At 74.0% G+C, this 57671-nt stretch carries 54 protein-coding genes (1 of these 54 running past the window's edge); 5 read left to right on the top strand and 49 right to left on the bottom strand.

The annotated features are described in order from the left end of the window. The 16 genes from gltB to ACI78T_RS11765 all read right to left on the bottom strand — a co-directional run. Positions 1-3617 carry the 5' portion of a glutamate synthase large subunit gene (gltB, locus tag ACI78T_RS11840; protein WP_456558295.1) on the bottom strand. It extends 1039 nt beyond the left edge of the window, so the window shows 3617 of its 4656 coding nt (coding positions 1-3617); the start codon lies at positions 3615-3617; its stop codon lies off the left edge, out of view. Positions 3618-3962: 345 nt separating this feature from the next. Then, on the bottom strand, positions 3963-4853 hold the full coding sequence (gene lgt / locus ACI78T_RS11835) for a prolipoprotein diacylglyceryl transferase (protein WP_456558294.1): 891 nt from the start codon (positions 4851-4853) through the stop codon (positions 3963-3965). Further along, entirely contained in the window at positions 4850-5716 is an 867-nt protein-coding gene (trpA, locus tag ACI78T_RS11830; RefSeq protein ID WP_456558293.1) for a tryptophan synthase subunit alpha, read from the bottom strand. Before trpA ends, lgt begins: the two co-directional genes overlap by 4 nt. After that, complete coding sequence (gene trpB, locus ACI78T_RS11825; RefSeq protein WP_456558292.1) at positions 5713-7128, bottom strand: tryptophan synthase subunit beta; 1416 nt, start codon at positions 7126-7128, stop codon at positions 5713-5715. Before trpB ends, trpA begins: the two co-directional genes overlap by 4 nt. 16 nt (positions 7129-7144) lie before the next feature. Then, positions 7145-7954 (bottom strand): indole-3-glycerol phosphate synthase TrpC, encoded by an 810-nt coding sequence (trpC, locus tag ACI78T_RS11820; protein ID WP_456558291.1) that lies wholly within the window; start codon positions 7952-7954, stop codon positions 7145-7147. A gap of 160 nt (positions 7955-8114) precedes the next feature. Further along, the gene (locus ACI78T_RS11815) at positions 8115-8669 is read right to left on the bottom strand and encodes a Trp biosynthesis-associated membrane protein (RefSeq protein WP_456558290.1); all 555 of its coding nucleotides are present in this window, start codon (positions 8667-8669) and stop codon (positions 8115-8117) included. Next, positions 8666-10162: an anthranilate synthase component I gene (locus ACI78T_RS11810; RefSeq protein ID WP_456558289.1), complete on the bottom strand. Its 1497-nt coding sequence runs from the start codon at positions 10160-10162 to the stop codon at positions 8666-8668. The genes ACI78T_RS11815 and ACI78T_RS11810 overlap by 4 nt, the downstream gene beginning before the upstream one ends. Next, a complete protein-coding gene (gene hisI, locus ACI78T_RS11805) occupies positions 10159-10521 on the bottom strand; it encodes a phosphoribosyl-AMP cyclohydrolase (protein WP_456558288.1) in 363 nt (120 codons plus the stop codon). Before hisI ends, ACI78T_RS11810 begins: the two co-directional genes overlap by 4 nt. A gap of 25 nt (positions 10522-10546) precedes the next feature. Then, positions 10547-11215 (bottom strand): DUF6264 family protein, encoded by a 669-nt coding sequence (locus tag ACI78T_RS11800; RefSeq protein ID WP_456558287.1) that lies wholly within the window; start codon positions 11213-11215, stop codon positions 10547-10549. Positions 11216-11237: 22 nt separating this feature from the next. Further along, complete coding sequence (locus ACI78T_RS11795; protein WP_456558286.1) at positions 11238-12911, bottom strand: FAD-binding dehydrogenase; 1674 nt, start codon at positions 12909-12911, stop codon at positions 11238-11240. Positions 12912-12921: 10 nt separating this feature from the next. Continuing rightward, positions 12922-13413, bottom strand: coding sequence for a hypothetical protein (locus ACI78T_RS11790; RefSeq protein WP_456558285.1), 492 nt, complete (start codon positions 13411-13413; stop codon positions 12922-12924). A 9-nt stretch (positions 13414-13422) separates the two neighbouring features. Next, positions 13423-13581, bottom strand: a complete 159-nt coding sequence (locus ACI78T_RS11785) for a hypothetical protein (protein ID WP_456558284.1) — start codon at positions 13579-13581, stop codon at positions 13423-13425. Then, positions 13578-13889, bottom strand: coding sequence for a hypothetical protein (locus tag ACI78T_RS11780; RefSeq protein WP_456558283.1), 312 nt, complete (start codon positions 13887-13889; stop codon positions 13578-13580). Before ACI78T_RS11780 ends, ACI78T_RS11785 begins: the two co-directional genes overlap by 4 nt. Beyond that, positions 13886-14302 carry a hypothetical protein gene (locus ACI78T_RS11775; protein ID WP_456558282.1) on the bottom strand — a complete coding sequence of 139 codons (417 nt, stop codon included), beginning with the start codon at positions 14300-14302 and terminating at the stop codon, positions 13886-13888. Before ACI78T_RS11775 ends, ACI78T_RS11780 begins: the two co-directional genes overlap by 4 nt. A gap of 18 nt (positions 14303-14320) precedes the next feature. Next, on the bottom strand, positions 14321-16156 hold the full coding sequence (locus ACI78T_RS11770; RefSeq protein WP_456558281.1) for an ABC transporter ATP-binding protein: 1836 nt from the start codon (positions 16154-16156) through the stop codon (positions 14321-14323). Beyond that, positions 16153-17853 carry an ABC transporter ATP-binding protein gene (locus ACI78T_RS11765; protein WP_456558280.1) on the bottom strand — a complete coding sequence of 567 codons (1701 nt, stop codon included), beginning with the start codon at positions 17851-17853 and terminating at the stop codon, positions 16153-16155. Before ACI78T_RS11765 ends, ACI78T_RS11770 begins: the two co-directional genes overlap by 4 nt. A 179-nt stretch (positions 17854-18032) precedes the next feature. On the opposite strand from ACI78T_RS11765, the gene ACI78T_RS11760 reads away from it, so the two are divergent. Then, positions 18033-18644: a TIGR03085 family metal-binding protein gene (locus tag ACI78T_RS11760; RefSeq protein ID WP_456558279.1), complete on the top strand. Its 612-nt coding sequence runs from the start codon at positions 18033-18035 to the stop codon at positions 18642-18644. Here the strand turns inward: ACI78T_RS11760 and hisF are convergent. From hisF to priA, 3 genes are read right to left on the bottom strand one after another with little or no spacing between them, the layout of a single operon-like run. Beyond that, positions 18637-19431, bottom strand: a complete 795-nt coding sequence (gene hisF, locus ACI78T_RS11755) for an imidazole glycerol phosphate synthase subunit HisF (protein ID WP_456558278.1) — start codon at positions 19429-19431, stop codon at positions 18637-18639. The two genes, ACI78T_RS11760 and hisF, sit on opposite strands and share 8 nt — an antisense overlap. After that, positions 19428-19820: a RidA family protein gene (locus ACI78T_RS11750; protein WP_456558277.1), complete on the bottom strand. Its 393-nt coding sequence runs from the start codon at positions 19818-19820 to the stop codon at positions 19428-19430. Before ACI78T_RS11750 ends, hisF begins: the two co-directional genes overlap by 4 nt. After that, positions 19817-20548, bottom strand: a complete 732-nt coding sequence (gene priA / locus ACI78T_RS11745; RefSeq protein WP_456558276.1) for a bifunctional 1-(5-phosphoribosyl)-5-((5-phosphoribosylamino)methylideneamino)imidazole-4-carboxamide isomerase/phosphoribosylanthranilate isomerase PriA — start codon at positions 20546-20548, stop codon at positions 19817-19819. The genes ACI78T_RS11750 and priA overlap by 4 nt, the downstream gene beginning before the upstream one ends. Before the next feature lie 61 nt (positions 20549-20609). Between priA and ACI78T_RS11740 the strand changes: the two genes are divergently transcribed. Both ACI78T_RS11740 and ACI78T_RS11735 read left to right on the top strand, forming a co-directional pair. Next, positions 20610-21209 (top strand): nitroreductase family protein, encoded by a 600-nt coding sequence (locus ACI78T_RS11740; protein WP_456558275.1) that lies wholly within the window; start codon positions 20610-20612, stop codon positions 21207-21209. Then, positions 21196-21957 (top strand): SDR family NAD(P)-dependent oxidoreductase, encoded by a 762-nt coding sequence (locus tag ACI78T_RS11735; RefSeq protein WP_456558274.1) that lies wholly within the window; start codon positions 21196-21198, stop codon positions 21955-21957. Before ACI78T_RS11740 ends, ACI78T_RS11735 begins: the two co-directional genes overlap by 14 nt. A 13-nt stretch (positions 21958-21970) precedes the next feature. Here the strand turns inward: ACI78T_RS11735 and ACI78T_RS11730 are convergent, their stop codons facing one another. Genes ACI78T_RS11730 through hisD form a run of 7 tightly spaced genes read right to left on the bottom strand, consistent with a single transcriptional unit; the run spans position 21971 to position 28444 of the window. Continuing rightward, on the bottom strand, positions 21971-22183 hold the full coding sequence (locus tag ACI78T_RS11730) for a hypothetical protein (protein WP_456558273.1): 213 nt from the start codon (positions 22181-22183) through the stop codon (positions 21971-21973). 9 nt (positions 22184-22192) lie between these two features. Further along, positions 22193-24523, bottom strand: a complete 2331-nt coding sequence (locus ACI78T_RS11725) for a M20/M25/M40 family metallo-hydrolase (RefSeq protein ID WP_456558272.1) — start codon at positions 24521-24523, stop codon at positions 22193-22195. Between the two features lie 41 nt (positions 24524-24564). Further along, positions 24565-25203 (bottom strand): imidazole glycerol phosphate synthase subunit HisH, encoded by a 639-nt coding sequence (hisH, locus tag ACI78T_RS11720; protein ID WP_456558271.1) that lies wholly within the window; start codon positions 25201-25203, stop codon positions 24565-24567. A gap of 46 nt (positions 25204-25249) precedes the next feature. Beyond that, positions 25250-25426, bottom strand: a complete 177-nt coding sequence (locus ACI78T_RS11715; RefSeq protein ID WP_456558270.1) for a hypothetical protein — start codon at positions 25424-25426, stop codon at positions 25250-25252. Positions 25427-25429: 3 nt separating this feature from the next. Next, positions 25430-26026 (bottom strand): imidazoleglycerol-phosphate dehydratase HisB, encoded by a 597-nt coding sequence (hisB, locus tag ACI78T_RS11710; protein WP_456558269.1) that lies wholly within the window; start codon positions 26024-26026, stop codon positions 25430-25432. 4 nt (positions 26027-26030) lie between these two features. Continuing rightward, positions 26031-27143: a histidinol-phosphate transaminase gene (locus ACI78T_RS11705; RefSeq protein WP_456558268.1), complete on the bottom strand. Its 1113-nt coding sequence runs from the start codon at positions 27141-27143 to the stop codon at positions 26031-26033. Next, complete coding sequence (gene hisD, locus ACI78T_RS11700) at positions 27140-28444, bottom strand: histidinol dehydrogenase (RefSeq protein WP_456558267.1); 1305 nt, start codon at positions 28442-28444, stop codon at positions 27140-27142. Before hisD ends, ACI78T_RS11705 begins: the two co-directional genes overlap by 4 nt. A gap of 83 nt (positions 28445-28527) precedes the next feature. On the opposite strand from hisD, the gene ACI78T_RS11695 reads away from it, so the two are divergent. Then, a complete protein-coding gene (locus ACI78T_RS11695; protein WP_456558266.1) occupies positions 28528-29361 on the top strand; it encodes an LON peptidase substrate-binding domain-containing protein in 834 nt (277 codons plus the stop codon). On the opposite strand, the gene ACI78T_RS11690 is transcribed toward ACI78T_RS11695, so the two are convergent. The 13 genes from ACI78T_RS11690 to ACI78T_RS11630 all read right to left on the bottom strand — a co-directional run bounded on the left by ACI78T_RS11690 (position 29354) and on the right by ACI78T_RS11630 (position 45690). Continuing rightward, positions 29354-30004, bottom strand: a complete 651-nt coding sequence (locus ACI78T_RS11690; protein ID WP_456558265.1) for an LPXTG cell wall anchor domain-containing protein — start codon at positions 30002-30004, stop codon at positions 29354-29356. The genes ACI78T_RS11695 and ACI78T_RS11690 overlap by 8 nt on opposite strands. Positions 30005-30051: 47 nt before the next feature. Beyond that, on the bottom strand, positions 30052-33603 hold the full coding sequence (gene dnaE / locus ACI78T_RS11685; protein ID WP_456558264.1) for a DNA polymerase III subunit alpha: 3552 nt from the start codon (positions 33601-33603) through the stop codon (positions 30052-30054). A 200-nt stretch (positions 33604-33803) separates the two neighbouring features. After that, the gene (locus ACI78T_RS11680; RefSeq protein ID WP_456558263.1) at positions 33804-34241 is read right to left on the bottom strand and encodes a GNAT family N-acetyltransferase; all 438 of its coding nucleotides are present in this window, start codon (positions 34239-34241) and stop codon (positions 33804-33806) included. Then, positions 34238-35017: a CPBP family intramembrane glutamic endopeptidase gene (locus tag ACI78T_RS11675; RefSeq protein ID WP_456558262.1), complete on the bottom strand. Its 780-nt coding sequence runs from the start codon at positions 35015-35017 to the stop codon at positions 34238-34240. Before ACI78T_RS11675 ends, ACI78T_RS11680 begins: the two co-directional genes overlap by 4 nt. An 11-nt stretch (positions 35018-35028) precedes the next feature. Beyond that, positions 35029-35976 carry an RluA family pseudouridine synthase gene (locus ACI78T_RS11670; RefSeq protein WP_456558261.1) on the bottom strand — a complete coding sequence of 316 codons (948 nt, stop codon included), beginning with the start codon at positions 35974-35976 and terminating at the stop codon, positions 35029-35031. Between the two features lie 27 nt (positions 35977-36003). Continuing rightward, positions 36004-36567 (bottom strand): signal peptidase II, encoded by a 564-nt coding sequence (gene lspA / locus ACI78T_RS11665; RefSeq protein WP_456558260.1) that lies wholly within the window; start codon positions 36565-36567, stop codon positions 36004-36006. 35 nt (positions 36568-36602) lie between these two features. Next, positions 36603-38339, bottom strand: coding sequence for a glycoside hydrolase family 13 protein (locus ACI78T_RS11660; RefSeq protein WP_456558259.1), 1737 nt, complete (start codon positions 38337-38339; stop codon positions 36603-36605). Beyond that, entirely contained in the window at positions 38251-39507 is a 1257-nt protein-coding gene (locus tag ACI78T_RS11655; RefSeq protein WP_456558258.1) for an ABC transporter ATP-binding protein, read from the bottom strand. Before ACI78T_RS11655 ends, ACI78T_RS11660 begins: the two co-directional genes overlap by 89 nt. Positions 39508-39554: 47 nt before the next feature. Then, positions 39555-40388: a carbohydrate ABC transporter permease gene (locus tag ACI78T_RS11650; protein ID WP_456558257.1), complete on the bottom strand. Its 834-nt coding sequence runs from the start codon at positions 40386-40388 to the stop codon at positions 39555-39557. A 3-nt stretch (positions 40389-40391) separates the two neighbouring features. Then, on the bottom strand, positions 40392-41351 hold the full coding sequence (locus tag ACI78T_RS11645; RefSeq protein ID WP_456558256.1) for a carbohydrate ABC transporter permease: 960 nt from the start codon (positions 41349-41351) through the stop codon (positions 40392-40394). Further along, positions 41348-42703, bottom strand: coding sequence for an extracellular solute-binding protein (locus ACI78T_RS11640; RefSeq protein WP_456558255.1), 1356 nt, complete (start codon positions 42701-42703; stop codon positions 41348-41350). Before ACI78T_RS11640 ends, ACI78T_RS11645 begins: the two co-directional genes overlap by 4 nt. Positions 42704-42865: 162 nt before the next feature. Beyond that, complete coding sequence (locus tag ACI78T_RS11635) at positions 42866-44104, bottom strand: DUF4032 domain-containing protein (protein WP_456558254.1); 1239 nt, start codon at positions 44102-44104, stop codon at positions 42866-42868. Positions 44105-44178: 74 nt separating this feature from the next. After that, complete coding sequence (locus ACI78T_RS11630) at positions 44179-45690, bottom strand: potassium/proton antiporter (RefSeq protein ID WP_456558253.1); 1512 nt, start codon at positions 45688-45690, stop codon at positions 44179-44181. A 113-nt stretch (positions 45691-45803) separates the two neighbouring features. On the opposite strand from ACI78T_RS11630, the gene ileS reads away from it, so the two are divergent. Beyond that, a complete protein-coding gene (gene ileS, locus ACI78T_RS11625) occupies positions 45804-48950 on the top strand; it encodes an isoleucine--tRNA ligase (protein ID WP_456558252.1) in 3147 nt (1048 codons plus the stop codon). Here ileS and ACI78T_RS11620 read toward each other — a convergent pair. From ACI78T_RS11620 to ACI78T_RS11575, 10 genes are all read right to left on the bottom strand, one after another. After that, positions 48947-49507 carry a hypothetical protein gene (locus ACI78T_RS11620; RefSeq protein ID WP_456558251.1) on the bottom strand — a complete coding sequence of 187 codons (561 nt, stop codon included), beginning with the start codon at positions 49505-49507 and terminating at the stop codon, positions 48947-48949. The two genes, ileS and ACI78T_RS11620, sit on opposite strands and share 4 nt — an antisense overlap. Positions 49508-49613: 106 nt before the next feature. Further along, entirely contained in the window at positions 49614-50336 is a 723-nt protein-coding gene (wag31, locus tag ACI78T_RS11615; protein WP_456558250.1) for a DivIVA-like cell division protein Wag31, read from the bottom strand. 100 nt (positions 50337-50436) lie between these two features. Beyond that, positions 50437-50736 carry a YggT family protein gene (locus tag ACI78T_RS11610; protein WP_456558249.1) on the bottom strand — a complete coding sequence of 100 codons (300 nt, stop codon included), beginning with the start codon at positions 50734-50736 and terminating at the stop codon, positions 50437-50439. 68 nt (positions 50737-50804) lie between these two features. Then, positions 50805-51497 carry a cell division protein SepF gene (locus ACI78T_RS11605; RefSeq protein ID WP_456558248.1) on the bottom strand — a complete coding sequence of 231 codons (693 nt, stop codon included), beginning with the start codon at positions 51495-51497 and terminating at the stop codon, positions 50805-50807. Between the two features lie 92 nt (positions 51498-51589). Then, a complete protein-coding gene (locus tag ACI78T_RS11600; protein WP_456558247.1) occupies positions 51590-52324 on the bottom strand; it encodes a YggS family pyridoxal phosphate-dependent enzyme in 735 nt (244 codons plus the stop codon). 12 nt (positions 52325-52336) lie between these two features. Beyond that, entirely contained in the window at positions 52337-53074 is a 738-nt protein-coding gene (gene pgeF, locus ACI78T_RS11595) for a peptidoglycan editing factor PgeF (RefSeq protein WP_456558246.1), read from the bottom strand. Positions 53075-53097: 23 nt separating this feature from the next. Further along, positions 53098-54426: a cell division protein FtsZ gene (gene ftsZ / locus ACI78T_RS11590; RefSeq protein ID WP_456558245.1), complete on the bottom strand. Its 1329-nt coding sequence runs from the start codon at positions 54424-54426 to the stop codon at positions 53098-53100. Positions 54427-54811: 385 nt separating this feature from the next. Continuing rightward, positions 54812-55660 carry a cell division protein FtsQ/DivIB gene (locus tag ACI78T_RS11585; protein ID WP_456558244.1) on the bottom strand — a complete coding sequence of 283 codons (849 nt, stop codon included), beginning with the start codon at positions 55658-55660 and terminating at the stop codon, positions 54812-54814. Then, positions 55657-57123 carry a UDP-N-acetylmuramate--L-alanine ligase gene (gene murC, locus ACI78T_RS11580; RefSeq protein ID WP_456558243.1) on the bottom strand — a complete coding sequence of 489 codons (1467 nt, stop codon included), beginning with the start codon at positions 57121-57123 and terminating at the stop codon, positions 55657-55659. The genes ACI78T_RS11585 and murC overlap by 4 nt, the downstream gene beginning before the upstream one ends. Beyond that, on the bottom strand, positions 57120-57533 hold the full coding sequence (locus ACI78T_RS11575; protein WP_456558242.1) for a glycosyltransferase: 414 nt from the start codon (positions 57531-57533) through the stop codon (positions 57120-57122). Before ACI78T_RS11575 ends, murC begins: the two co-directional genes overlap by 4 nt. Positions 57534-57671: the final 138 nt, after the last annotated feature.

Here is a 57671-nt window from a genome sequence, read left to right as displayed (position 1 = left end):
AGGAACTCGAAGAAGGTGACGACGAACTCCGGCCGCCCGGTGAACCGCTTGCGCAGCTCCGGGTTCTGGGTGGCGACGCCGACCGGGCAGGTGTCGAGGTGGCAGACCCGCATCATCACGCAGCCGGAGACCACCAGCGGCGCCGTCGCGAAGCCGAACTCCTCGGCGCCGAGCAGGGCGGCGACGATGACGTCGCGGCCGGTCTTCATCTGCCCGTCGACCTGCACGACGATCCGGTCGCGCAGCCCGTTGGCCAGCAGCGTCTGCTGCGTCTCGGCCAGGCCGAGCTCCCACGGCGAGCCGGCGTGCTTGAGCGAGGTGAGCGGCGCGGCACCGGTGCCGCCGTCGTGCCCGGAGATCAGGACGACGTCGGCGTGCGCCTTGCTCACGCCCGCGGCGACCGTGCCGACCCCGACCTCGGACACCAGCTTGACGTGCACGCGCGCGTCGTTGTTGGCGTTCTTGAGGTCGTGGATGAGCTGCTTGAGGTCCTCGATCGAGTAGATGTCGTGGTGCGGCGGCGGGCTGATCAGCCCGACGCCCGGCGTCGAGTGCCGCGTGCGCGCCACCCACGGGTAGACCTTGCTGCCGGGCAGCTGGCCGCCCTCACCGGGCTTCGCACCCTGCGCCATCTTGATCTGGATGTCGTCGGCGTTGACCAGGTACTCGCTGGTGACGCCGAAGCGCCCCGACGCGACCTGCTTGATCGCCGACCGGCGCAGGTCGCCGTTCGCGTCCGGCGTGAAGCGGTCGGGGTCCTCGCCGCCCTCACCGGTGTTGGACCGGCCGCCGAGCCGGTTCATCGCGATGGCGAGGGTCTGGTGCGCCTCCGCCGAGATCGACCCGTAGCTCATCGCGCCGGTGTTGAACCGCTTGACGATCTCGCTGGCCGGCTCGACCTCCTCGAGCGGGACGGGCTCGCGCACGCCGGTCTTCAGCGTGAAGAGCCCGCGCAGCGTCGCGGCCTCCTCGGAGAGCTGGTCGACCGTCTGCGTGTACTTCTCGAAGACGTCGTACTGCCGCGAGCGGGTGGCGTGCTGGAGCAGGAACACCGTCTCCGGGTTGAACAGGTGCACCTCGCCCTCGCGGCGCCACTGGTACTCGCCACCGGTCTCGAGCCGGCGGTGCGCCCGCTCGGTCGGGTTCTCGGGGTAGGCCCGGCGGTGGCGCATGGCCACCTCCTCGGCGAGGACGTCGATGCCGACGCCGCCGAGCGGGCACGAGGTGCCGGTGAAGTACTCGTCGACGAGGTCCTGCGAGAGCCCGACGGCCTCGAAGATCTGCGCCATCGTGTACGAGCCGGCGGTCGAGATGCCCATCTTGCTCATGACCTTGAGGACGCCCTTGCCGAGCGCCTTGACCATGTTGCGGACGGCCTGCGCCGGCTCCACGCCGGTGAGCGCGCCGTCGCGGATGAGGTCCTCGATCGACTCGAACGCCAGGTACGGGTTGACCGCGGCGGCGCCGTAGCCGAGCAGCAGCGCGACGTGGTGCACCTCGCGGCAGTCGCCGGACTCGACGACGAGGCCGACCTCCATGCGGGTCTTCTCGCGCACCAGGTGGTGGTGCACGGCGGCCGTCATCAGCAGCGACGGGATCGGGGCGCGCTTCTCGTCGCAGTCGCGGTCGGAGAGCACGATGATCCGGGCGCCGGCGGCGATCGCCTTGGACACCTTGGTCCGCAGCTGCTCGACGGCCTCGGCGAGCGCGGGACCGCCGCCGTTGACGTCGAAGTGGCCGGTGATCCGGACGGCGGCGTAACCGGGCAGGTCGCCGTCGTCGTCGATGTGCAGGATCTTGGCCAGCTCGTCGTTGTCGATGACGGGGAACGGCAGGAAGACCTGGCGGCAGGACGCGGGCGTGGCCTGCAGGAGGTTCTGCTCCGGGCCGAAGGTGCGCCCGAGGCTGGTGACCAGCTCCTCGCGGATGGCGTCCAGCGGCGGGTTCGTCACCTGGGCGAACAGCTGCCCGAAGTAGTCGTAGAGCAGCCGGGAGCGGTCCGACAGGGCCGCGACCGGGGTGTCGGTGCCCATCGAGCCGATCGGCTCGGCCCCCGAGGACGCCATCGGCGTCACGAGGACGCGCAGCTCCTCCTCCGTGTAGCCGAAGAGCATCTGCCGGCGGACGACGGACTCGTGGCTGGGCCGAGACCGCCGGCGCTCCGGCAGCTGCGGGAGGTGCACCAGGCCGGCGTGCAGCCAGTCCTCGTACGGGTGCTCCGCGGCCAGGGCGCCCTTGACCTCCTCGTCGGAGACGATCTTCCCCGAGGCGGTGTCGACCAGGAACATGCGGCCGGGCTGCAGGCGCCCCTTGGCCACGATGTCGGCCGGCGGGATGTCGAGGACGCCGACCTCGCTGGCGAGGACCACCAGGTCGTCCTTGGTGTGCCACCAGCGGCCCGGACGCAGGCCGTTGCGGTCGAGGACGGCACCGATGAGCGTGCCGTCGGTGAAGCAGACCGCGGCGGGCCCGTCCCACGGCTCCATGATCGAGGAGTGGAACCGGTAGAAGGCCCGGCGGGCCGGGTCCATCTCGTCGTGGTTCTCCCACGCCTCCGGGATCATCATCAGGACGGCGTGCGGCAGCGACCGGCCCGACAGGTGCAGCAGCTCGAGCACCTCGTCGAAGGTCGCCGAGTCGCTGAAGTCGCTGGCGGTGACCGGGAAGATCCGCTCCAGGCCCAGCTCGGAGGCCGGACCGGCCGGGCCGTCGAACAGCTGGGTGTCCAGCTTCGCCTCGCGGGCCCGCATGCGGTTGCGGTTGCCCTTGATCGTGTTGATCTCGCCGTTGTGCGCGATGAAGCGGAACGGGTGGGCCAGCGGCCAGCTCGGGAAGGTGTTGGTGGAGAACCGGCTGTGCACCAGGGCGATCGCCGACTCGTAGCGCTCGTCGCGCAGGTCGGGGAAGAACAGCGGCAGCTGGTCGGTGGTCAGCATGCCCTTGTAGGTGATCGTCCGGGACGACAGCGACGCGATGTAGAGCGAGCTGCCCGCCTCGACGGCGGCGCGCTCGGCCCGCTTGCGCAGCACGAAGGAGCGCCGCTCCAGCCGGGTGACGCCGTTGCACTCGACGTTGCCGCCGAAGGCCGTCTCGTCGGCGCGCGCGCCCATCGTCTCGGCGACGAACAGCTGGGCGAAGTGCGGCATGACCGCGCGGGCGGTCGGGCCGAGGTCGGCGCCGTCGGGGTCGATCGGCACGTCGCGCCAGCCCAGGACGGTCAGCCCCTCCTCCTCGGCGAGCCGGGCGACGTCCTCGTAGCGGGCGGCCCGCTCGGCGTCGTCGGTCGGGAGGAAGGCGATGCCGACGGAGTACTCGCCCTGCGGCGGCAGGTCGAAGTCCACGCTGGCGCGCAGCAGCCCGTCGGGCACCTGGGTGAGGATGCCAGCGCCGTCACCGGAGTTCGGCTCGGAGCCGGCGGCACCGCGGTGGTCGAGGTTGTGCAGCGCCGTGAGGCCCTGGGCGACGATGGCCCGCGAACGGCGGCCGCGGGCGTCCGCCACGAAGGCGACGCCGCAGGCATCCTTGTCGTTCGCCGGGTCGTAGAGGCCGGTCTTCGCCGGGACGGCGGAGAACGGGACTGCTGACGTCGCAGCGGCGGGGGCGGTGAGGTCGGGCATGTCACTCCCGTCGTCGGCGGCCGTCCACGCCTCGGGAGGTCGCGGACGGGGGCACGGAGGCCTGGCCGGTGGTCAAGGGGGCCGGTGGTCGAAAGGGGCGGCACTGCGGAGGCCGGCTGCCGGGGGGACGTCGGCCCCGGGTGCGGCTGGCTGGAGCCCGTCGGGTGTGGTGCCGACGAGCTGTCGTCCGCGGGGCGACGCTGGCCCGGTCCGACTGTGCGGCCCGGCCAGGATCACTGGCGGGCCTGACGCGAAGGGTACACAGCCGTAACACAGGCCTCGGCCGGATAAACCTCACATCCGGCGCGTCGGCAGGATCGGCGCGGTCCCTGGCGGGAACGGCGGTCAGCCGGGCTCCGCGGGACGGTGATCGTCCTCACGGAGAGCTCCGTCCCGGCCTCGGGTGATGACCTCCCGCGGGCGGCCGCGCTGCCAGAAGAAGTAGGCCAGCGCGAGCAGGCCGACCACGACGGACGTGAAGACGTTGAGCCGGACGCCGAAGAACGTCTCCGCCGGGTCGGTGCGGAGCAGCTCGATCCACAGCCGGCCGGCGCAGTAGGACGCCACGTACAGGGCGAACGCCCGGCCGTGGCCGAGCCGGAACCGCCGGTCGGCCCAGACCACGAAGGCCGCCGCCGCCAGGTTCCAGAGCAGCTCGTAGAGGAAGGTCGGGTGGAAGGTGCCCAGCAGCACCGGCTGGCCGCCGGCGTCGAGCACGGCCCGGCCGCCGTCCCACTCGTAGATCTCCAGCGCCCAAGGGAGATCGGTCGCCCCGCCGTAGAGCTCGTTGTTGAACCAGTTGCCGAGCCGGCCGATGGCCTGGGCGACCAGCAGGCCCGGGGCCAGCGCGTCGGCGAAGGCCGGGAGCGGGATGCCCCGGCGGCGGCAGGCGATCCAGGCACCCACGCCGCCGAGCGCGATGGCGCCCCAGATGCCGAGGCCGCCCTCCCAGATGGCGAACGCCCGCAGGGGGTCGCCGCCCTCGCCGAAGTACGCCCGGGGACTGGTGATGACGTGGTAGATCCGGCCGCCGACGATGCCGAAGGGCACCGCCCAGACGGCGATGTCGAGGACGTCGCCCGGCGCTCCGCCCCGGGCCACCCAGCGCTTCTCGGTGATCAGCACAGCCGCGACGATGCCGGCGACGATGCACAGCGCGTACGCCCGCAGCGGCAGCGGCCCCAGCTCCCAGACGCCCTGCGTGGGGCTCGGGATCGCGGCGAGGGCGTCGGTCACGACCGGATGCCCTTCGCGAGGTCCTCCGACAGCGCACGGACGCCGTCGGCGCCACGGCCCTCGAGCAGCTCGCGCACGTAGGCCGACCCGACGATGACGCCGTCGGCGAAGCTCGCCACCTCGGCGGCCTGCTGCCCGTTCGAGACGCCGAGGCCGACGCAGACGGCGAGGTCGGGTGCCGCCTCCCGGGTGCGGGCGACCAGCGTCTCGGCCGCGTCGCCCACGGTCTCCCGCGTGCCGGTGACGCCCATCGTCGAGGCGGCGTAGACGAATCCCCGGCACGCGGCGGTGGTGGAGCGCAGGCGGGCGTCGGTCGAGGACGGCGCGACGAGGAACACCCGGTCCAGCCCGTGCTCGTCGGAGGCGGCCAGCCACTCGGCGGCCTCGTCGGGGATGAGGTCGGGGGTGATCGCGCCCGCTCCCCCGGCCGCGGCCAGGTCGGCGGCGAAGCGCGCGACGCCGTAGCGCTCGATCGGGTTCCAGTAGCTCATCACCACGGGGACGGCGCCCGCGTCGGCGACCGCCGACACCGCGCGCAGCACGTCGCGCATGCCCACGCCGGCCCGGACGGCGGCGTCGACCGCCTCCTGGATGACCGGCCCGTCCATGCCCGGGTCGCTGTAGGGCACCCCGATCTCGACGACGTCGGCCCCACCCTCGACCGCCGCGACCATCGCGGCGATCGAGCCGTCGACGTCCGGGTAGCCCACCGGCAGGTAGGCGACCAGCGCGGCCCGGTCGTGCGCCCTCGCCGCGGCGATGCGGTCCGCCAGTTGACTCCCTCGACTCCGGACTCGCTCCGCTCCTCGCTCGCTGGCGCTCGCTGCGATGCTCACTCCCCCGTCGTTCTCGGAAGCGCTCACGCCGTCTCCCCCGCTCGTGGTCCGGCCTGCGTCTCGCGGGAGGTCGGGACGACTCCGCTCTCGTCGACGCCGACCTGGTCCGGTGGGATCGCCTCGTCGTTGCTGACCGCGCCCTCGGTCGGCTGCTGGTCCTCGTCCAGCCCGGCACCCGGTTCGGAGTGGTCGCGGTCGCCCAGGCCGAACCAGCGCGACGCCGTCTCGACGTCCTTGTCGCCGCGGCCGGACAGGTTGACCAGCAGCAGCGCGTCCTCGCCCAGCTCCGGGCCCAGGCGCATGGCACCGGCCAGCGCGTGCGCGGACTCGATCGCCGGGATGATGCCCTCGGTCCGGCAGAGCAGGGCGAACGCCTCCATCGCCTCCGCATCCGTGACCGGCCGGTACTCCGCCCGCCCGATGTCGTGCAGGTAGGAGTGCTCGGGCCCGACGCCCGGGTAGTCGAGCCCGGCGCTGATCGAGTGCGACTCGATCGTCTGGCCGTTCTCGTCCTGCAGCAGGTAGGAGCGGGCCCCGTGCAGCACCCCGGGCGAACCGCCGGTGATGGTCGCCGCGTGCCGGCCGGTCTCCACGCCGTCGCCGGCCGCCTCCAGCCCGACGAGGCGGACGCCGTCGTCGGGGACGAAGGCGGTGAAGATGCCGATCGCGTTGGAGCCGCCGCCGACGCAGGCGAGGACGGCGTCGGGCAGCCTGCCCTCACGCTCGAGCAGCTGCGCGCGGGCCTCGTCGCCGATCACCCGCTGGAAGTCGCGGACCATCGCGGGGAACGGGTGGGGGCCGGCGACGGTCCCGAACACGTAGTTCGTCGTCTCCACGTTGGTGACCCAGTCGCGGAACGCCTCGTTGATCGCGTCCTTGAGCGTGCGGGAGCCGGTGGTCACCGGGATGACCTCCGCCCCCAGCAGCCGCATGCGCGCGACGTTCAGCGCCTGCCGGCGGGTGTCCTCCTCGCCCATGTAGACGGTGCAGGACAGGCCCATGAGCGCGGCCGCCGTCGCCGTCGCGACGCCGTGCTGGCCGGCGCCGGTCTCGGCGATCACCCGGGTCTTGCCGATCCGCTTGGTCAGCAGCGCCTGGCCCAGCACGTTGTTGATCTTGTGCGAGCCGGTGTGGTTGAGGTCCTCGCGCTTGAGGAGGACGCGGGCGCCGCCGCAGTGCTCGGCGAACTTCGGCACCTCGGTGACCGGGCTCGGCCGCCCGGTGTAGTCGCGCTGCAGCCGGGCGAACTCGTCGAGGAACGCGGGATCGACCCGCATGGCCTCGTAGGCCTCGGTGAGCTCGTCGAGCGCGGCGATCAGCGCCTCGGGCACGAAGCGGCCGCCGAAGACGCCGAAGTGCCCGGTCGCGTCGGGCCAGCCCGGGCGCGCCGGGAGCGAGAGTTCTTCTCCGGTCTGCGTCGGTGGGCTGGTCGTCGTCATGCGACCAGACTAGGGATCAGCGGCTGGTTCTCGGCGTAGCGGGGTGCGCGCCCGCCGTCACCAGGTCGGCGACGGCCTGGCGCGCGTCGCCCGCGGTGACCAGCCCCTCGCCGACGAGGACGGCGTCGGCACCGGCCGCGGCGTACGAGATCAGGTCGTGCGGCCCGCGGACGCCGGACTCGGCCACCTTCACGACGCCCGAGGGCAGGCCCGGGGCGATCTTCTCGAAGGTGGAGCGGTCGACCTGCAGCGTCGTGAGGTCGCGGGCGTTGACGCCGATCACCGAGGCGCCGGCGTCCAGCGCGCGGTCGGCCTCGGCCTCGGTGTGCACCTCGACCAGCGCCGTCATGCCGAGCGACTCGACCCGCTCCAGCAGGCCCACCAGCGCGTTCTGCTCCAGCGCGGCGACGATCAGGAGGACGACGTCGGCCCCGTGGGCGCGGGCCTCGTGCACCTGGTAGCTGCTGACCACGAAGTCCTTGCACAGGATCGGCACGTCGACCACGGCCCGGACGGCGTCGAGGTCGGCCTGCGAGCCGCCGAAGCGCCGCCGCTCGGTCAGGACGCTGATCACCCGGGCGCCGCCGGCCGCGTACTGGCCGGCGAGCTGGGCGGGATCGGGGATGTCGGCGAGCTCGCCCTTGGAGGGGCTGCGGCGCTTGACCTCGGCGATCACGCCCACGCCCGGGGCGCGCAGCGCGGCGAGGGCGTCGAGGGCGGGGCGGGCGTCGCGCGCGGCGGCCTTGACCTCCTCGAGCGGGGTCACCGCCTCGCGCTGGGCGAGGTCCTCGCGGACGCCGGCGACGATCTCATCGAGGACGTTCACGGTCGCGCGCCTGTCGATACCGCTGCGCGGCTGCTCACGCGGTCCTCCGGATGTCGCACGAAACACGTCCCCTCGCCGGGCGGATGGGCGAGATCCACTGTAGAGGCGGCGACCGGGCGCCCCGGCCGGGGGGCGGGTGGATCGGGCCGTCCCGGTTCCGCTATGCGGTGGGGTCCTCGCCCCGGTCGAGCGCCTTCCAGGCGGTCTGGGAGCGGTCCTCGTCGGTCTGCTCGCGGGGCGGCGGCGCGCCCTCCGGCGTCCGCTCGTACCGCCGGCCCATGCCCGGCCACGACCGGCCGCGCAGCACGACCACGACCCCCGCGGCCGCGCCCAGGAGCCCGGCCAGCACGGCCAGGACGGGCCAGGACGCGATGATCTCGACGGCGGCGCCGTCGACGTCGAGCCCCCCGGCGAGGGCGCGGATCCCCGACCAGGCCAGCACACCCCCGGCGACCGCCATGAGCAGGCCGACGACGACACGGCCGGCGGACCGCACGGCGAGCAGCGCGACCGCCGCCGCGAGCAGCACCAGCCCCGTCGCCGGCACCAGCGGGGCGGCGTCGGCCCCGGACAACGTCTCGACGACCGGCGGCAGGGGTGGCTGCCGCTCGACGGTCGTCCCGGCCCACACCTGACCGCCGGCGACCAGGGCCAGCGCCCCGGCCAGCACGGAGCCGGCGACGGCGGCGCCGAGCTCCCGCCGGGCGCTGCTCACCGGAGCTCCCGCAGCCCTTCGGCCGTCGCGATCGCCGAGAGCACCGCCCGGGCCTTGTGGCGGGTCTCCGCCTCCTCGGTCGCGGGGTCGCTGTCGGCGACGATCCCGGCGCCGGCCTGGACGTACGCCCGGCCCTGGTGGAGGACGGCGGTGCGGATGGCGATCGCCATGTCCATGTCCCCGCTGGAGTCGACGTAGCCGACGGTGCCCGCGTAGAGCGCCCGCCGGGTCGGCTCCAGCGACTCGATGATCTCCATCGCCCGCGGCTTCGGGGCGCCGGAGACGGTCCCCGCCGGGAAGGTGGCGTCGAAGACGTCGAGCGCGTCGTGCTCGGGCGCCACCGTCCCGGTCACTGTGGAGACCAGGTGCATGACGTGGCTGTAGTGCTCGACCCGCATGAAGTCGGGCACCTCGACGCTCCCGGGGACGCAGACGCGGCCCAGGTCGTTGCGCGCGAGGTCGACGAGCATGACGTGCTCGGCGCGCTCCTTGGGGTCGGCGAGCAGGCCCTGAGCCAGCCGGACGTCCTCCTCCGGGGTCGCGCCGCGGGGGCGGGTGCCCGCCGGCGGGTGCACCACCGCGGAGGTCCCCGTGACGGTCACCAGCGCCTCGGGCGAGGAGCCGACGACGTCGAACGGCGACTCGCGCCCGGCGAACCGGAGCAGGTACATGTACGGCGACGGGTTCGTCGCGCGCAGCACCCGGTACAGGTCGAGCGCCTCGACGTCCGTGGCCAGCTCGAAGCGCTGCGCCAGGACGACCTGGAAGGCGTCGCCGGCCCGGATGTGCTCGCGGATCCGCTCGACGCCGTCCTCGTACAGACCGGGCGCGAGGTTGCTGGTGACCGGCGGCGGGGCCGCCCGCTCGAACACCGCGACACCGGGCGGCACCGCCTTCGTCAGGTCGGCGGCCATCGCGTCCAGCCGAGCGACGGCGTCCTCGTACCCCGCTCCGCCCTCGAGGGCGTTGGCGATCAGCAGCACCGAGCCGTCGGTGTGGTCGAGCACGGCCAGATCGGTGACCAGCATCATCGCCAGCTCGGGCATGCCGAGGTCGTCGGCGCTCGTCGAGGGCAGCCGCTCCAGCCGGCGGACGACGTCGTAGCCCAGGTAGCCGACCAGGCCGCCGGTGAGCGGCGGCAGCTCCTCGTCGCGGGGCGAGCGGAACCGGCGGGCCAGCGTGCGGACGGCGGCGAGCGGGTCGGCGGGAAGGTCGTCGGTGAGGCCGGGCACGTGCTCCCCCAGCCACTGCGTGACGCCGTCCCGCTCGGTCAGGACGCCGGCGCTCCGGACCCCGACGAAGCTGTAGCGCGCCCAGCGCTTGCCCTGCTCGGCGGACTCCAGCAGCACCGTGCCCGGCCGGTTGCCGGCGAGCTTGCGGTAGATGCCGACGGCGGTCTCGCTGTCGGCGAGCAGCCGCCGGGTGACCGGCACGACCGGCTGGTCGAGCGCGGCGAACTCCTCGGCGGACGGGGTGGTGACGCCGAACCTCACGCCGCGCTCCCCTCGACCGCCGGGAGCGGGCGGTGGAAGCAGCTGCGCTCGCCGGTGTGGCAGGCGGCGCCCTCCTGGTCGACCAGCACGAGCAGCGCGTCGCCGTCGCAGTCGAGGCGGACCTCGCGAACCCACTGCCGGTTGCCCGACGTCTCGCCCTTGACCCAGTACTCGCCGCGGCTGCGCGACCAGTAGGTGGCCCGGCCGGTGGTGAGGGTGCGGCGGAGTGCCTCGTCGTCCATCCAGGCGACCATGAGCACCTCGCCGGTGTCGTGCTGCTGGACGACGGCGGCCACGAGGCCGGCCGGGTCGTGCTTCAGCAGCGCGGCGACCTCCGGAGCGAGCGCGGGTTCGGGCATGCCTCCAGTCTGCCGTGCCCGGGGGTCAGGGCTGCGGGGTGCCGTCGAACCAGCGGCGTCCCGGGCCGATCAGGAGCATGCCGAGCCCCACCAGCGGCGCGGCGGCGAAGAAGAGGGAGAACGCGACGATCGTGCCGTCGGTGTCGTAGCCGCCGATCTCCGACTGCAGCCGCACCATCCAGTACGCGGCCAGCACCACCTGGACGGCGAGGGCGACCACCAGCAGCGTGGCGGCGGCGCGGCGGCGGCTGTTGAGCACCCAGACCCCGGCGCCGATGAGCAGCACGACCGACACCAGCTGCACGATGGCCAGCACGGTGCCCTCGGTGGCCAGCGCGTCGACGGTCGCCGGGTCGTAGACGCCGTCGGCCGCGGTGGTGGCGACGTCGGCCACGGAGGCGAAGAACCAGACGTAGACCGAGGCGATGAGGACCACGACCGACTGCGCGAAGGCCAGCACGGCCGCGGTGATGACCTGGCCGGGCCGCTGCGGCCGCCGGGGCGGCACCGGGTAGCCGTACGGAACACCCCAGGGCGCGGCGGCGTACGGCGGCGGGTAGCCGTAGGCCGGTGGCGGCGCGCCGTAGGGCGGGGCCGTCGGCGGCGGGCCCGCGTAGGGCGCACCAGGCTCCGTGGGGGTGCTGGGGTCGGCCCAGGGGCTGCCCCCGGGCTGACCCCAGCCGCCGGTCGTCACAGCACCCCCCGTTCGCTCACGCTCACAGCGCCGCCGCGGCCGCGCGGCCGGCGACCCGGCCCGAGAAGATGCAGCCGCCGAGGAAGGTGCCCTCGAGCGACCGGTAGCCGTGCATGCCGCCACCGCCGAAGCCGGCGACCTCGCCGGCCGCGTACAGGCCGGGGAACACGTCGCCGCCCGGCCGCAGGACGCGGGCGGACAGGTCGGTCTCGAGCCCCCCGAGGGTCTTGCGGGTGATGATGTTCAGCCGCACGGCGACCAGCGGGCCCGCCTCCGGGTCGAGGATCCGGTGCGGCTGGGCCACCCGGATGAGCTTGTCGCCCAGGTAGTTGCGGGCCGCGCGCATGGCGTTGACCTGCATGTCCTTGCCGAACTCGTGGGCCATCTCCCGGTCGCGGGCGACGATCTCCCGCTCGATCTGCGCCAGGTCGATCTCCGGCGTCCCGCCGGTGATCCGGTTCATCCCGGCCACCAGCTCGGGCAGCGTGTCGGCGACGACGAAGTCCTCGCCCTGGTCGAGGAACGCCTGCACCGGTGCGGCCATCCCCGCCTTGACGCGGGTCGCGAGGAGCCGGATGTCCTTGCCGGTCAGGTCGGGGTTCTGCTCCGAGCCGGAGAGCCCGAACTCCTTCTCGACGATCTTGTGCGTCGCGATGAACCACGTGTGCTCGTAGCCCGTCGTCCCGATGTGGGCGAGGGTGCCGAGCGTGTCGAAGCCCGGGAACAGCGGGACGGGCAGCCGCGAACCGGCCGCGTCGAACCACAGGGACGACGGGCCCGGCAGGATGCGGATGCCGTGGTTCTCCCAGACCGGCGAGTGGTTGGCGATGCCCTCGGTGTAGTGCCACATGCGGTCGCCGTTCACCACGCTGGCGCCGGCGTCCTGGGTGGCCTGCAGCATGCGGCCGTCGACGTGCGCCGGGACGCCCGCGAGCATGCGCTTCGGCGCCGGGCCCAGGCGGGCCGGCCAGTTCTTGCGCACCAGCTCGTGGTTGCCCCCGATGCCACCCGAGGTGACGACGACGGCCTGCGCGGTGATCTCGAAGTCGCCGACCTGGGTGCGGGAGCTGGCCTCGCCGCGGGCCACCGCGCTGGGCTCCAGGACCCCGCCGCGGACGCCGGTGACCGCGCCACCGGTGACGACCACCTCATCCACCCGGTGGCGGAACCGCAGCTCCACCCGGCCGGCCTCGGCGGCGGCGCGCACGCGCCGGGCGAACGCCTCGACGATCGCGGGACCGGTGCCCCACACGATGTGGAACCGCGGCACGGAGTTCCCGTGCCCGGTGGCGGTGTAGCCGCCGCGCTCGGCCCAGCCCACGACCGGGAAGAAGCCGATGCCCTGCTCCTTGAGCCAGGAGCGCTTCTCCCCCGCGGCGAACTGCAGGTAGGCCTCGGCCCACTGCCGTGGCCAGTGGTCGGAGTCGCGGTCGAAGGCGGCCGTGCCGAACCAGTCCTGGCGCGCGAGTTCCAGCGAGTCGTGCACCCGGAGCCGGCGCTGCTCGGGCGAGTCGACCAGGAAGAGGCCGCCGAAGCTCCAGAACGCCTGCCCGCCGAGGGAGGCCTCCGGTTCCTGGTCGAGGAGGATCACGCGCTTGCCGGCGTCGGCCAGTTCGGCGGTGGCGACGAGGCCGGCGAGCCCCGCACCCACGACGACCACGTCTGCTTCCGCCCGGCCCGTCTCGTTGCTGGTCACGGCGAGGACGCTAGCGGGCCGGGGCGCCGCTGCGCTCTCCCTCCTGCGGGCGACGCCCCCGTGTCCACTCGCGGACCGGACGGCGCGAGGCCAGGACGAGGGAGGTGACGGGCCCGACGAGCAGCAGCAGCGTCGACCACACGGCGAGGTCGCCGCCCAGGACGGCGAAGAACAGGGCGACCAGCAGCAGGCCGACGGCGGACAGCACCGCCGCGAGGGCCAGGACGATCCACCCCCGGGCCCGGCCGGCGAACACGAGGAGCGCACCCGCCAGGGCGAGGCCCGCGAGGGCCAGCGGGACGGCGACGAACCAGTCCCAGCCGATGCCCGGCGTCCGGAGCAGCCAGGCGAACCACGCCGCTTCGCCCGCCAGCAGCAGGCCGAAGAACGCTGCGAACGGGACGGCGAGCGGGCGCTCGGGCGGCGCGGCCGCCGTCGAGCGCGGTGCCGGCCGGGGTGAGCGCCGCACCGGGGCGCGGCTGCGCGAGGCGGAGGACGGCATGGCGGGAGACTAGGACGCCCACCTGGGGGCCGGCTGGTAGCCGGCGGTCCACCGGGTCGCCGACGGCGACAGCACGGCCAGCGACGCCGCCAGTGGTCCGAGCAGCGGGAGCAGCACCGGGCTCCACCCCTCGGTCCCGATCACGACGACGTCGACGAGCACGGTCATCGGAGGCAGGAGACGACGAAGAGGAGACGGTCCCGGTTGGTCAGCAACCGGACGACCGCCGTGACCAGGAGGACGAAGAAGCCGACGCCGATGAGGCAGCCCTCCAGCAGGACCACGCGCTCGAGCAGCTCACCCGGGTCGCCGGCGAGCCGCCGGGGCCGCAGGACCACCTCCAGCAGGATGCCCACGAGGAGGGGGACACCGAGCAGCGAGAAGAAGGCGGCAGGGACGGCGCCGACCACGGCGCAGGCGGCCGCCAGCACGACCGCGGCCGGGGGCCTCCCCGCCCGCCCGCCGGCTCGGCTCATCCCCCGGCGCGGGCCGCGCGGCGTCCGGCGACCCATTGGCGGACCCGCGGCAGCGCCGCGAGCACGGCGGCGACGAACGGGACGACGACGGTCAGGACGCCGAACGCGCCGGCACCCCACCCGCCGGACGCGAAGCCGTAGAAGAGCAGCGCGGTCAGGACGCCGGCGGTCACCGTCAGGACCCACCACGACCGCCCGAGGAGCAGCAGCACGCCACCGACCAGCAGCCCGAGGAACAGCAGGATCGGCACGGCGACCAGCAGCCAGCCGCTGCCCTCGAACTCCCCGCCCGAGAAGGCGACGGCCGCCAGCAGGAAGACCGCCGGGACGAAGGCGCTCAGCAGACCGAGCACCGCGGCGGCGATCGCCGGGACGGGCGGCATGCGGCTCACGGGACCGGGAACTGTCTGCACGGCGCGGAGCCTAGGCGGTCAGCCCGTCGGAGCGGGGCTACCGGCGGCGGAGCGCCGCCACGACGCGTGCAGCCGCGCGTACGGGCCGTCGGCGTCGACCAGTTCCGCGTGCGTGCCCCGCTGGACCACGTGGCCGGCGTCGACGACGAGCACCTCGTCGGCGCGCTCGGCGGTGGACAGCCGGTGCGCGATGGTCAGCGTCGTCCGTCCGGTGGTCAGCCGGTCCAGCGCCCGGGTGAGCCGCTGCTCCGTCGCGGGGTCGACGGCGCTGGTGGCCTCGTCGAGCACGAGCAGGTCGGGGTCGGCGACGTAGGCGCGGGCGATCGCGACCAGCTGCCGCTCCCCCGACGACAGCGACTCGCCGCGCTGCCCCACCGGCGTCCGCACGCCGTCGGGCAGGCCGTCGAGCCAGGTGCCGAGCTCCAGCTCCTCGAAGGCGGCGGCGACCTGGGCGTCGGTCATCCCGGGGCGGCCGTAGCGCACGTTCTCGGCCACGGTGGCGTCGAAGAGGAAGCCGTCCTGCGGGACCATGACCACCCGCGCGCGCAGCGAGGCGAAGGCCACCTCGTCGAGCGCCACCCACCCCTCGGCGTCCGAGCCCAGGAGCACGCGGCCGTCGACCGGGTCCATCAGCCGGGTGACCAGCTTGGCGAAGGTGGTCTTCCCCGAGCCGGTCTCCCCCACGATCGCCACCCGCCGGCGCGGCGCGATGGTGAGGTCGACGCCGTCGAGCGCCAGGCGGGCACCGGGGGCGTAGCGGAAGGACACCCGGTCGAACCGGACGCCCAGCGGTCCCGGCGGGAGCTCGCGGACGCCCGCGGGGTCGGCGATGGCGGGGTCGCGGACGTCGGGGGCGGTGTCGATGACGTCGAGGACGCGGCGGAACCCGGCCACGGCGTTCTGCGCCTCGTTGAGCACCTCGCTCGCCGTCTGGACGGGGGCGACGAACAGGGTGACGAGGAAGAGGAAGGCGACCAGGGTGCCGGCCGTGATGTCGCCGGCGAGGCCGAGCAGCACGCCGACGACGACCACCGCGGCGTTGGCCAGGGCGGCGACGAACTCGCCGCTGACGAAGACCGCCGCGGTGACCTTCTGCGCCTCCACCTGGGCGCGGTACTGCCGGTCGATCGCGGTGTCGATGCGGGCCGCCGTCCGGGCGCGGATGCCGTAGGCCCGCACCGTCGGGGCGCCGACGACGGATTCGGCGACGGCGCCGAGCACGTCGCCCACCCGCTCCCGGACGACGCCGTAGGCGACGGCCAGGCGCTGGGCGAACCACCGGACCGCGATCGCCAGCGGCACGAAGCAGACGAGCACGAGCAGGGTCAGCTGCCATGAGTAGACGGCCATGACCACCGTCGCGACGACGAGCTGGCCGACGCTGACCAGGCCCAGGACGCCGCCCCACTGCATGAACGTGGACAGCTGGTCGACGTCGCTGGTGACCCGCGAGACCAGGGACCCCCGCCGCTCGCCCTGCTGGTGGAGGACCGACAGGTCGTGCACGTGCCGGAAGGCGCGGACCCGCAGCCCGGCCAGGGCGGTCTCCGTCGTCCGGAACAGCCGGACGTTCATCCGGTAGACGGCGACGGCGGTGATCAGGACGACGACCGCGCAGAGCAGGACGAGGCGGGTGACCAGGTCCAGGTCGGGGTCCCCGCCGGCGAGCCCGCGGTCGATCACCTGCTGGACGGCGATCGGCACGACCACCCGGCCCGCGGTGGCGACCAGGGCCAGCGCGAACGTGACGGGCAGGCCGCGCCGGAACTCGGGCATCATCCGCAGGCCGCGGCGCAGGGTGGCGAGCGCGCCCTCCCGGCGGTCGTCGGCGGGCAGGACGGGTGCGTCGCTCACGCGGCCACCTCCGCCTGGGAGTACGCGCGGACCAGCGCGGCGTAGCCGGGCACCTCGTCGAGCAGCTGCTCGTGGGTGCCGCGGGCCAGGACCTGCCCGTGCTCGAGCCAGACGACCTCGTCGGCCAGGGAGATCGTCGCCTGCCGGTAGGCGATCACGACGACGGTCGAGGGCTCGTCGGTGCCGCGGAGGGCGTCGAGGATGCGCGCCTCCACCGCCGGGTCGACGGCGCTGGTCGCGTCGTCCAGGACCAGGAGGCGCGGGCGGCGGACGACGGCGCGGGCGAGCGCGAGCCGCTGCCGCTGCCCGCCGGAGAGGGTGGCGCCGCGCTCGCCGACGCGGGTGTCGAGGCCCTCGGGCAGCGCGGCGACGAACTCGTCGGCGGCCGCGACGCGCAGCGCCGCCCACACCTCGTCGTCGGTGAACGGCTCGTCGAGGGTGACGTTGCCGCGCACGGTGTCGTCGAAGAGGAACGTGCCCTGGGCGACGAAGGCCGCCTGGCCGCTGACCTCGCCCTCGCGGAGCCGGCGGACGTCGACGCCGTCGAGCAGCACGGAGCCGTCGGCCGGGTCGACCAGCCGGACGAGCAGCCCGGCCAGGGTGGACTTGCCCGAGCCGGTGGGGCCGACGACGGCGACGGTCGAGCCGGCGCGGACGTCGAAGGTCACCCCGCGCAGCGTGGGCGCGGCGGCGTCGGCGAAGGCGAAGTCGACGCCGTCGACCGCCACCCCGGCGCCACCGGGGGCGGCGGTCGCCGACTCGGGCCCGTACGGGGTCTCCCCCGTCGCCTCGAGCACCGGCGTGACGCGATCGAACCCCGCGAGCGCCCTCGGCAGGTCGGCGAGCACCCAGCCGATGGCGCGGATCGGCAGTGCCAGCAGGGTGAACAGGTAGGCGATGGAGACCAGCTCGCCGGCGTCGGTGCTGCCGTCGGCCACCCGGCCGGCCCCGATCAGCAGGACGGCGAGCGTGCCGAGGTTCGGCAGCGCCTCCATGAGCGGGTCGAACAGCCCGCGCACCCGGCCCACCGCGACCAGCCCGTCGCGCAGCTCGCGGGCCCGCTCCTCGAAGCGCTCGGTCTCCGACGCCTCGCGGCCGAGCGTCTTGACGACCAGCCCGGCGTCGAAGCTCTCGTGCGCGATCTCGCTGACCTCGGCCCGCAGCTGCTGCGCCCGCTGCATGCGCGGGCTCATCACCTGCGAGTAGACGACGTTGACGACGAAGACCAGCGGGAAGACGACCAGCCCGACGAGCGCGATGAGCGGGTCGGTGAGGAACAGCGCCACCACGGTGATCGCGATCATCACGACCGCGCCGACGGCGAAGGGCAGCGGCGCGACGAAGAACCACGCGGCCTCGACGTCGGAGTTGGCGTTGGACAGCAGCTGCCCGGTCGGGTGCCGCTGGTGCCACGACAGCGGCAGCCGCAGGTACTGGCGGGTGACCCGGCGCCGGTAGTCGGCCTGGAGCCGGTAGCTCATGATCCCGGCGAACAGGCGGCGGCCGAGGATGCCGACGATCTTGAGCAGCGCGACCCCGATGATCGCGGCCGCGGCCAGCGAGAGGGCCGCCGCGGTGGTGACGCCGTCGTCGAACGAGGGCAGGAGGACCCGGTCGGTGACCTCGCCGATCACCCACGCGCTGGCCACGGTCATGGCGCCGTAGAGGCTGCTGGCCAGGACAGCGAGGGTGAACATGCCCGGCTGCTCGACGATCGACCGCCCCACGTGTCGGAGACCGCGCCGGACCACGGCGTCTCGGCGGCGGGTCACTTTTCTCCTTCGGGTCGTCGGCCTGGCGATGGTACGCGCGTTGGTTAGGGCGGCTAACCGATCATTGCCGCGCCGCACCAGGCGCTTCTCGGTAACCTCCGCCGGTGGCCCCCTCTTCCCACGCCGTCGCGGACAGCGAACGCGCCGCCCTCGCCGACCTGCTCGGGGAGCTCGGGCCGGACGCGCCCACGTGCTGCGAGGGCTGGACGACCGCCCATCTCGCCGCGCACCTGGTGGTCCGCGACAACCGCCCCGACGCCCTGCCCGGCTACGGCGTCGAGCAGCTGGGCGTCGCCCGGCCGCTCAGCGCGTGGTCGCACCGGCTGGAGGACCGGCTGCGGGAGTCCACGCCGTACGGGGAGGTCGTCGGCCGCGTGCGGTCGGGACCGGCGCCATGGTCGCCGATGGCCTGGCCGCCTGTCGCTCGGATTCTCAACACGACCGAGTACGCGATCCACCACGAGGACGTCCGCCGGGCCCAGCCGGACTGGACCGTGCGCGAGCTGCCGCGCGCCGAGCAGGACCAGATCTGGACGGCGCTGGAGCTCTTCGCGCGGCGAGCGGCCGGTCGCCGCGGGCTGGTCCTGCGGCGCAGCGACGTCCCCGGGGTGGAGAAGCGCTACGGCGCGGGCGGCCGCACGGTCGAGGGCGAACCGCTGGAGCTGCTGCTCTGGGTCTCCGGCCGCCGCGACGTCGCGCGGGTCGAGGTCAGCTGAGGGGCGTGTCCGCTTCGTGGCGGACCGGGACGCCGGCCTCCGACAGGGCGTCCTTCACGTCGCCGACCCGGAGCACGCCGAAGTGGAAGACGCTGGCGGCGAGGACGGCGTCGGCACCGGCCTCGACCGCGGGCGGGAAGTGCTCGACGGCGCCCGCTCCCCCGCTGGCGATCAGCGGCACCCGGACCTCGCGGCGGACCTGCCGGATCAGCTCCGTGTCGAAGCCCGCCCGGGTGCCGTCGGCGTCCATCGAGTTGAGCAGGATCTCCCCCGCGCCCAGCTCCGCCGCCCGGATGCACCACTCGACGGCGTCCTGACCGGTGCCGCGGCGGCCGCCGTGCGTGGTGATCTCGAAGCCGGACTCGGTCTCCGCGCCGTCGCGCACGCGGCGGGCGTCGAGGGACAGCACCAGCACCTGGTTGCCGAACCGGTCGGCGATCTCCGCGATCAGCTCCGGTCGCGCGACGGCGGCGGTGTTCACCGCGACCTTGTCCGCTCCCGCGCGCAGCAGCCGGTCGACGTCCTCCGGGCTGCGCACGCCACCGCCGACGGTCAGCGGGATGAACACGCTCTCCGCCGTCCGGCTCACCACGTCGTAGGTGGTCGCCCGGTCGCCGGAGCTGGCGGTGATGTCGAGGAAGGTCAGCTCGTCGGCGCCCTCGGCGTCGTAGACGCGGGCCATCTCCACCGGGTCGCCGGCGTCGCGCAGGTCGACGAAGTTCACGCCCTTGACCACCCGGCCGGCGTCGACGTCCAGGCACGGGATGACGCGCACGGCCAGACTCACGCCGGCACCCCGCGGACGGCGTCGGCCTCGATCTCGACCAGCATCGCCGGGTCGATCAGCGCGGCGACCTGCACCATCGTCGTGGCCGGCCGGATGTCGCCGAACACCTCGCCGTGCGCCCGCCCGACCTCCTCCCACCGCGAGATGTCGGTGACGAACATGCGCGTCCGGACCACGTCGTTCAGCGTGAAGCCCGCGCGCTCCAGGGACTGCTCGATGGTCGCGAGGCACTGCCGGGTCTGGGCCGCCGCGTCGCCGGGATGCGCGACCGCGCCGTCGACGATCGCCGTCGTCCCGCTGACCCAGGCGGCCTCACCGCGGACGACGACGCGGCTGTAGCCGACGATCCCCTCCCACGGCGCCCCGGAGCCGAGGCGGATGACGCTCATGCGAGCTCCTCGGTGACCCGCAGCGCCTCCGGCAGGGTGAACTGACCGGCGTAGAGGGCCTTGCCGACGATCGCGCCCTCGACGCCGACGGCGGTCAGCCCGGCGAGCGCGCGGATGTCGTCGAGCGAGCTGACGCCGCCGGACGCGATGACCGGGCGCGGCGTGGCGGCGCAGACCTCGCGCAGCAGGTCCAGGTTGGGGCCGCGCAGCGTGCCGTCCTTGGTGATGTCGGTGACCACGTAGCGCGCGCAGCCCTCGGCGTCGAGGCGCGCCAGGGTCTCGTAGAGCTCGCCGCCCTCCTTGGTCCAGCCGCGCGCGGCCAGCCGGGTCCCGCGCACGTCCAGGCCGACCGCGATCCGGTCGCCGTGCTCGGCGATCGCCCGGGCGCACCACTCGGGCGACTCCAGCGCGGCGGTGCCGAGGTTGACCCGGCGGCAACCGGTCGCCAGCGCGGCGGCCAGCGACTCGTCGTCGCGGATGCCGCCCGAGAGCTCCACGTCGACGTCCAGCTCCCCGACCACGCGGGCCAGCAGCTCCCGGTTCGACCCGCGGCCGAAGGCGGCGTCCAGGTCGACGAGGTGGACCCACTCGGCGCCGTCGGTCTGCCACTGCATCGCGGCCTCGAGCGGGTCGCCGTAGGACGTCTCGCTGCCGGCCTCCCCCTGCACGAGACGGACGGCCTGGCCGTCGGCGACGTCGACGGCGGGGAGCAGCTGCAGCTTCGGCACGTCGGACAGCGTAGGGACGCCCGCGCGCGGCCCGTCCCGGACCCTGCGGCAGGGTGTCGGCATGGAGTTCGCCGAGGTCGTCCGCCGCCGGCGCATGGTCCGCGACTACGACCCGGACCGGCCGGTGCCCGCGGAGATCCGCGAGCGGCTGCTCGAGCACGCGATCCGGGCGCCGTCGGCCGGGTTCAGCCAGGGCTGGGCGTTCCTGGTGCTGGAGACGCCGGAGGAGCGCGAGCGCTTCTGGACCGCGACCAGCGGCGACGGTCCACCCGACGGCTGGCTCACCCGCATGCGCCGGGCGCCGCTGCTGGTCGTGCCGATGTCGGACAAGGCGGCCTACCTGGACCGCTACGCCGAGCCGGACAAGGGCTGGACCGACCGCGACGAGGCGCGCTGGCCGGTGCCCTACTGGGACGTCGACGCGGGCATGGCGTCGCTGCTGATGCTGCTCACCGCCGTCGACGAGAGCCTGGGCGCCTGCTTCTTCGGCATCCCTCCGGAGCGGCTGGCCGCATTCCGCGCCGCCTTCGGCGTCCCGGAGGGCTTCCGGCCGGTCGGCTGCGTGTCCGTCGGCTACCCCGGGGACGGCGACCGCCGCTCCCCCTCGCTGCGCCGCGGACGGCGCCCGCTCGAGGAGGTCGTGCACCGTGGCAGCTGGTGAGGGACGGGCGGTGCTGGTCACCGGCGCCTCGCGCGGCATCGGCCGGGCGATCGCCCGCGCGTTCGCCGAGCGGGGCGACCGGGTGGCGGTGCACTGGGGCAGCTCGCGGGAGCGGGCCGAGGCCGTGCTGGCCGAGCTGCCGGGCGCGGGGCACGTCCTCGCCCGGGCGGACATGACCGACGCCGACCAGGTCGGGTCGATGGTCGACGAGGCGGCTGGGGCGCTCGGCGGCCTCGACGTGCTGGTCAACAACGCCGGCGTCTTCACCGCCCACCCGCCGCTGGAGACCTCCTACGACCAGTGGCGGGCCGCCTGGGCGCAGACGCTGGCGACCAACCTGGTGGGCGCGGCGAACGCGACGTTCCGCGCGGTCCCGCACCTGATCGCGGCGGGCGGCGGCGCGGTGGTCAACGTCTCGAGCCGCGGCGCCTTCCGGGGCGAGCCGAACAACCCCGCCTACGGCGCTTCCAAGGCCGGGCTCAACGCCTTCGCCCAGTCGATGGCGCTGGCGCTGGCACCGCACGGCATCTCCGTCACCTGCGTGGCGCCCGGGTTCGTGCAGACCGAGATGGCGCGCGAGGTGCTGGACGGGCCCGGCGGCGACGCCGTCCGCGCGCAGTCGCCGTTCGGTCGCGTGGCGGCACCTGCGGAGGTGGCCTCCGCCGTGCTGTGGCTCGCCTCGCCGGAGGCCCGGTTCTCCACCGGCACGATCGTCGACGTCAACGGCGCCTCGTACCTGAGGAGCTGAATCGGGGCCGCGGTCAGTCGCCCCCGCCGCCTCCACCGCCGCCGTCGCCCCCGCCTCCGCTGTCGCCCCCGCCGTGCCAGCCGTCCCCGCCGTGCGCCGCGGCGCCGCCGTCGCCGCTCGCGTCGTGCCGGCCCGGCGGGCTCCCCTTCCTCGCCTCGCGCACGACGAGCAGCAGGACGGCCGCCACCGCGACCCAGACGACCAGCGCCAGCACCTCGCCACCCACCACGTCCTCCTACCCCAGGTCCGTCGTCCCGGAGATCAGGACGATGTCAGAGCTGTGCGAGCCCGCCGCGTCCACGCCCTCGGGCCGCGGCCGGTACCCCGGCAGGCCGCTCAGCCCGTCGCTGACGTCGATCACCCGGAGCTCCACCGCCCCGCTGCCCTCGATGCTGAACGATGCCGGGAGCCCGCCTTCGGGCGGCGCGTGGAAGACGATCCAGGCCCGGTCCTCCCCCAGCTCCTCCTCGGGCACCGCCCGCCCGGCGACGCGCGCGGCAGCGACGGTGCCGCCCTCGACCCGCAGGTCGAGCACGAGCACCCGCACGCCGGGACGCTCCGGGGTCACGCGGACCGAGAGCTCCCGGCGGCTCCCGAGCACGGAGTCCGACACCGTCGTCACCTGCGCGGGCGCCAGGTCGGCCGGCTGGGCGGAGCCGGACCAGACCTCGCCGGATAGGTAGGGCAGGCGCACCGGCAGCTCCGCCCGCGTTCCGACGACCTCGGCCGTGTAGGCGCCCGGCGACGACTCGGTGCTCACCCAGGAGGCCTGCCCGGTGTCGGCGTCGAGCACGTAGGCCAGCCTGCTGGGCACGGGGTGCGCGGCGTCGAACCTGTCGACGGACAGGCCTGCGGCCGTGCAGGCGACGGCCAGGCCGAGCGCGACGGCGGGGACCAGCGCCGCCGACCAGGGACGGCGGTCCTCCGCGGACGGGAACAGCAGCTCCAGGGCCGGGAGCAGCGCGACGAGCAGCATCGTGGCCACGGCCGCGGGCGCCGCCGCGGTGCTCAGGCCCAGCGCGGGGAAGAAGAGGACGACCGTGGGCGCCAGCACGACGACCGCGACCGCTCCTCCGGCCAGGGCGGTGAGCAGCCGGATGACCGGCGAGGAGGTCACCGCTGCGAGCAGGCAGGTCAGCGCGCCGGCCAGGGCCGGCCACGCGGCCAGGTAGGAGCCACCGGGGGCGACGGCGGCCAGCACCGCACCGAGGACGGCGAGCCACACGAGCGCGCCGGCGGCCAGGGACGCGGCGCCCACCCGACGGCGCAGCACGGCGTACCAGCCCAGCACCACCGCGGCCAGCAGCGCGACGACCGCCAGCCGGAACCAGCCGGGGCGCCACGGGTCGACCAGCTGCCCGTAGCCGGGGCGCACCAGCACCAGCACCGCCCACAGCCCCTGCGCCGCGAGCGGGGCGAGCACCAGCGGGACCGCGGCGAGCAGGGTCGCGCCGGCCGTCCGGCGCAGTGAGCTGGTGCCGCGCCGCCGCAGCACGAGGACCAGCAGGCCGACGGCGGCCAGCGCCGCACCGGCCAGCGGCCACACCAGGGTCCCGGGGTAGCGGACCAGCTCGCCTGCCACCGGGAAGTACGTCGCGTCGCCGTCGGCCGGCTCAGACAGGGTCCCGAGATCGGCGTCCCCCAGTGCCCGCGCCGTCGCCAGGGCGTTGTCGCCGAGCGCCTGGAGGGTGCCCCGGTCCAGCCGCTCGGGCACGTCCTGCGGCGAGTGGTAGGCGGCCGCGCCGTCGATGAACGCCGTGTTCAGCCCGGTGAAGTCGCCGTCGTCCAGGAGGACGCTGAAGTCGGTGAAGTTCGGCATCACCCGGTAGACCTCGACCGCGAAGCTGCTCGCCACCGGGTGCGGGACGGCGGTGGCGTAGACCTCGGCGAGGGCGGCGTTGCCGGGCGACGTCTCGAACATGATCGGCGGACCGCCGGTCCCGCGGGCCTCGAGGTTGAGGACCACCCCGCCGGCGGAGGCGAGCGGGTGCGCCTCGGCGAACGCCTGCGCGCCGCAGGAACAGGCCTCCTCGGCGTCGGTCAGGACGACCACCACGTCGTTGCGCAGCCGGGGGCCCGCGGCCAGGGCGCGCACCGACTCGAGGACGGCGGCCACGCCCGCCGCGTCGTCGGCCGCGCCGGGGCCGGTCTCCACCGAGTCGTGGTGGGCGGTGAGGAACAGCCGGCCGGTGGGCGCGGTGCCCGGCAGGACGGCGACGACGTTGCGCACGCGCGCCATGCGGGTCTCCCCCGCCGCCGTCCGCACGGCACCGACGGCGCTCTGCACGCGGGTGTCGAGGCCCATCCCGGTGAGGGTGTCGACGAGGCCGTCGACGACGTCCGCGCCCGCGGCGCCGCCCGTGACGTGCATGTCCGCGGCAACCTGCTCGACGTGGGCGAAGGCCCGCGTGGCGCTGAACTCCGCCGGCGGGGCGTCGGCCGGCGCGGGGCCGGGCGGCGAGAGCGCCAGGGCCGACCAGCCGGCCAGCCCGATCAGCAGGACGACGACGACCAGCCCGGCGACGCGGCCCGGGCGCGCGGCGGGTCGTGACCGTTCGACGCGCACGGCGTCACCCTAGGTGCGCCGACGCGCCGCCCGGCGGAGGATCAGTCGAGTGTCTGCAGCCAGTTCGTCAGCAGCTGCGCGCCGGCGTCGCCGCTCTTCTCGGGGTGGAACTGCGTGGCCGAGAGCGTGCCGTTCTCCACTCCGGCGACGAACCTGTCGCCGTGCTCGGCCCAGGTGACCTTCGGCTTCGCCAGCGGGCTCGGCGGGCCGTCGGCGTCGAGCGGGAACTCGCGGACGCCGTAGGAGTGCACGAAGTAGAAGCGCTCGTCGGCCAGGCCGGCGAACAGCACGCTGTCCTGCGGCGCCTCGACGGTGTTCCAGCCCATGTGCGGCAGCACCGGCGCCTCGAGCGGCTCGACGACACCCGGCCACTCGCCGCAGCCCTCGGCGTCGTGCCCGTGCTCGACGCCGCGGTCGAACAGGATCTGCATGCCCACGCAGATGCCGAGCACCGGACGGCCCCCGGCCAGCCGACGGCCGATGATCCGCGGTCCGTCGACGGCCCGGAGCCCCCGCATGCACGCGGCGAACGCGCCGACGCCCGGGACCACCAGGCCGTCGGCGTCCAGCGCCGCCTGCGGGTCCGCGGTCACCGTCACGTCCGCGCCGACGCGGGCCAGCGCCCGCTCCGCCGAACGCAGGTTGCCCGATCCGTAGTCGAGGATCGTCACCTTCTTCACGCCTGCCACGCTACCCAGCAGCGAGATCGCGGCCCGGTCTGTTCCCTCACACCAGCCGGAGGACGCCGGCGGCACTGGCCAGCAGGGCGGCCAGCAGCAGGACGACGGCCATGGCGACCTGCGGCCCGCCGCGGTCGGGGTGCTCCTCGTCCGTCCGCCACACGCTCCAGGCGCCGCCGAGGAGGAACCCGCCGAGGAGCAGCAGGAGCAGACCGGTGTTCACCGGCTACAGCGCGCCCTTGGTGGAGGGAACGTCGGTGACGCGGGGGTCGATCGCCACCGCCTGGCGCAGCGCCCGCGCGAGCGCCTTGAACTGGCCCTCGACGATGTGGTGGGCGTCGCGGCCGGCGTAGAGCACCCGCACGTGCAGGCTGATCCGCGCGTTGAACGCGAAGGACTCGAGCACGTGCTTGGTCAGGCTGGTCGGGTAGTCCGGCCCGATCATCGGCGTCATGCCCTCGGGCTCGGAGTGCACGAAGTAGGGCCGGCCGGAGAGGTCGACGGCGGCCTGCGCCAGCACCTCGTCCATGGGGATGGTCGCGTCGCCGTAGCGGGTGATGCCGCGCTTGTCGCCCAGCGCCTGCGCGAAGGCCTGCCCCAGCGCGATAGCGACGTCCTCGACGGTGTGGTGGGCGTCGATGTGCAGGTCGCCGTCGGCGCGCACGGTGAGGTCGATGCCGCTGTGCTTGGACAGCGCGGTGAGCATGTGGTCGTAGAAGCCCACGCCCGTGCTGATGGAACTGGTCCCGGTGCCGTCGAGGTCCAGCTCGACGACGAGCTTGGTCTCGCTGGTCTCGCGCTCGACCCGTGCGGTGCGACTCATGCCGTCAGTCTCCCAGAGCGGTGCGGTGGTCCGGCGCGATCTCACCCAGCGCGGTGAGGAACGCGTCGGTCTCGTCCTTCGTCCCCGCCGTCACCCGCAGCCAGCCGGGCAGTCCGACGTCGCGGACCAGCACCCCCCGGGAGAGCAGCGCCTGCCAGGCGGCGTGCGCGTCGGCGAAGTGCCCGAACAGCACGAAGTTGGCGTCGCTGGGCACGCTGGTCAGCCCCATGGCCGGCAGCTCGGCGACGATCCGGTCGCGCTGCGCCTTCACCGCGTCGACGGTGGCCAACAGTGCGTCGGTGTGCGCCAGGGCGGTGCGCGCGGCGGCCTGGGTCAGCGAGCTCAGGTGGTACGGCAGCCGGACCAGCTGGAGGGCGTCGACGACGGCGGGGTCCGCGGCCAGGTAGCCCAGCCGGAGGCCGGCCATGCCGAACGCCTTGCTCATGGTGCGGCTCACGATCAGCCGCGGCCGCCCGGGGAGCAGGGTCAGCGCCGAGGGCGTCCCGGGCCGGGCGAACTCGGTGTACGCCTCGTCGACGACCACGACGCCGCTGGTGGCGTCGTGGATCTGCACGATCGTCTCGAGCGCGACCGCCGTGCCCGTCGGGTTGTTCGGGCTGGTCACGAAGACGACGTCGGGCCGCACCTCGCGGACCTGGGCGGCCGCCGCGGCGGCGTCGATGGTGAAGTCGGCCCGCCGGGCGCCGTCGACCCACGCCGTGCCGGTGCCCGCGGACAGGATCGGGTGCATCGAGTACGACGGGGTGAAGCCCAGCGCCGTCCGGCCCGCCCCGCCGAAGGCCTGCAGCACCTGCTGGAGGACCTCGTTGGACCCGTTGGCCGCCCACACCTGCTCGCGGGCGATCTGCTCGCCGCTGGTGCGGGTGAGGTAGGCGGCGAGGTCGGCGCGCAGCGCGAGGGCGTCGCGGTCCGGGTACCGGTTGAGCTCCAGCGCCGCCGCGCCCAGGGCGGCGCCGAGGTCGGCGAGCAGCTCCGCCGGGAGCGGGTGCGGGTTCTCGTTGGTGTTGAGCCGGTGGGCGGCCGGCGGCTGCGGGGCGCCGTAGGGCGAGCGTCCCCGCAGCTCCGGCCTCAGCGGGAGCTCGGTCGGGTCGGTCACCGGCTCTGCCGGATCCTGACCGCCGCGGCGTGGGCCGGCAGGTCCTCGGCACCGGCGAGGGCGTCGATGTGCCCGGCGACCCCGGCGAGCGCCTGCTGGTCGTACTCGACGACGTGGATGCCCCGCAGGAAGGACTGCACCGACAGGCCGCTGGAGAACCGCGCGCACCCGCCGGTGGGCAGCACGTGGTTGGAGCCGGCGCAGTAGTCGCCGAGGGACACCGGCGACCACGCGCCGACGAAGATCGCGCCGGCGTTGCGCACGCGGGCCGCCACCTCCCGCGCGTCCCGGGTCTGGATCTCCAGGTGCTCGGCCGCATAGGCGTCGACGACGCGCACACCGGCGTCGAGGTCGTCGACCAGCACGATGCCCGACTGGGTGCCGTCGAGGGCCACGGTGATGCGGTCGGAGTGCTTGGTCGCCGCCACCTGGCCGGGCACCAGGTCGAGCACGGCGTCGGCCAGCTCCTCGCTGGTGGTCACCAGGACCGCGCCGGCCAGCGGGTCGTGCTCGGCCTGGCTGATGAGGTCCGCGGCCACGTGCGCGGGGTCGGCGGTGTCGTCGGCGAGGATCGCGACCTCGGTCGGGCCCGCCTCCGAGTCGATGCCGATCAGCCCGCGCAGCAACCGCTTGGCCGCCGTCACGTACACGTTGCCGGGCCCGGTGACCATGTCGACCGGCTCGCAGGACCCGGCGCCGTAGCCGAACACGGCCACGGCCTGGGCACCGCCCACCGCGTAGACCTCGGTGATCCCGAGCAGGGCGCAGGCGGCGAGGACGCCCGGGTCGGGCAGGCCGCCGTGGTCGCGCTGCGGCGGCGAGGCGACGGCGATCGACTCCACGCCGGCGATCTGCGCGGGGACGACGTTCATCACGACGCTGGACAGCAGCGGAGCGAGACCGCCCGGCACGTAGAGGCCGACGCGGCGCACCGGGACCCAGCGCTCGGTGACCGTGCCGCCCGGGACGACCTCGGTGGTCACGTCGGTGCGGCGCTGGTCGGCGTGCACCTTGCGGACGCGGCTGATCGCCTCCTCGAGGGCGGCGCGCAGCGTCGGGTCGCACTCGGCGAGCGCCCGGTCCAGCGCCTCCTGCGGGACGGCGAAGTCCTCGGCGTCCACGCCGTCGAGGCGGGCGGTGATCTCGCGGACCGCCTGGGCGCCCCGGATGCGCACGTCCTCGCAGAGCGGGCGGACGGTCGCCATGACGGAGTCGATGTCGGTGGCGGCGCGCGGGAGGAGCCCGGCGAGGTCGCGCTGCCCGGGCAGCGCGGATCCGCGCAGGTCGATGCGGGCGAGCACGGGCGCCTCCGGGGGAACGGGGTCGGGGCTCCAGGGTAGCCAGCGGCGGTGCGCCGCTCCCCCGCGCCCGTACGGTGGGGGCCATGGGTGAGCTCATCCCGCTGTTCCCGCTCGGGACGCCCCTGTTCCCCGGCATCGTGCTGCCGCTGCAGATCTTCGAGCCGCGCTACCGCCGGCTGATGCGGGACCTGCTCGGCCACCCGGAGTCCGGCGACCGGCGGTTCTTCGGCGTCGTGGCCATCCGGCAGGGCTGGGAGGTCGAGCACGTCGCCCCCGCCGAGGCGCTCTACGACGTCGGCTGCACCGCCCGGGTGCAGGCCGTCCGCCCCCAGGCCGACGGCGGCTTCCGCATCGTCACCGTGGGCGGTGAGCGCTTCCGGCTGCTCGAGGTCGTGGTGGCCGACGACCCGCCGTACCTGCAGGGCCGGGTGGAGTGGCTGTCCGAGGAGGAGGCCGCGGAGGAGGCCGCGGGCGGCACCGACGGCCTCGTCGTCCCGGGAACGGCCCCGAGCAGCCCGCCGTGCGACGACGGCCTGGACGACGTCGTGGCCGCGGTCGCCCGCGGCTCGCTCGACGTCCTCTGCTCGGGTGTGCGCGACCTGTTCACCCGGTACGTGGCCGAGGTGGCCGACCTGGGCAGCGGCGGCAGCGACGACGACGGTGAGCCGACCGTCGACGCGGAGACGGCGGTGCTGCTGGAGGCGGTCAGCGACGACCCGGCGGCGCTGTCCTACCTGGTCGCGTCAGCGGCGCTGCTCACCACCGAGGACCGGCAGGCGCTGCTCGCCGAGTCGGCGACCCGGCGACGACTGGCGTACGAGGCCCGGCTGCTGCGGCGCGAGCTGACCCTGCTGCAGACCCTGGGCGCCGTGCCGGTGCCGCTGCACCAGTTCGCGACCCCGATGACGGTCAACTGACGGGCGGCTGGTCCGTCCCGGCCGGCGACGGGTCCGCCGTCCGGCCGAGGCCGTCGTCGCGCGCGTAGAGGACGGCGGCCACGTAGGCCAGCAGCGCCCCGAACGGCGCGAGCGCCATCGCCGCCGGCGAACCGAGGGTCAGTGAGGTGGTCACGCGGGCGCCGACGTCGGCCAGCTCCGCCTCCGACGGCCCGGCGCCCAGCAGCTCGCCCACCTGCCACGCCACGACGGCGGTCGCGCAACTGCCCAGGGCGAGGGCGAGCACCGTGGCCACGCCCCGGCGCCGGCGCAGGAACCAGGCCGCCGCACCGGCGAGCAGACCCACCCCGAGCAGCACCAGCGCGTAGACCGCGTCGTCGGCGACGAGGAGCTCCTCGGTCACCTGGCCGATCGCCTCGGGTCCGCTTGCGGTGACCCGGAAGTCCGCCCGCGGGGCGAGTGCCCACCAGAGCAGGCCGGCGGGGATCCCGGCCGCGGCGAGGGCGAGGACGACGAGGACGGAGCTGCGCAGGTCGGCGCGGACCTCCGGCCAGCCGCGCCACATCGCCGGGGCGGTGGGACGCGGGCCCGGGGCACCCGCCTGCGCAGGGTCGGCCGGATCCCTGTCCGTCGGCGGGGCGGCGAACGGCGGCGAGGAGCTCACCGCCCCAGTGAACATGGGGTTCCTGGCAGCCGCCGCCGCGTCCTCGCTCACAGCAGCGCGACGCTGGTCGGCCCGAGCAGGGCCTTGATGTCGCCCATGAGCGCCGTGCTCGGGCGCACCCGCAGCCCCTGGTCGAGCCGGAGCACCGTCTCCCGGCTGCCGTTGACCAGCTTCAGCTGCACCTCGGTGGTGCCGGGGTGGCTGCCCAGCACCTCGCGCAGGCGCTCCACCACCGGCGGGGTGCAGCGCGCCGCCGCCATCGAGACCAGCACCGGCCCGCGGGGGCCCTCGGTGAGCTCCGGGATGGTCACCTCGGAGCCGAACAGCGAGGGCTGGTCGTCACGCCGGCTGATCCGGCCCTTCACCACGACGATCTGGTCGCGGACGATCTTCTCCGAGACCTCCGCCCACGTCTTGGGGAAGAACAGCACCTCGATGCCGGACTCGAGGTCCTCGAGGGTGGCGATCGCCCAGGGCGCGCCCTGCTTGTTGGTGCGCGGGGAGACCGCCGTGAGGATGCCGGCGATGGTGACGTTCGCGCCGTCCTCCACCCCGCCGGCGTTGATCTCGGCGATCGGGGTGTCGGCGTTGGCGGCGAGCACGTGCTCGACGCCGTGCAGCGGGTGGTCGGAGACGTAGAGGCCGAGCATGTCGCGCTCGAACATCAGCCGCTCGCTCTTCGACCAGTCCGCGGTCGGGATGACGATGTCGAGGGCGCTGCCGAACGGGTCGTCGGCGGGGTCGTCCCCGCCGAAGCTGCCGAACAGGTCGAACTGGCCCTCGGCCTCCTTGCGCTTGAGCCCCATCGCCGAGTCCACGGCCTGGGCGTGGATGGCGACGATGCCCTGCCGCGAGTGCCCGAGGGAGTCGAAGGCACCGGCCTTGGCGAGGGACTCGATGACCTTCTTGTTGCAGGCCACCGTGTCGATCTTGCGCATGAAGTCCGCGAAGTCCTTGAACGCGCCCTTCTCCTCGCGCGCCTTGACGATCGACTCGACGACGTTGTGGCCGACGTTGCGCACCGAGGCCAGGCCGAAGCGGATGTCGGTGCCGACGGCGGTGAAGTCCCACGACGACTCGTTGACGTCCGGGGGCAGCACCTTGATGCCCATGCGACGGCACTCGGCCAGGTAGACCGGCCGGCGGTCCTTGTCGTCCTGGACGCTGGTGAGCAGCCCGGCCATGTACTCGGCGGGGTAGTTCGCCTTGAGGAAGGCCGTCCAGTACGAGACCAGCCCGTAGGCGGCGGAGTGCGCCTTGTTGAACGCGTAGTCGGCGAACGGGACGAGGATGTCCCAGAGGGTCTTGATGGCCGCGGCGGAGTAGCCGCGCTCCTTCATCCCGGCCTCGAAGCCGACGAACTCCGCGTCCAGGACCGACTTCTTCTTCTTGCCCATCGCGCGGCGCAGCAGGTCGGCCTTGCCGAGCGAGTAGCCGGCGACCTTCTGCGCGATCGCCATGACCTGCTCCTGGTACACGATCAGGCCGTAGGTGCCGCCGAGGATCTCCTCCAGCGGCTCGGCCAGCTCGGGGTGGATCGGCGTGATCTCCTGCTGCCCGTTCTTGCGCAGCGCGTAGTTGGTGTGCGAGTTCGCACCCATCGGCCCCGGCCGGTAGAGCGCGCCGACCGCGGAGATGTCCTCGAAGTTGTCCGGCCGCATGAGCCGCAGCAGCGAGCGCATCGGCCCGCCGTCGAACTGGAAGACGCCGAGCGTCTCGCCGCGGGAGAGCAGCTCGTAGGTGTTCTTGTCGGTGAGGTCCTTGCTGATCTCGTCGAGGTCCACCGGCTCCTTGCCGTTGGCCACGATGTTGCGCAGCGCGTCGTCGATGACCGTGAGGTTGCGCAGGCCCAGGAAGTCCATCTTCAGCAGGCCGAGCGTCTCGCAGGTCGGGTAGTCGAACTGCGTGATGACCGCCCCGTCGGCCTCGCGCCGCATGATCGGGATCGAGTCGATCAGCGGGTAGCGGCCGATGATGACGCCGGCGGCGTGGACGCCCCACTGGCGCTTCAAGCCCTCGAGCTTGCGGGCCTGGTCGACCACCTCGGCGGCGCCCGGGTCGGACTCGTAGCGGGCCCGGAACTCGGCGGCCTCCTTGTACCGCGGGTGCGCCGGGTCGAAGACCCCCGACAGCGGGATGCCCTTGCCCATGACGTCCGGCGGCATCAGCTTGGTCAGCTCGTCGCCCACCGAGTAGGGGCGGTCGAGCACGCGGGCGGCGTCCTTGATGGCGGCCTTGGCCTTGATCGTGCCGTAGGTGACGATCTGGCTGACCCGCTCCTCGCCGTACTTCTGCGAGACGTAGCGGATGACCTCCCCGCGCCGGCGGTCGTCGAAGTCGATGTCGACATCGGGCATCGAGACGCGCTCGGGGTTGAGGAACCGCTCGAAGATCAGGCCGTGGGCCAGCGGGTCGAGGTCGGTGATGCCCATCGCGTAGGCGGCCAGCGAACCCGCCGCCGAGCCACGGCCCGGGCCGACGCGGATGCCGTTGTCCTTGGCCCAGTTGATGAAGTCGGCGACCACGAGGAAGTACCCCGGGAAGCCCATCTGGCAGATGATCGCGGTCTCGTAGTCGGCCTGCTTGCGCACGTGGTCGGGGATGCCACCCGGGTAGCGCTTGTGCAGCCCGCGCTCGACCTCCTTGATGAACCAGGAGGTCTCGTCCTCCCCCGGCGGGAGCGGGAACCGCGGCATCAGGTCGGCGCCCTCGGTGAAGGTCACCTCGCACTGCTCGGCGACCAGCAGCGTGTTGTCGCAGGCCACCTGGAGGTCGCCGGGGAACAGCGCGCGCATCTCCGCGGCGCTCTTCAGGTAGTAGCCGTCGCCGTTGAACCGGAAGCGGTTGGTCTCGTTCAGCCGCGAGCCGGTCTGGATGCACAGCAGGGCGTCGTGGGCGGCGGCGTCCTCCTTGTGCGTGTAGTGCAGGTCGTTGGTGGCCAGCAGCGGGATGCCGAGGTCCTTCGCGATGGCCAGCAGCGCCGGGCGGGTCTTCTTCTCGATGGACAGCCCGTGGTCCATCAGCTCGGCGTAGAAGTTCTCCTTGCCGAAGATGTCCTGGAAGTCGGCGGCCGCCTGCCGGGCCTTGTCCTCCTTGCCCGCGCGCAGCCACATGTTGACCTCGCCGGAGGGGCAACCGGTGGTGGCGATCAGGCCCTTGCCGTAGCGCTCCAGCAGGTCGCGGTCGAACCGCGGCTTCCGGTACTGCCCCTCCAGGCTGGCCAGCGAGGAGATGCGGAAGAGGTTGTGCATGCCCTCCGTGGTGCGGGCCAGCAGCGTCATGTGGGTGTAGGCGGCCTTGCCCCGGTTCGAGCCGCCGTCACCCTCCTCGTCGATGAGGTTGTCGCCGAAGTCGAAGGGCGCGCGGTCGAACCGGGAGCCGGGCGTGTAGTAGCCCTCCATGCCGATGATCGGCTTCACGCCGGCCCCGGTCGCCTGCTTGTAGAAGTCGTAGGCACCGAACACGTTGCCGTGGTCGGTCATCGCGAGCGCCGGCATGCCCTGGGCGGCCGCGGCGGCGGTGACCTCGGGCAGCTTGGCCGCCCCGTCCAGCATCGAGTACTCGGTGTGGACGTGCAGGTGGGCGAAGGAACTGCTCACGGACGGTCCTGCTCCTCAGTGGTCGTGCGTGCCCGGCCGGCAGGGTCTCCGGCGGGCGACCGGCGGGGAAGACCGGCGTGCGAGGCCTCCGGAGAGGGTCTCGGGGTTGCCCCCGATCCTCGCACTGGAAGCTGTCTACGCCGAGGGTCTGACAGGACGTGTCTCCTCACAGGCGGACCGATCCGTCACACCCGCACCGGCTACCGCAGCGCCCGCCGCATGGTGACGTGGCGGATGCCCGCCTCGAGGTACTCGGGGCCCACCGCCGCGTACCCGGCGCGCTCGTAGAACCCGCGGGCGGTCACCTGCGCGTGCAGCTCCACCGCGGCCGCACCCCGGCGCCGCGCCTCGTCCTCCAGCACGGCGAGGACCGCGGCGGCGTGCCCCCGGCCGCGCGCCGCCGCGTCGGTCGCCATGCGCCCGATCGTCGCCGTCCCGTCGTCGCCGAGGAGCAGCCGGCCGGTGGCGACGACGCCACCGGCGGCGTCCCGGCCCACCCCGTGCACCGCCGTCGCGTCGGCGTCGTCCTGCTCGATCTCCGGGGGCACCCCCTGCTCGTCGACGAAGACGCGGGTGCGCAGCGCCACGATCTCCGGCCAGTCCTCCGGCGTCGCCACGGACGCGTGCGGCGTGCTCACGCCGTCCGCCCCGCCGGCAGCACCCGGGCCGGCACGAGCAGGAAGCGCAGGTCGATGAGCGCGTGCAGCAGGACCGGCAGCAGCAGCGAGCCGGTGTCCAGGTACACGGCGGCCATGACCCCACCGAGGACGCCGGTCGTGACGACCCCGACCGTGCCCTGGTAGGCGTGCGCCAGCCCGAACGCGACCGCGGCGACCAGGACCAGCGCCGGGTCGGGCAGCCCGCCGGCGAGCGCTGCGACCACGGCCAGGAAGAAGCCCCGGTAGAGCCACTCCTCGCAGACCCCGGCGGTGACGCCGACCAGGGTGAACAGCCGCCGCTCGCCCGCCGTGCGCGGCAGCAGCGCCAGCGTCGCGTGCCCGGGCGGCTCGCTGTGCCGCCCCTCCCCCGGCCGGCGCACCGGTGGCGCCTCCAGCAGCGCGCCGCCGCGCAGCGCCCGGGTGGACACCCAGACGAACAGCACCACGAGCGCCACGACGACGGAGGTGAGCAGCCCCGGCCACCGCTGCGGCCAGCGGAGCCCCACGGCACCCGCGTCGACGTCCGGGGCGGAGAGCCAGACGACGTACGCGAGGACGGCCAGCCCCCACTCGAGCACCAGCAGCCGCCGGTAGAAGGAGCGGCGGGCACCGGGGTCGCTGCGCAGCCGCCCCTCGAACCGGCGGTGCAGGACGTGCCCGACCAGCGGCTCCCCGACCACCAGGTACCCCGCGACGACGACGGCCGCGAGCGCGGCCGGGCCGAAGTCGGCCAGGGCCACAGGCAGGCCGGTCACGACGGAGCCGTTCAGGCCTCGGCGCGCAGGACGGCCAGCGCGCCGGCGAGGTCGGGCGGGTACTCGCTGGTGAACTCGACCCAGCGCCCGTCGGCGGGGTGCGGGAACCCGAGCCGGACGGCGTGCAGCCACTGGCGCGCCACCCCCAGCCGGGCCGCGAGCGTCGGGTCGGCACCGTAGGTCGTGTCGCCGACGCACGGGTGGCGGAGCGCGGAGAAGTGCACCCGGATCTGGTGGGTGCGCCCGGTCTCCAGCTTGATGTCGACCAGGCTCGCGGCCGGGAACGCCTCGATGACCTCGTAGTGGGTGACCGAGGGGCGCCCGCCCTGCACGACGGCGAACCGCCAGTCGTGCTTCGGGTGGCGGTCGATCGGTGCGTCGATGGTGCCGCGCGAGGGATCGGGGTGGCCCTGCACGAGGGCGTGGTAGCCCTTCTCGACGGTGCGCTCCTTGAACGCCGCCTTCAGCGCGGTGTAGGCGCGCTCGCTCTTGGCCACCACCATCACGCCGGTGGTCGCGGCGTCCAGCCGGTGCACCACCCCCTGGCGCTCGGCCGCCCCCGACGTCGAGATCCGGTAGCCGGCCGCGGCGAGCCCGCCGATGACGGTGGGGCCGTCCCAGCCCGGGCTCGGGTGGGCCGCCACGCCGACCGGCTTGTCGACGACGACCAGGTCGTCGTCGTCGTGGAGGACGGTCATCCCGACCACGGGCTGGGGCGCCACCGGGTCGCCCGGCGGCGGCGGCAGCTCCACCTCGAGCCAGCTGCCCGCGGTCAGCCGGTCACCCTTGCCGCGGACCCGGCCGTCGACCACGACGTTCCCGGCGTCGGCGACGTCGGCCGCCGCCGTCCGCGAGAGCCCGAAGAGCCGGGAGAGCGCCTGGTCGACCCGCTGCCCCTCGAGCCCGTCGGGCACCGGCAGGGCGCGGTGCATGCCGGCAGTGGAGGTCACGGCACCCATTGTGACGTCTGTGCGCGTCCGACCGGTTCAGGCGGGATCGGCGGCGGGCCTGTCCCCGGCCCGGGAGCCGTCGAACTCGACGCCGCGCAGGGCGAGGAAGGCCCCCAGGACGCCGCCGCAGACGATCGCCGAGTCGGCGACGTTGAACACCGGCCAGACGCTGCCGTCGGGGGCGAACAGCGACAGGAAGTCGACCACTCCCCCGCGGAGGAACCCCGGGTCGCGGAAGACGCGGTCGACCAGGTTGCCGAGGGCCCCGCCGAGGACGAGTCCGAGGGTCACCGCCCAGGCGGTGGAGAACAGCCGCCGGGCCGTGCGCACGATGACGACGGCCACCACGACCGCGACGAGGGTGAAGAGCACCGTGAAGCCCTCGGCGAAGGAGAAGGCGGCGCCGGTGTTGCGGTAGTGCGTCAGGTAGAGGAACCCCCCGAGCAGCCGGATGTCCTCGCCGGGCTCGATGGTGGCGACGACGGCCAGCTTGGTGACCTGGTCGAGCACCCAGACCACGGCGGCCAGGGTGAGGAGGAGCCGCGTGCGGGGCCGCCGGTGGGTCGCCGGGGTCGCCGCGGGGTCGGGCTGCTCGGTCACGCCGACGACGATAGCCGCGCGGGGCCGACCCGAGGTCACCCGTCGGGCGCGAGCCACACCGCGGTGTCGGGCGGCAGCTCCCCGGCGCACGGCCCGCTGGCGAGGAGCACCCGGCCCTGGCCGGCGAGGTCCACCGGGGAGGCAGCGAGGTTCACGACGCACCGGAACCCCGGCCCGCGGTCGAAGGCGAGCACCCCCTCGGGGGCGTCCCGCCAGCTCATGCCGGTGCCCCGGAGCCGGCGGCGCAGCCGCAGCGCCGCGCGGTACAGGGAGAGGGTCGAGCCCGGGTCGTCGTGCTGGGCCGCGGCCGTCAGCCGGGCCCACTCCGCGGGCTGGGGCAGCCAGGTGCGGTCACCGGTGGTGAACCCGAACGGCGGGCGGTCGCCCTCCCACGGGAGCGGGACGCGGCAGCCGTCCCGCCCCCGCACCGTGCGGCCCGAGCGCTCCCAGGTGGGGTCCTGCAGCGCCTCCTCGGGCAGGTCCTCCACCTCCGGCAGCCCCAGCTCCTCGCCCTGGTAGACGTAGGCGGAACCGGGCAGGGCCAGGGTGAGCAGCGCCGCCGCCCGCGCCCGGCGCAGGCCGAGCTCCAGGTCGGTCTCCGACGCCGGCAGGGCGGCCCCGCCGAAGGCCGCGCCCGTCCACGCCCGGCCGAAGCGGGTGACGTGGCGGGTCTCGTCGTGGCTGGAGAACACCCACGTGGCCGGCGCGCCGACCGGCTCCAGCGCGGCCAGCGTGCTGTCGACGACCCGGCGCAGCGCGACGGCGTCCCAGGGCGACGTCAGGTAGTCGAAGTTGAAGGTGGTGTGCATCTCGTCGGGGCGCACGTAGCGGCTGAGTCGCTCGGGTCCGTTGACCACGGCCTCGGTGACGAACAGGCGGTCCCCGTCATAGGAGTCCCCGATCCGCCGCCAGCGCCGGAGGATGTCGTGCACGCCGTCGACGTCCCAGTGCGGGTTGCCCACCCAGCTCCGCGACTCGAACGCCGCCCCCGGGGCGTGACCGGCGTCGGGCAGGCCCGGGGCCTTTGCCATCGCCGGTGCCGCGTCCACGCGGACCCCGTCGATCCCGCGGTCGAACCAGAAGCGCAGGATCGCGTCGAACTCCTCCGCCACCTCGGGGTTCGCCCAGTCGAGGTCGGGCTGCTGCGGCGCGAACAGGTGCAGGTACCACTGCCCCGGCCGCCCGTCGGGCTCGGTCACCCGGGTCCAGGCGCGGCCGCCGAAGGCGCTCACCCAGTCGTTGGGCGGTTCGGCTCCGCCGTTCCGGCCGTCGCGGAAGAAGTACCGCTCGCGCTCGGGCGAGCCGGGCCCCGCGGCCAGCGCCGCGGCGAACCACGGGTGCTGCTCGGAGGTGTGGTTGGCCACCAGGTCGACGACCACCCGCAGGCCGAGCCCGTGCGCCTCGGCCAGCAGCGCGTCGGCGTCGGCCAGCGTCCCGAAGCGCGGGTCGATGTCGCGGTAGTCGGCGACGTCGTACCCCCCGTCGGCCATCGGCGACGGGTACCAGGGGGTGATCCAGACGGCGTCGACGCCCAGGTCCGCGAGGTAGGGCAGCCGGCGGCGCAGGCCGCCGATGTCCCCCACGCCGTCGCCGTCGGAGTCGGCGAAGCTGCGCAGGTAGACCTCGTAGACGACGGCGTCGCGCCACCACGGGACGCCGGTGGCCCCGGCGTCCCGCGAGCCGCTAGGCAGCGCCGACAGCGGTGGCGCCGCCCCGGGCCTCGTCGACCTGCTCGACCCGGTCCTGCGTGGCCATGCGGGTGAGCTCGGCACCGGCCTCGGCGTCCCGCGTCAGGTTCTCGCCGGACTGCGGGTCGAAGACGTGCACCTTGCGGGTGTCCAGCCAGAACTCCGCCTCCCGGCCCTCCCGGATCCGGCTCGTGGAGTCGATCGACACGATGGCCTGCGTGCGCAGCTCCTCCGAGTCCAGCTCGCGGGAGAGGTCGCGCAGCTGGGCGGTGACGGCCTCGGGCGCCTCGTAGGGGATGTAGGCGAACTGCGAGTCACCCAGCCACTCGGTGACGTCGACCCGTGCGCGGAACGTCGACCCGTGCGGCCGCTTGGACTCCTCCACCAGCGACGCGTCCTCGAAGTACTCGGGGCGGATGCCGACCAGGACCAGATCGCGGCCGGAGACCTGCCCGGCGCGCTTCTCGTCCAGCTGGATCGTCCCGAAGGGCATCTCCAGCGTGTTGCCCTTCGGCGTGGCCGGCAGGAAGTTCATCGGCGGCGAGCCGATGAACCCGGCCACGAAGAGGTTGACCGGCTGCTCGTACAGCTCCCGCGGCGATGCGACCTGCTGGATCTTGCCCTTGCGCAGGACGCAGACCCGGTCGCCCAGGGTCATCGCCTCGGTCTGGTCGTGGGTGACGTAGACGGTGGTGATGCCCAGGCGACGCTGCAGTCGGGAGATCTCGGTGCGCATCTGGCCGCGCAGCTTGGCGTCGAGGTTGGACAGCGGCTCGTCGAACAGGAACGCCTCGGCCTGGCGCACGATCGCCCGCCCCATGGCGACGCGCTGGCGCTGGCCACCGGAGAGGTTGGCCGGCTTGCGCTCGAGGTGGTCCTTGAGCTCCAGGACGTCGGCGGCCTCGTTGACGCGGCGGCGCACCTCGTCGTCCGGGGTCTTGGACAGCCGCAGCGGGAAGGCGATGTTCTCGAACACCGTCATGTGCGGGTACAGCGCGTAGTTCTGGAACACCATCGACAGGTTGCGGTCGCGGGGCGCCAGGTCGTTGACCCGCTTCCCCCCGATGATCATGTCGCCGCTGGTGATGTCCTCGAGGCCGACGATCATCCGCAGCAGGGTCGACTTCCCGCAGCCGGACGGGCCGACCAGGATCATGAACTCCCCGTCGGCGATGTCCAGGCTGACGTCGTTCACGGCGGGGAAACCGTCCCCGTACTGCTTCACGATGTTGCGCATCTCGATGGAGGCCATCGGTTCGTCCCCTTCGGTGGGTGGGTCGGAAACGGAGTCGGGAACGGTCAGCCCTTGACGGCGCCGTTGGTGAGACCGGCGACGATGCGCCGCTGGAAGAGCAGGACCAGGACGACGACGGGGACCGTCACGATCAGCGCGGCCGCGGCGATGGCTCCCGTCGGGTCCTCGAACTGCGACGCGCCGCTGAACAGGCCCAGGGCGGCCGGCACCGGCCGGGCGGCCTCGGTCGAGGTCAGGACGATGCCGTAGACGAAGTCGTTCCAGGCGATGAAGAAGGCGATGATCGCGGTGGTGAAGACGCCCGGTGCGGCCAGCGGGACGATCACCTTGCGGAACGCCTGCCAGGTGGTCGCGCCGTCCACCTGCGCGGCCTGCTCCATCTCCCACGGGATCTCGCGGAAGAACGCCGACATGGTCCAGATCGAGATCGGCAGCGTCAGCGAGAGGTACGGGAGGATCAGACCCGGCCAGGTGTCGTAGAGCCCGATCTGCCGCCACACGTTGAACAGCGGCGTGACGATCGAGATGACCGGGAAGATCGCGACCGCCAGCGCCGTGGACAGGATCAGCCGCTTGCCCGGGAAGTCCAGCCGGGCGATGGCGTACGCGGCGAACATGGCGAGCAGGCAGCTGATCGCCGTCGCGATGAGGCAGATGCCGAAGGAGTTGCGCAGCGCCGGCAGGAACAGGTCGCTCGCGCTACCGGTGAGGATGTCCTCGTAGTTGCTCCACGAGACCGTGGTCGGCAGGAACTGGCCGTTCGCGATGTCCGACGGCGCCTTGAGCGAGATCGAGATGATCCAGGCGATCGGGAACAGCGCGTACAGCACGATGACCGCGCCGCCGATCCACCACAGGACCTTCGTTCGTGTGGACACCGGTCACTCCCCCCGCGCCGAAGACAGGTCGACCTTGAAGCCCTTGATGAAGCCCAGGGCTATGAGAACCACCGTGATGAACAGCAGCACCGAGACCGCCGACCCCAGCCCGATCTCGAGCCGGGCGATGGTCTGCCGGTAGGCCAGGAACGAGACCGACTCCGTGCCGTTCGCGCCGGCGGTCATGATGAAGATGCTGTCGAAGACGCGGAACGCGTCGAGGGTGCGGAACAGCAGGGCGACCATGATCGCCGCCTTCATGTTCGGGATGGTCACCCGCCACAGCCGCTGCCACCAGGTGGCGCCGTCGACCTGCGCCGCCTCCTGCAGGACCTCGGGCACCTGCGCCAGGCCGGCGAGCAGGAGCAACGAGATGAACGGCGTGGTCTTCCAGATCTCGGCCAGGCAGATCACCAGGATCGAGGTGCCCCAGCTGCCGAACCAGTCGGTGTCGGCCGAGACCCCGGGCAACCAGGCGAACCAGCTGTTCACGAAGCCGGTGTTGATGTCGAACGCGAACTGCCAGGCGAAGGCCGACACCACCGTGATGACGGCGTACGGGATGAGGATGGCCGCTCGCAGCACCGGCCGGATGGAGCTCAGCGCCTTGGCCATCACCATCGCGAGCGCGAAGCCGAGCACGAGCTCCACGGCCACGGTGACCACCGTGATGAGCACCGTCACCCAGATCGACTGCCACCAGAGCGGGTCGCTGAGGATGACCCCGTAGTTCGCCAGCCCGTTGAACTCGCGGTTGTCGGGGTCGGTGAGCCGGTAGGAGAACAGCGACTCGTAGACCGCCTGCAGGATCGGGTAGGCGGTGACCGCCAGCATGACGATGAACGCCGGACCGGCCAGCAGCCAGCCGAGCTTGCGCTCGCTGCGGGAGCGGTCGCTGATCGTGCCCTTGGGTGCCGAGACCGGGGCGGTCTTCTTGGTCGGCGGAAGCGTGGTCTGGGTCACAGCAGTTGCTCCCCTGCCAGGACCGCGGTGATCAGGTCGTTGGCCTGCGTGCCGACGGTCTGCGGATCGATCGAGGACGCCGGGTGGTACTCGCGCTGGAGCGCGCCGGAGACCTCGCTGTAGTAGACGGTCTGCGGTCGCGGTGCGGCGTTCTCCAGCGACTCGCGGATCACGTCGGCCTGCGGGAAGACCTCCTGGACCTCGGGGTCGTCGTAGACCGACGCCTTGGAGGCCGGGTTCCCGTTGGTCGTGAAGTAGTAGGCCTGGTTCTCCTCGGAGACGATGCACTCCGCCGCCTCGTAGGCCGCGTCGACGTTCTGGCTGAAGGCCCCGACGACGAGGTTGATGCCGCCGTACGGAGGTGCGCTCTCCTCGTCCTCGTTCACCCGCGGGTAGAGGGCCCAGCCGTAGTCGTCGGGGACCGACTGGTCGAGCGTGCCCGCCTCGACCGCGGCCAACGCGCGGCCCCAGACGAACGGCCAGTTGACCATGAACGCCGCGTCGCCCTCCTCGAAGTCGGTGACGTTCGCGTCCTCACCCGCCGTCGAGAAGGCCGGGCCGCCCACCGTGCTCACCGAGTTCATGACCTCGGCGGCCGCCAGCGCCGCCTCTGACTCCAGCCCGAGCTGGATGTCGGCCGGGTCGTCGGCGGTCTCCTCGATGATCGAGCCGCCCGCGGACTCGATCAGGGCGTTGAGCCAGACCGTCAGGGCCTCGGCGCGGATGCCCTGCGCGGCGATCGTGGTGTCCTGCTCCTCGGCCGCCTGCACGAGCTGCTCCCACGTGACCGGCTCGTTCTCCGGGTCGAGCCCGGCCGCCTCGGCGACCGACTTCTTGTACCAGAACAGCTGGGTGTTGGCCCAGAACGGGACGGCCACCAGCTCGTCGTTCCAGGTCGAGCCGTCGATGGCGCTCTGGACGACGTCCTCGGTGACCCGCTCCGCGACGTCCTCGGGCACCGGGGCCAGGAACCCCGCCTCGGCGAACTCGGGGATGTAGGGCGGGTCGAGGCTGACCAGGTCGATGGAGTCGTCCTCCGCCGCGAGGCGGCGCACCAGCTGCTCGCGCTGCTGCGCCGACTCGCGGGGCAGCTGGGCGGTCTCGATCGTGTACGCCCCGCCGGATTCCTCGCTGCACCGGCCGGCGATCTCGGCCTGACCGCCGGAGTCGGGGTTGATGTACCACGTGAGGGTCGACGCACCGCCGTCGTCGCCGCCGCAGGCGGCGAGCGTCCCCGCGGTGACCAGCAGGGCCGCGGCGCCGGCGACTCCTCGCCTTCGAGACCTCCTCCCGGCGCTCCGGTGGGTGGTCGACCCGGTGCTGGGTCGTCCCTGGCCAGCAGGTTTCTGCATCGGTCATCGCCTCCGTTGGCGCGACAGCGACGGGTGGTCACCGCGATCTTCGGAGCGTGGTGCAGCTCACAGGGGGTGTCAATTCGAACCGGTGCGGATCCGCCGGATCGCGATCTGACCGAGACGATCACCGCGTGTCGGCCGGGTGGCGCGTCGTCCGCTCTAGGCGTCCGGGGCCATCCCGGCGATCACCGAGGGCGTGGTGACCTCCTTGGGGGTCTGCGGCAGGACGTTGGCGACGTAGGACCGCGCGGCGGCCGCCGTCCCGACGTCGCGCTTGGCCTTCTCCGACAGGAACCAGCGGTGCTCGAGCACCTCGTGGAACACCTCGGCGGGCGCCAGACGACCGGCCAGCTCCGGCGGGATCGACTCCACGACCGGCTGGTACACCTCCGCCAGCCAACGGTGGGCCGCCAGGGACTCCGCGACCGGCTTCCCCGTCTTCTGCTCCAGCCAGGCGCGGTAGGCGACGATGTCGTTGAGCAGCCGGCGGGCCTGGCGCTCCTGCACCTCGAGCCCGGTGAGGCGCAGCAGCTCCCGGCGGTGCTGGCCGGGCTCGGCCACCCGCGTCTCCACCCGCAGCTTGGCCCCCTCCGGCGACGTGACGAGCTCGACCTCGCCGACGTCGAACCCCAGGTCGTTGAGGCGCTGCAGCCGCTCCGCGATCCGCCACTGCTGCTCGTCGACGCCGAAGACCTGCTCGTGGGTGACCTCGTCCCACAGCGCCTCGTAGCGGGCGGGCAACCCCTCGGCGGTCGCGATCGGGTCGATCCCCTCGGGCAGCAGCCCGCCGAACTGGAGGTCGAGGAGCTCCGCCCCGACCCGCTCGCGGGCGAGGTCGACGTCGTAGGCCCGCTGGCCCGGGGAGAGGGAGGGGTGGCGCTCGGCGGTCTCCGCGTCGACCAGGTAGGCCGCCAGCGCGCCGGCGTCGGGGCGGAAGAGGGTGTTGGACAGCGAGCAGTCACCCCAGAAGACACCGGCCAGGTGCAGCCGGACGAGCAGCTCGACCATCGTGTCCAGCAGCCGCTCCGCGGAGTGATCGGCGCGGGGGCTGGAGAACAGCCAGCGGTAGGACATCGAGTACTCGAGGTACCGGGTGACCAGGATGGCCTCCTGGTCGTCGGGGCGGTCGACGCAGATGCCCAGCACCGAGACCGTCGGCAGCCCCTCCTCCTCGAACTGGCCCAGCAGTGCGTACTCGTGGCGGGCGAGGTGCTCGTTGATCTCCTTGAGCGCGAAGACGTGGCCGCCGCTGGCGGCGAAGCGGACCACGTGCCGCGAGATGCCGCGCTGCGGCACCTCCATCAGCAGGCTCGAGTCCCACTCGGCCAGCGGCCGGTCCCACGGCAGGCTGAGGAGCCCCGTGGCCTCGGCGGCCGGGGGACGGAAGAGGAACCGCATGGCACGCCCCTGACCCGTGGACGGCGCCGCCCACCCGCGTCCACGATGCCAGAGACGAGGGCGGCGCGCCTGCCTCAGTCGGCCCCGGTCGCGCGGCCGTCCTCGCCGCGCCAGCTCGCCAGCCGCCCGGCCCGGCTGACCGCGCGCAGCCGCCGCTCGGCCTCGGGGCGGGAGCGGCGGGCCGACACCAGCAGCGCCTGGTCCCCGCGCATCAACCGGGTGGTCGCGTCGGGCACGAAGGAGCGGCCCTCCCGCACGATGAGGACGACGGCGGCGTCCTCGGGCAGCCGCAGCTCGGGGAGGTAGACGCCGTGCAGCCGGGACCCTGGCGACACGGTGAGCTGCATCAGGTCGGCATCCAGCTCACCCAGCGGCGCCGCCTCGACCTGGACGTCCCGTGGGGCGATCGGGGTCGCGATCCGGAGGCGGCGGGCGACCCACGGCAGCGACCAGCCCTGCACCACCGTGAAGACGACGACGAGCACGAAGACGGTGTCGAAGACGGTCGTCGCCCCGGGCACCTGGGCGGTCAGCGGGATGATGGCCGCGACGATCGGCACCGCCCCGCGCAGTCCCGCCCACGAGATGAACGCGTGCTGGGCCCACGGGAACCGGAACCACACCAGGCTGGTCACCACCGACAGGGGCCGGGCGAGCAGGAGGAGTGCTCCGCCGACGACGAGCGCAGGCCCCACCGCGTCGGGCAACCGGCCGGGCGAGACGAGCAGTCCGAGCAGCACGAACAGGCCGATCTGCGCGAGCGAGGCCATCCCCTCCGCGAAGCCGACGCTCGCGGTGCGGTGCGGCACCGTCGCGTTGCCGAGCACGACGCCGCAGAGGTAGACCGCGACGAAGCCGGACGTGTGCGCGAGCGTCGCCGACGAGTACGCCAGCACGCACAGTGCCAGCGTCGCCAAGGGGTAGAACCCGGCCACGGGCAGGGCGACGCGGCGCAGCAGCGCGGCGCCGGCGAAACCGATGCCCACGCCGACGACGGCGCCTCCCGCCAGCTCGGCGAGGACGACCACGCCGACGAGCCACCACGGCTGGGTCGCCTCCCCCGTGAGCGACTCGGCCAGCACGGTCACCAGCAGGATCACCGGGGCGTCGTTGAGCCCGCTCTCGGCCTCGAGCGAGGCGGCGACCCGCCGCGGGAGCGGCAGCCGGCGCAGCGTGGCGAAGACGGCGGCGGCATCGGTCGAGCTGATCACCGCCGCGAGCAGCAGGGCGAAGCCCCAGTCGAAGCCGAGGAGCAGCACCCCGATGCCCGCCGTCACGCCCACGCTGACCGCCACGCCGACGGTGGAGAGCGCGATGCCGGGGCCGATGGCCCGGCGGACGTCGGTCCACCGGGTCGTGAGCCCACCCTCGGCGAGGATGACGACCAGGGCGGCGTAGCCGAGCGTCTGGGTGAGCTCGTAGTCCTCGAACTGGACGCCGAGGCCGCTCTCCCCCATGGCGATGCCGAAGGCCAGGTACAGGAGGAGGCTCGGGAGTCCGAGCCGGTCGGCCAGCCGAAGGGCGACGGCCGCGACGAGGACGACGAGCGCGCCGACCGCCAGCGCGACGGTGACGGTGTCGTTCACCGGGCGCCGTCCATGGGGGCAGTGTCCCGTACGCACGTACCGGGACCGTTTCCCGACGGGCCCGGATCCGGACGCGCCCGCAACCCGTTTGGCGGGTCGGGGAGAATGGTGACGTGAGTTCTCCCTCCCCCGCCGGTCCCTTCGCAGCGCTCCCCCCGCAGGTCGACCTGCCGGCCGTGGAGCAGCGGATCCTGCAGCGCTGGGAGGAGGGCAAGGTCTTCGACCGGACGCTCGAGGCGTCGGCCGGCAAGCCGCAGTGGGTCTTCTACGAGGGCCCGCCCACCGCCAACGGCCGGCCGGGCACCCACCACATCGAGGCGCGCGCCTTCAAGGACGTCTTCCCCCGCTTCAAGACGATGCAGGGCTACCACGTGCCGCGCCGCGCGGGCTGGGACTGCCACGGCCTGCCGGTGGAGATCGCCGTCGAGCAGGAGCTCGGGTTCGCGGGGAAGCCGGACATCGAGCGGTACGGCATCGCCGAGTTCAACGCCCGCTGCCGCGAGTCCGTCGAGCGGCACGTCGACGCCTTCTCCGACCTCACCCGGCGCATGGGCTACTGGGTCGACATGTCCACGGCCTACTGGACGATGGACCCGGCCTACATCGAGAGCGTCTGGTGGTCGCTCAAGCAGATCTTCGAGAAGGGCCTGCTGGTCGAGGACCACCGCGTCGCGCCCTACTGCCCGCGCTGCGGCACGGGCCTGTCCGACCACGAGGTCGCCCAGGGCTACGAGACCCTGACCGACCCGTCGGTCTACGTCCGGCTCCCCGTCACCGACGGCGAGTGGGCCGGCAAGGCCGACCTGCTGATCTGGACGACGACGCCGTGGACGCTGCCGTCCAACACCGCCGTCGCCGTGCACCCCGACGTCACCTACGTGGTGGCCCGGAACGACGCCGGCACGTTCGTCGTCGCCGAGCCGCTGCTGACCGCCGTCCTCGGTGAGGACGCCGAGGTGCTCGCCCGCACGACCGGTCGCGACTGGGAGCGGGTCCACTACCAGCGGCCCTTCGAGCTGGTCGAGTTCCCCGAGGGGGACGCCCACTACGTCGTCCTGGCCGACTACGTGACCACCGACGACGGCACCGGCCTGGTGCACCAGTCCCCCGCGTTCGGCGCCGAGGACCTCGCGGTCTGCCGCGGCTACGGGCTTCCCGTGGTGAACCCGATCGACCCGTCCGGGCACTTCCTCCCCGAGGTGCCGCTGGTCGGCGGGCACTTCTTCAAGGCGGCCGACGCCGCCCTCGTCGAAGACCTGAAGAACCGCGGCGTCCTCCACCGCGAGCTGCGGTACGAGCACAGCTACCCGCACTGCTGGCGCTGCCACACGCCGCTCATGTACTACGCGCAGCCGTCCTGGTACATCCGGACCAGCCAGATCAAGGACCAGCTGCTCGCCGAGAACGAGAAGACCAACTGGTACCCGGAGAGCATCAAGACCGGCCGCTACGGCGACTGGCTGAACAACAACGTCGACTGGGCGCTGTCCCGCGACCGCTACTGGGGCACCCCGCTGCCGATCTGGCGCAACGACGCCGACCCCACGCGGATGGTCGCCGTCGGCTCGCTCGCCGAGCTCTCCGAGCTGACCGGCCGCGACCTGTCCGACCTCGACCCGCACCGGCCGTTCATCGACGACGTCACGTTCACGCTGCCCGGCGAGGAGGGCACGTTCCGGCGGGTCCGCCAGGTCATCGACGCCTGGTACGACTCGGGCTCCATGCCGTTCGCCCAGTGGGGCGCGCCGCACCGCAACCGGGCGGAGTTCGAGGCCAGCTACCCCGCGCAGTTCATCGCCGAGGCGATCGACCAGACGCGCGGCTGGTTCTACACGCTCATGGCTGTCGGCACCCTGGTGTTCGAGAAGAGCTCGTACGAGAACGTGCTGTGCCTGGGCCACATCCTGGCCGAGGACGGCCGCAAGATGAGCAAGCACCTGGGCAACATCCTCGAGCCGATCCCGCTGATGGACCGGCACGGCGCCGACGCCGTCCGCTGGTTCATGCTGGCCGGCGGCTCGCCGTGGTCGGCCCGGCGGGTCGGGCACGAGACGCTGTCCGAGGTGGTCCGGAAGGTCCTGCTGACCTACTGGAACACCGCCAGCTTCTTCACGCTCTACGCGTCGGCCAACGGCTGGGATCCGGCGGCCAGCCCGGCGCCGGCGGCCGCCGAGCGGCCGCTGCTGGACCGGTGGGCGCTCGCCGAGCTCGCGGCGGTCACCGACGGCGTCACGACGGCCTTGGAGGACTTCGACACCCAGGGCGCGGGCCGGCTGATCGCGCAGTTCGTCGACGACCTGTCCAACTGGTACGTCCGCCGCTCGCGCCGCCGGTTCTGGGACGGCGACCCCGCCGCCCTGGGCACGCTGCACGAGGTGCTCGACGGGCTGACCCGCCTCATGGCGCCGTTCACGCCGTTCGTGACCGAGGAGGTCTGGACGCGGGCGGTGCTCCCCGGCCTCGGCGCGGACGCCCCCGACTCGGTGCACCTGGCGGCGTGGCCGGAGGTGGACGGCGAGGCACGGGACGACGCCCTGGTCGCGCAGGTCGACCTCGTGCGACGGCTGGTGGAGCTCGGCCGCTCCGCGCGCACCTCGGCCAAGGTGCGCACGCGCCAGCCGCTGGCCCGCGCCGTCGTCGCGGCGCCGGGCTGGACGTCGCTGCCCCGCGACCTGGTCGCCGAGGTGGCCGACGAGCTGAACGTGGCCGAGCTCGCGGAGCTCTCCGCCGTCGGCGAGCTGGTCGACGTCAGCCTCAAGGTCGACTTCCGCGCCGTGGGCCGCCGGCTGGGCAAGCAGGTGCAGGCGGTGGCGAAAGCCGTCGCCGCGGCCGACGCCGCGGAGCTGACCGCCGCCTACCGCGCCGGCACCGCCGCCGTCGAGGTCGACGGCACCAGCGTGCCGCTGGAGGAGGGCGACCTGGTCGTCACCGAGACCCCTCGGGAGGGGTGGACGGTGGCCAGCGGGGGCGGGCTCACCGTCGCCCTGGACCTCACGCTCACGCCGGAGCTGGAGCGCGCCGGGCTGGTCCGCGAGGTGGTCCGGCTGGTGCAGGAGGCGCGGAAGTCCAGCGGCCTGGAGGTCAGCGACCGGATCGCCCTCTGGTGGACCGCCGACGGCCCGGTCGCCGAGGCGCTCGCCGAGCACGGCGACCAGGTCGCCGGCGAGGTGCTCGCCTCCGCCGTCCACGCGAGCACGGCCGGCGAGGGCGCAGGCTTCGAGGGGCCCGAGGGTCTGCGCTTCTGGGTGGCGAAGACCTAGCCCGCGGACTTCTTCTCGCGGGCCCGCTGGGCGAGGTTGCGGTCCGGGGCGCACACGGCGCACGGCGTGAAGCCGTCGGTCCGCGCCTCGTCCAGGGGCAGCGGGATCGGCGTGTGCCCGGAGAGGTACCGGCACCCCGGCAGGTGGTAGCGCGGGTGCTCGTCGACCACGAGCACCTCGTCCTTGAGATCGACCACGATGAGCAGGTCGGTGACCTCGACCTCCTCGACCGACGGGTCGCCCTGCTCGGCGACCGGCTCCTCCACGGCCGTCTCGGTCGCCGACGCGGCCGTGGCGCCCGCCGGCGCGGCGGCGCCCTCACCCGTCTCCGCGGCGGGTGCCGTCGGCGTGGCCGAGGTGGTCGCGCGCTCGGCCGGCGAGGTGGCGGGCGCCTTCGCCGGAGCGGTGGCGATCTGCCGCCGGGCGACGAACAGCAGCACCGCGGCCACCACGCAGGCGGCGACGCAGCCCCAGTAGAGGGCGGTCACCCCGGTGAGCACGCCCCCGACGAAGAGTCCGAGGCCCGCGAGCACGAGCAGGCCGGCAGCCAAGATCACGCTTGCGACTGTAGGGCGGATCGCGGTCGTCCACCCCTCGGCACGCGACAGGGCCCCCGGACGGTGTCCGGGGGCCCTGTCGGTGTGCTGTCGGAGCGGCTGCGCGTCAGGCGGGGGCGTGCTGGTTCTGCCGACCCGCGGCCGCCGGCTCGGCGGAGCCGCGGCTGTCCAGGTCGCGCAGGTGGGACTCGAGGTAGGACCGCAGGCGGGTGCGGTACTCGCGCTCGAAGGTCCTCAGCTCCTCGATCTTGCGCTCCAGGCTGCTGCGCTTCTCCTCGAGGGTGCCCATGACCTCGACGTGCCGGCGCTCGGCGTCCTGGTCGAGGGCCGCCGCCTTGGCGCGGGCCTCGCGCTCCATGGTCTCGGCACGCGTGCGCGCCTCGCCGACCATCGACTCGGCGCGGTGCTTGGCCTCGGTGACCATCTGCTCGCTCTTGGCGCGCGCATCGGCCATCAGCCGCTCGCTGTTGGTCTTCGCACCGGTGAGCATCTGCTCGGCCTGGGCCTTGGCCTCGTTGACGTAGCGGTCGGCCGTCTCGGTGGCCAGGGCCAGCATCCGCGACGCGCGGGCGCTGTCGTCCTCGCGCGGCTGCTGCACCGGCGGCGGGGGCGCCGCGACCGGCGCGGGCGCCGGGACCGGCGCCTCCTCGACGCGGGCGCCGCCGCGGCCGACGGCCGCGCGCAGCTCGTTGTTCTCCTCGATGAGGCGGGCGAGCTCGGCTTCCACGACGTCGAGGAAGGCGTCGACCTCGTCCTCGTCGTAGCCCCGCTTGCCGATGGGCGGCTTCTTGAAGACGACGTTGTGCACGTCGGCAGGCGTGAGTGGCATCGGGGTCACCTCGGGTCGGACGGCGGGAACAGGGACGTTCTCGGACGAGCGGCGGCGGGCGCCGCCCGGTCCACGGCCCTGGCCCGGATGGGTTCAGGAGTCACGCGGCAGCGGCGGCGAGTGAGGTCGTGAGGCCACGGAGGAACAACACGGCGATCAACAGCACCATAAACCCGAGGTCCAGTCTGATGGACCCCAGGTTCAGTGGTGGGATGACCCGGCGCACCGCCTTGAGCGGCGGATCGGTGGTCGTGTACACGACCTCCAGACCCGCGGCGACGATGCCCGAGGGCCGCCAGCTGCGCGCCAGCACCATCACCCAGTCGACGACGAACCGCGCGAACAGCAGGACGAGGAAGACGAGCAGCACCGACGAGACGATCTGCCAGAAGAGAGCCACGGTCCTCGTTCGTTCGGGGCACTGCGCGTGCCGTTGCCACAGTCGCGCGAGTTCCCCTCACGCGTGCCTCAGGACTGGTTGAAGAACCCGCCTTCGCGGATCCGCGCCTTGTCCTCGGCCGTCACGTCGACGTTCTGCGGACTGAGCAGGAAGACCTTCGCCGTGACGCGCTCGATACTACCGCGCAGTCCGAAGGACAGACCCGCGGCGAAGTCGACGAGCCGCTTCGCGTCGGAGTCGTCCATCTCGGTGAGGTTCATGATCACCGGCATCCCGTCGCGGAACCGCTCACCGATGACCCGCGCCTCGTTGTAGGTGCGCGGGTGCAGCGTGGTGATCCGGTAGGGCTGCGGCGCCGGCGCCGGGGCGGGCTCGGCCACGACGGCGACCGGCTCCCGGACGGCGAGCTTGGCGGCGGTGGCACCCACCGGGCCGCTGCTCATGGCGGAACCGCCGGCGGAGCTCCCCATTGCGCTGACCCGCGAGGGGCCGGCACCGGCGGGCGCCAGGCCGATCGGGCGGGCGGCGCGCTCGCGGCGGGCGGGCAGGGCCTCGGGCTCGCGGGCCGGGGGCAGGTCGTCCTCGAGGTCCTCGTCGGCGTAGCCGGCGGCGTACTCGTCGTCGTAGCGGTCGTCGTACCGGTCGTCGGCGTAGCGGCCGCCGTACCGGCGGTCGTGGTCGGTGTGCTCGGACTGACGGGCGTCGTACCGGCCGTAGGCGCGGGCGTCGTCGTCCTCGACGAGCCCCAGGTAGATACCCATCCTCCGCATGGCTCCAGCCATCGGACCTCCCCCTCTGCTGGCGTTCTCGGTGTCGCGTCCGCACGGCAGCTCTGGGCCGTCCGTGGCCCGTGTTACCGGTGTGACTCGTGAGGCTGGTGTGCTCGATCTTCACCGCAGGGTAGGGGCCGGTCCCCGAAGAGCGCGGTTCCGACACGCACGATCGTCGCGCCGGCTGCGATCGCCTCCTCGAGGTCCCCGCTCATGCCGGCGGAGATCTCCACCGCCCCGGGGTGGTCGTCACGGACGCGTGCGGCCAGGGCGGCGAGGCGGTCGAACGCCGGCCGCGGTTGCTCCCCGCGCGGCGCCACCGCCATGAGGCCGCGCAGCCGCAGCCCGGGCAGCTCCGCGACCGCGTCGGCCAGTGCGGGCACCGTGGCCGGATCGGCACCGCCACGCCGGCCCAGCTCGCCCTCCGGCCCGCCGAGGTCGACCTGGAGCAGGACGTCGACCACCCGCCCGCTCCCCTCCCCGGCGCGGCTCAGCGCCTCGGCCAGGGACGTGCGGTCGACCGAGTGCACCACCGCGCCGAGACGGGCCACGGCGGCCGCCTTGTTGCGCTGCAGCTGGCCGATGAAGTGCCAGCGCAGGTCGACGTCGGTCAGTTCGGCCGCCTTCTGCAGCAGCTCCTGGGCCCGGTTCTCGCCGAAGGCGTGCTGCCCCAGGGCGGCGAGGGCGCGGACGTCGGCGGCGGACCAGGTCTTGCTCACCGCCAGGAGCGCGACCGAGTCCGGGGCGCGGCCGGCCGCCCGTGCCGCCGCGGAGATGCGGGCCCGGACCGCGCGCAGGTTCTCCTCCAGGCCGGCCACGTGCTGATCCTCTCAGTCGAGCCAGACGAGCCCGGCCTGCCGGCCGGTGACGCCGTCGCGCCGGTGGGAGAACAAGGTCGGGTCCTCGACGGTGCAGCGCGGGTCCTGCACCACCTCGGGGATCCCCGCCCGGCGGAGCACCTCCGCGACGCCGGCCCGCAGGTCCAGGCCGGCGGTCCCGGCGCGGGTCGGCACCGCCGCCGACGGCGCGACCCGCGCGACGTCGGCCTGCATCTGCGCGGGCACCTCGTAGCAGGCGCCGCACACCGCCGGCCCGAGCAGGGCGGTGACGTGGCGGGCGCGCGCACCGAGGCTCGCCATCGCCGACAGGGCCGCCGGCAGCACGCCCTTCCGCAGGCCCTCGCGACCGGCGTGCACGGCGGCCACCACGCCGGTCTCGTGGTCGGCGAGCAGGACCGGGACGCAGTCGGCCACCAGGACGCACAGCACGAGCCCGCGGGTCGCCGTCACCAGCCCGTCGGTCGCGGCCACCGGCGCGCCCTGCGGTCCGTCCACCACCGCGACCCCGGTGCCGTGGACCTGCTGCATCCACACCAGCCGGTCCTCCGGCACGCCCAGCTCCCGGGCGACGCGGCTCCGGTTGGCCGCGACGTCGGCCGGGTCGTCGCCGACGTGGTCACCGAGGTTGAACGACTCGTACGGGGAACGGGACCGGCCGCCCCGCCGGTCGGTGACGACCCGTCGGGGTCGCACCGCCGGCGGAGCGGCCGGTGTGTCGCTGCGCGTCATGGGTCCAGCATGACGGTGGTGCCTCAGCCCTTGAGGAACTCCGGGATGTCGAGCTCTTCCTCGAAGTCCTCGCTGGACAGCGGTCGCCGGCCGGCGACCGGACCCGGGATCGGCGGGAGCGGGGGCACGGTGATGCCCCCACCGCCGGCCGCGGGTGCCGGGCGGGACTGCGCCGCGGGTGCCGGCGCGGCGGCCGGAGCGGCCCCGTTGGCCGGCGCCGGCGCGGCGGCCGGCTGGGCCGCCTGGGCAGTCTGCGGCACGACCCGGCGCTCCCCCGCCGGCTGGTTCGCCGCCGGGGTCATCGGCCGCCGGTAGGGCGGCAGACCGGCCGGTGCGGCCGCGGGGGCGCCACCCGGCGCCCCGGTGACCACGCCGGCGGCACCGGCGTCCTTGCGGGCGCTGGGCCGGCCGCTGTCGAAGCCGGCGGCGATGACGGTCACCCGGACCTCGTCACCCAGGGCGTCGTCGATCACGGCGCCGAAGATGATGTTGGCGTCGGCGTGCGCGGCGTCGGACACCAGCGACGCGGCCTCGTTGATCTCGAACAGGCCGAGGTCCGACCCGCCGGAGATCGACAGCAGGACGCCGTGGGCGCCCTCCATCGAGGCCTCCAGCAGGGGGCTGGCGATGGCCTGCTCCGCGGCCAGCAGCGCGCGGTTGTCGCCGCGCGCGCTGCCGATGCCCATGAGCGCCGACCCGGCCCCGGACATGACCGACTTGACGTCGGCGAAGTCCAGGTTGATCAGGCCGGGCGTGGTGATCAGGTCGGTGATGCCCTGGACACCGGAGAGCAGCACCTGGTCGGCGGTGCGGAACGCGTCCATGACGCTGACGTTCCGGTCGCCCAGCTGCAGCAGCCGGTCGTTCGGGATCACGATGAGCGTGTCGCACTCGTTGCGCAGCTCCTCGATGCCCGACTCGGCCTGCACCGCGCGCCGCTTGCCCTCGAAGGCGAACGGGCGGGTGACGACGCCGATGGTCAGGGCGCCGAGCTTGCGCGCGATGGACGCCACGACGGGCGCGCCACCGGTACCGGTGCCGCCGCCCTCGCCCGCCGTCACGAAGACCATGTCGGCCCCCTTGAGGACCTCCTCGATCTCCTCGCGGTGGTCCTCGGCGGCCTGGCGGCCCACGTCGGGCTGGGCGCCCGCGCCCAGGCCGCGCGTGAGCTCGCGCCCGACGTCGAGCTTGACGTCGGCGTCGCTCATCAGCAGCGCCTGCGCGTCGGTGTTGATCGCGATGAACTCGACCCCCTTGAGGCCGACCTCGATCATGCGATTGACCGCGTTCACCCCGCCGCCGCCGATGCCGACGACCTTGATGACCGCTAGATAGTTGTGCGGAGGTGTCATGCGGCGCTCCCCAACTGGACCCTCATCCTCAAGTTCAGCCTTACAGTTATGTCAACTCGGTCGACGAGGACGAAGTTAGGTGCGGCGAAGAGGGCGACACAAACACCCTCCGGGGGTCGGCGTGTCGGTGAGAGCGGATCGCACCGAACACTGGCGACCCGTTGGTCACATGAGCACCACTAGCTGTGACGACCCGCCCCGTGAACGTCTCATGCCAGGGTCGAGACCCTGTGAGGTCCCTGGGACGGGAACCCGGAAAGAGAAGTTGCGTGTCGGGCGTGTCGCGCCCTTCCGCGTGTCGGTCGGCGTGGTCGCCGGCAGCGGTGCGCAGGCGCGGGGACACCCCGCGTGACCTGGGCACTCCCCCGCCGCCGCGCGGCGGCGGTCAGCGGAGGACGACGGCGTCGGGTGTGCTGACGTCGATGGTGCCGGCCGGCTCCAGGGCACCGGTCCGGATCTGCTCGACCAGCCCCTCGAGCGCCGCGGACTTCGCCCGCGACTCCGACGCGTCCCCCCACCGGACGACGGTGCCGTCGGACAGGGTCAGGGTGATGTCGTCGGGGCTCGCGGCCGCGGCCGCGCCCACCTGCTCGCGGACGTCGGACGGCAGCGAGGCGATGGCCGCGATGCCCGCCCGGGTCGCGGGGTCCTCGGGGCCGGGCGCCGCGACGTCGAGGGGCACCACCCCCTCCGGGGTCTCCCCCGTGACCATGTCGAAGAGCACGCCGTCGGCGTCGACCAGCGACCGCCGGCCCGGCTCGCCGACGACCGCGACGGGCACGCGCTCGACCACGGTGATGACGACGCTGTCGGGCCAGTCGCGGGTGACCTCGACCGACGCCACCTGCGGCAGCCGGGCGACGCGCGCCTCGGCGGCGGCGACGTCCACGCGCAGCAGCGGCGTCCCGGATCCGATGCCGGCCGCCTCCTGCACCTGCTCGGCCGGCAGCGTGACCAGCCCGTCGACGTCCACGGCGCGGACGGCCAGCACGGGACCGGCCAGCAGCAGCCAGGCCACCACGGCGACGGCCGCCACGGCCCCGGCCAGCTGCAGGACGCGGCGCCGCCCGCGCGGCCGCCCACGGCGGCGGGCGATGGGAGTGACCGGAGCCGGGGGCCGGCGGGGCGTCGACCGCCGCTTGTCGGCGTGCCGGTCGGCGACCGGCCGCTCGGCCCCCTTCCCGCGGCGCGACCGCGCGGTGCGGTCCCGCGTCGTCGAGCCCGACCGGCTCACCGGTCGTGGCCCGCCGCGTCGTCCGCCGTCGCCGCGTCCCCGCCGGTCGTGCCGCGGAGCGCGGAGAGCACCTCGGGTCCCACCATCGACACGTCGCCCGCGCCCATGGTCATCACCAGGTCGCCGGGGCGGGCACGGGCGGCCAGCGCCGGCGCGGTGGCCGACCAGGAGGGCTCGAAGAGCACCCGCCCGGCCGGCAGCGGCACGGCGTCGGCCACCATCGCGCCGGTCACGCCGGGGACCGGGTCCTCGCGGGCGCCGTAGACGTCCATGACCACCACCTCGTCGGCCAGGCCGAGGGCCTCGCCGAAGCCGGCGGCGAACTCCTGCGTCCGGCTGTAGAGGTGCGGCTGGAAGGCGACGACCAGCCGCCCGTCCCCGGCGACCGCGCGGGCGGCCTTGAGCTGGGCGGTCACCTCGGTCGGGTGGTGGGCGTAGTCGTCGTAGACGCGGACCCCGCCGACGACGCCCTTGAGCTCGAACCGGCGGTGCACCCCGCCGAAGCGGCCGAGGCCCTCGATCAGGTCGGCCGCCGGCAGGCCGAGCTCGAGACCGGCCAGCAGGGCGGCGGCGCTGTTGAGCGCCATGTGCTCCCCGGGCACGCGGATGCGGACGCGCCCGAGCTCGGTGCCGTCGAGGGTGGCGGTGTAGCTGGTGGCGTCGCCGCCCACCTCGAGCGCGGTGAGCCGCAGGTCGGCGTCCTCGGCGAAGCCGTAGGTGCGCAGCCGGGCCGGCGTGGGGACGCCGCGCAGCCGGGCGGCGCCCGGGTCGTCGGCGCAGACGACGACGAAGCCCGCGGGGTCGACGGTCTGGAGGAACCTGTCGAAGGCGGCCTCGACCGCGGCGAGGTCGCCGTAGTTGTCGAGGTGGTCGGCCTCGACGTTGGTGACGATCGCGCCGTAGGGCGCCAGCAGCAGGAAGGACCTGTCGCTCTCGTCGGCCTCCGCGACGAAGACGTCGCCCTCCCCCGCGTGGGCGTTGCTGCCGGACTCGTTGAGGTCGCCGCCGATCGCGAACGACGGGTCCACGCCGCACGCCTGGACGGCGACCGTCAGCATGGACGTGGTCGAGGTCTTGCCGTGCGTGCCGGCCACCGCGACGCTGCGCCGCCCGGCCATCACCGCGGCCAGGGCCACGGCGCGGGGCAGCACCCGCAGGCCGCGCTCGCGCGCAGCTGCGAGCTCGGGGTTGTCCGCGCGGATCGCGGTGGAGACGACCACGGTGGCGGCGTCGCCGAGGTTGGCGGCCTCGTGCCCGACCGAGACCCGGGCGCCGAGGGCGCGCAGCGCGAGCAGGGTCGGGGTGTCGCGCCGGTCGCTGCCCGAGACGCGGACTCCCCGGGCCAGCAGGATCCGGGCGATCCCGCTCATCCCGGCACCGCCGATGCCCACGAAGTGGACGGCGCCCAGCTCGTCGGGCGTCGGCACGGGGTCGCTCCACGCCGCGACGTCGGCGGCGCTCATCGCCCGCTCCCCCGCGACCCGGCCGCCTCGACGACCAGGTCGGCCAGCCGCTCGTCGGCGTCGGGCACACCGGCGGCGGCCGCGTGCCGCGCGTAGCCGGCGAGCGCGTCGGGGCCGGTCAGCAGGGGCACCAGGTGCGCGGTGATCCAGTCGGCGTCGAGCTCGGCGTCCTCGACCAGCAGGCCGCCGCCGGCGTCCACGACCGGCAGCGCGTTGCGCCGCTGCTCGCCGTTCCCGATGGGCAGCGGCACGAAGGCCGCCGGCAGCCCGACGGCCGACAGCTCGGCGACGGTCACCGCCCCGGAGCGGCACAGCGCGAGGTCGGCGGCGGCGTAGGCGAGGTCCATCCGGTCCAGGTAGTCGACGAGCACGTAGGGAGCACTACCCGACGGGCGGGCGGGGACAGTCACGTGGGTGTTCTTCGGCCCGGGGGGGGGGCGGCCCCCCCCCCCCCCCCCGGGGTGGGCCACCCCCCCCGCCCCCCCCGCCCCCGATAACCTGTGTGGCCCCACCCTACCCCCCCAAAAAACAAACGTGGGGCGCGCGGC

This window comes from Blastococcus sp. SYSU D00922 (assembly GCF_054050495.1).
The sequence above is the reverse complement of the archived record's forward strand: the minus strand, read 5'-3'. Positions and strand labels throughout refer to the sequence as shown.

Coding starts and splice junctions, on each gene's coding strand:
- hisB (WP_456558269.1), bottom strand. CDS start 26,026: ATGAGTCGCACCGCACGGGTCGAGCGCGAGACCAGCGAGACCAAGCTC.
- ACI78T_RS11780 (WP_456558283.1), bottom strand. CDS start 13,889: ATGAGCCGAGCCGGCGGGCGGGCGGGGAGGCCCCCGGCCGCGGTCGTG.
- hisI (WP_456558288.1), bottom strand. CDS start 10,521: ATGCCCGAACCCGCGCTCGCTCCGGAGGTCGCCGCGCTGCTGAAGCAC.
- wag31 (WP_456558250.1), bottom strand. CDS start 50,336: ATGCCACTCACGCCTGCCGACGTGCACAACGTCGTCTTCAAGAAGCCG.
- ACI78T_RS11785 (WP_456558284.1), bottom strand. CDS start 13,581: ATGACCGTGCTCGTCGACGTCGTCGTGATCGGGACCGAGGGGTGGAGC.
- ACI78T_RS11695 (WP_456558266.1), top strand. CDS start 28,528: ATGGGTGAGCTCATCCCGCTGTTCCCGCTCGGGACGCCCCTGTTCCCC.
- ACI78T_RS11640 (WP_456558255.1), bottom strand. CDS start 42,703: ATGCAGAAACCTGCTGGCCAGGGACGACCCAGCACCGGGTCGACCACC.
- ACI78T_RS11605 (WP_456558248.1), bottom strand. CDS start 51,497: ATGGGTATCTACCTGGGGCTCGTCGAGGACGACGACGCCCGCGCCTAC.
- ACI78T_RS11790 (WP_456558285.1), bottom strand. CDS start 13,413: ATGCCGTCCTCCGCCTCGCGCAGCCGCGCCCCGGTGCGGCGCTCACCC.
- ACI78T_RS11750 (WP_456558277.1), bottom strand. CDS start 19,820: ATGAGCGTCATCCGCCTCGGCTCCGGGGCGCCGTGGGAGGGGATCGTC.
- ACI78T_RS11655 (WP_456558258.1), bottom strand. CDS start 39,507: ATGGCCTCCATCGAGATGCGCAACATCGTGAAGCAGTACGGGGACGGT.
- ACI78T_RS11635 (WP_456558254.1), bottom strand. CDS start 44,104: ATGCGGTTCCTCTTCCGTCCCCCGGCCGCCGAGGCCACGGGGCTCCTC.
- ACI78T_RS11670 (WP_456558261.1), bottom strand. CDS start 35,976: ATGGGTGCCGTGACCTCCACTGCCGGCATGCACCGCGCCCTGCCGGTG.
- murC (WP_456558243.1), bottom strand. CDS start 57,123: ATGAGCGCCGCCGACGTCGCGGCGTGGAGCGACCCCGTGCCGACGCCC.
- ftsZ (WP_456558245.1), bottom strand. CDS start 54,426: ATGACACCTCCGCACAACTATCTAGCGGTCATCAAGGTCGTCGGCATC.
- ACI78T_RS11765 (WP_456558280.1), bottom strand. CDS start 17,853: ATGTTCACCCTCGCTGTCCTGGCCAGCAGCCTCTACGGCGCCATGACC.
- pgeF (WP_456558246.1), bottom strand. CDS start 53,074: ATGACGCGCAGCGACACACCGGCCGCTCCGCCGGCGGTGCGACCCCGA.
- trpB (WP_456558292.1), bottom strand. CDS start 7,128: ATGACGACGACCAGCCCACCGACGCAGACCGGAGAAGAACTCTCGCTC.
- ACI78T_RS11740 (WP_456558275.1), top strand. CDS start 20,610: ATGGAGTTCGCCGAGGTCGTCCGCCGCCGGCGCATGGTCCGCGACTAC.